The organism is Synechococcus sp. MIT S9507 (assembly GCF_047304715.1).
GTDB lineage: Bacteria > Cyanobacteriota > Cyanobacteriia > PCC-6307 > Cyanobiaceae > Synechococcus_C.
In genome coordinates this window covers 113,854-169,682 of sequence record NZ_CP138970.1, presented here as the reverse complement: position 1 = coordinate 169,682, position 55,829 = coordinate 113,854, and the positions used below count along the sequence as shown (strand labels likewise).

Sequence of the window (55,829 nt, the reverse complement as noted above, 5' to 3'; positions counted from 1 at the left end):
GCCGTGGATGCCGCTTTTGGAGCTTGCAATCGCTCTGTCGCCGATCACTGCACGGTTGGCGACACCCACCTGCCCAGCAAGAATCACACCATCGCCCAGCCGGGCTCCACCCGCTATGCCCACCTGAGAGGCCAGAGCACAGCCCCGTCCTGTCACCACGCCGTGTCCGATCTGGACGAGGTTGTCGACTTTGCTGCCGGCACCGAGGCGTGTTTCGCCGACGGAAGGACGGTCAATCGTGCTGCCGCAACCAATCTCGACACCGTCTTCGAGAATCACCAGGCCTGTTTGTGGCATCTTGCGCCAGCCCTTGGGCGTTGGCACAAACCCAAATCCTTCAGAACCCACAACCGCATTGGAGTGCACAACGCACCCATTGCCGATGCGGCAACCGGGATGAAGGACGGCATTGGCGTGCAATTCGCAGCCTTCCCCGATTTCCACGTCGCCGTAGATCACCACACCTGGGTGAATCACGGTTTGAGCTCCGATCCTCGAGTCATCCCCGATCGTCACGTTGGCTGCCACACTGACCCCCACACCAAGCTGAACCCGATCGGAGATCACAGCGCTTGGATGAATGCCCGCATGCAGGACGCGACGCGGATGTAGTTGTTCCAGCGTTTCAGCGAAAGCAAGTCTTGGATCGCGGCAAACCGCCCATGCCAGTTGTCTCTGTTCCGCAAGCGACTTCAGCTCTTCCTGATCGGGAAGCAGCACCGCACCCACCGCGCTTGTCTCAAGGCTTGCCACCAGAGCATTGCCTTGTTCAAGGAAGCTGATCTGATCGATTTGTGCGCATTCAAGTGATGCGGCTCCACGCAGTTCCGGATCTTGCGCTGTGGAAACCTTGAGAACGCCAGACTCGCCCTGCTCAAGGATCGCGATCAACTCGCTGAAGCGCATGGGAACCTACCAATTGACTGAACATCCTTTTCACAGCTGAAGCTCTAGCGCTTGCATGCAACGCACCCGTTGCTGGCAGGGTTTGAGAAACCAGTGAAAAGTCTCTGCAAAGTTAGCCGGCAAAGACGTCAATGATGCGGATGAAACTGTCTCGAAATCACGACTCATCAGGCTTTTGTGCTGTTCGAGCCAGTTGGCGATCTTGAAAAAAAATATTTCGTGTATGTTTTGATGAGCGACTGATCTATTTGTTCTGCTGGTATGTTGATTTTCTGGGCACGTTTTCGTGCTCCAGTTATTGAATTTAGATTTCTTGAAACACTGCGTTGGAGTCTTTCCTGTTTTCAAGGTAATGGTTATTGCGGGAGGAGCTTATCTCTCAGGGTTTCAGATAGTTCTATTTGTCTCTGGTCTTTCACTTTGCCGGTGAGGTTCTGCTGCTCAAGAGGCTCAGCGGCCTGTTGGCTATGCTGGAGCAACCAAATCATTGATTATGTCGAAGTGGATTCTGATTCTCGGGGGTTTGTATTCGGGTCTGCTTCTCTATATCTATGTTGTTTTGCCAGCTCTTAAATAGATTCAATTTTCAGGCTCGATCTGGCTGCATTCATCACTGGCGGGGTCTTTGCACTGTCTTTTGAGAATTTGATTATTTCATTTTGGAATCAGTGTGTGGAACCGTCGTTCCGGTTTTGTGCCAACAGTGTCGTCAAGGTGGCATTTCAGTTCTGATGTTGATTCATGTTGTAGATACTGATACATCCATGCATCAATTCAGCCATTAAATTTGAAATTGGTTTGATTCGTGTTATGTCGTCTAATCAGGACCCGATAATCAGTCTGTTCGCTGCTGCCTCCGTGGGTGCTTTTCTGCTCACGTCCTGGCTGGCCTATGATTATGCCAACATCATTATTCCATTTCTGTTTCTGAGTATGATCTGCGCCAACGGATTTGGGTATTATCTCGGTTTGTCTTCGAATAAATAATCTTTAATTCAACCGTTTAAGCGTATAGAAAATTTTGATTAAATGTTCTTTGATGAAATAATGCATGATCAATTGTTTGTTTCAAATTAGACTCATTCCTGGCGAGAGAAGGATTTCGTCAGAACCATTGCATCGCGGTGCACCACAACAGGTGAACCACCGGTTTTGTTCAGATTGCAAGCTGTCTCCGTGAGCATGCTGCGCAATCTTTCGCTGCTCATTGTCGCCAGGCCTCGAGCCACTTCCTGACCGTTCTCATCGAGCAGCAGCACGGCCTGGTTGGCCTCGAACTCTCCATCCAGATCGGTGACTCCAACAAGCAGTAGCGAAGCGCCTTTGTTGAGCAGCGCTCTGCAGGCTCCTTGGTCAAGGTTCAATGTGCCTGTTGGTTTAAGTGCGTGAGCCAGCCAGCTCTTGCGGTTGCCGAGCGGTTCTGGATGGGGATGGAAAACAGTGCCGCCTCGCCCCCCTCGCAGAATGTTCTGCAACGCCAGGGAGTCCCGGCCATCGCCAAGGTGCACCGTGACTCCGCTTGCGGTGGCGATGCGAGCCGCGGCAAGTTTGGTGGCCATGCCTCCGGTGCCCCAGCGGCCCCCGCTGCCTGCGCCTTCCTCGAGCTCGTCGATCTGTTCTGGGTCGTGCACCTCCTTGATGGGTTTGGCGGAAAGATCACTGCGGGGATCCGCTGAATAGAGACTGTCAACATCAGTGAGCAGAATCAGTTCATCCGCTTTGACGGCAGCGGCAACAAGTGCTGAGAGCGTGTCGTTATCGCCGAATTTCAACTCCTCGGCGGAGACCGTGTCGTTGCCATTCACCACAGGAAGCACTCCCCACTCCAGTAGCTGGTTGAGGGTGGCGGACGCATTGTGATAACTCAGGCGGTCTGCCAGATCTGCGCGAGTGAGAAGCACCTGCGCGACTGGAATGCAATGGCGTGAGAACTCTTTCTCATAAAGGCTCATCAGATAGCCCTGGCCAACGGATGCCGCAGCCTGAAGTCCTGAAAGGCTGAGGGGACGGAGACTCATCCCTAATCGTTGACAGCCGAGACCAACGGCTCCGGATGACACCAGCACGGTTCGATCTCCGCGGCCCATGCTGTCCGCCAGGCTGCTGGATAACCCTGCAATCGCCTCCGCCGTGGATGTCTCAGGGCGTTGTCGCAGCAGGCTGGTCCCCACTTTCACAACCCTGAGTGTCATTGACCCACAGCTCCAATGAATCGGGCCAGGCGTCGCTCCAGCCTCTGAACACGATCGTGACTGCAGGGTGTGCCGTCGGAGTTGGGGGGTTTCACCAGAACGGTGTAAAGCCCAAGCCTGTTGCCGGCAAGAACATCAGTGAACAGACGATCACCCACCATCGCGATCTCTGCCGGTCTGTGAGGCAAGTTGCCGATCACTCGACGAATCGCGCCACTGCGAGGCTTTGATGCCGAGCAGGTGTAAGTGACATTCAGCTGGTTCGCCACAGCCTGGATCCGCTGGCGCGAGGGGTTATTGCTGATCAGATGGATGTGCAGCAGACGCGAAGCATCCTCTGTCCATCGACGCATTGGGAGGGGCAGTTCCACATCCCGCCCGGGCAGAAGAGTCCTGTCCACATCGAGCAAGAGAACCCTGATGCCTCTCCCCAGCAGTGGTTCTAGCGGCAAATGGGCCAGAGTCAGGCCCGGATCCCAATCCGGTGTGAGCCAGTGACGCTGCATCACTCAGGCAGTCCCTGTTCTTCCAGCTCGGCTTCGATACGTGGTTGAACACGGTCGAACTCCTCACCTTCGACAAGAAGTGCTGCACCGTCTTCCATCCGCGCCACCACGAAGAATGGATCCAGAGGGATGTAAAGGCCATACTCCTGTTCATCCACCAGAAAACTCACCAACAGCTCATAGGTTTCAGACTCATCGTCAACATCCTCTTCCTCGAGATCCTCAGGATCAGGTTCATCAAGCTCACCGTTGACGGTCAGCGTCACCGCTGAGCGGACAAGCGTGAGATCGTGTTCCTGGAGCACGACGTCAGCAACAGAAAGGATTGGTTCGCTGCTGGTGATGCTGTCGATCAGTTCAGGATCATCCCCGTCACGCAGTCGGAACAGACACACAGGCGTGTCCACTGGAGTGAGCAGTGCGTAATCCTTGTCATCAAGTGGGATCAGCTGCTCAAGAAAGCAGAGCAGGTCTTGTCCGTCACGGTCCTTGACGAGAACGGTGGGCACCTCACCGCTGGTTGCAGGTCCGCTTGAACTCATGGCGCTGGTGAGATTGAAGTCCACGATCTTGCATCAGCATCCGTTTCGCCATCACTTTCAGGCGCCATCTGGACTGGTTGCGCCTCAGGCCCATCAGCTAACCACTGTTCCAGCAGCAGTGCCGCCGCGGCGCTGTCCAGTCGTCCACTTCGATCCCCATGCAATTGATGGCGTTCAGCGGCAGCCCAGCTGCTGCTGTGTTCGTTCACAAGGGCCATCGGAAGTGAGAGGGCACGAGCCAGCCGAGCTCCATAGCGCTGACAGTGTCTGGCCTGCAAGGTGGGATTGCCACCTTCATCAAGGGGCAAGCCCACCACCAGGGCCTCGACCCTGCGTTCCGCACAGAGTTGCTTCAGATAGCTGAGATCATTGTCAAAGTCGCCTCGTTTCAAGGCGATGAGTGGTGTGACGGTCAAACCAAGCCCATCACAGCCAGCCAGGCCGATTCTGCGACGACCCACATCAAGACTCAGGGCTGATCGCGCTAGGGGCTGTGAGCTCATTCATCGCCTCGGGGCAAGGCTCGGATTAGGCAGGGGAGGTTGTTGTGGCTGCAGGCGGCCGAGCATTGATTCAAGTGGCCGGAGACCACCCAGGTTGCGTTGGTGCACACGCCTCCAGATGCTGCGTCCCAACATCATTTCCAGGTTTGCTTCCTGCCATCCATGATTAGCAAGCACGGCTCTCAGCTGATCATCCTCCTCCGGGACAAGAAGAGACGGGGAACACTGCTGGTTCAGCAGCTGCGACAACGCCGCGGGCAGACCAGAGCCAATGCGTTCATCCCATGCCGGTCCACGCAACACTTCCAGGCGGGGTGAATCCATCCCCCAGGGGCGCCTGATCAGACCTGCAATCACCGCATTGGTTCCGTCTCTGTCAACGGTCAGAACCATTGATCCGCTGCCGCTCAGGTCAAGCAGGTCGCACCACTGTCGATCAAGAATCTGCCTGTGCTGAGGGCTGATGCTGGCCTGTTCAAGGGCCAGCAGTTGTCGTGCATTGTCTCGGTTGAGCGAGTTCCAGCAGAGACCATCGGGAGGCAGCTCACTGCTCTTCGATTCAGGGGATGATGACGCGGCTGCATTGGGTGGATTCCAGACGCGCACCTGTCGCAGCGGCTGAAATCCAAACTCCCTCAACACATCCAGCTGTGGCTGATCCAAGGGATCGCAACGAACGAGCCAGCTGCGACAGCGAGCGATGTCATCACTCAGTGCCTGCTGCACCAGCAGACGCAGGCCTTGCTGGCGACTGAAGTGACGTGGTGATGCAAGGGAGAGAAGGTCGAGATTCCAGCAGCTGCTGCGGCGGTTGCCGGAGCGCATCAGCAGCAGAGTCTCAACCTGGTCTGTTGATTCACAGGAAGACTCAATCAGGGCGAGAACCCTGGTGAGTCGCGCATTGAGGGGGTCGGGAAGAAACTGCTCGAGACGGCTGAACCAGGACTGAACCAGCAAGCTCTGCAGAGCGCTGTTCTGAATGGAGGAGCAGACATCGGGAACCGATGCGATCTGGCCCAGATGACTGACTTTCAATGGCTCAACCCGGAGCCGGAATCCCGCTGTCGTTGCCACGGCAGGCCTCCACCACTTTATAAATCTATCGCCGCTTTACACAAAAGGAGGTCAGGCGGGTCGGACCAGCACCAGCGGTGTGCGCTCGTTGGCATTGCCTGCCGGGTTCGGTCGCAGCGCGCGATGCAGCAATGCTTCATCACAACCGCTGCTGGAGGCCAGCACCTTCACCCGTCCGAGATCGTTCACATCAACGATTGCCACGGAGACTCCGAGAGCTTCTGCGGCGTCCTGGCACAGCTGGACAGGGTCTGCAGGCCCCAGCACGATTGTCTGATCGTATGGAGGTGTTGTTCCGGTGATGTCATCAATCAGGCGCGCCTGCTCGCCGGCAAGGCGATAGAACCAGCCCTTCAGGCCAACAACTTTCAGTGCCAAGCCGATCGACCAGGCGAGAATGACCCTTGTTGGTCCGACCTGATCAATCAGGGTTTGCAATCCGCAGGCGGTGGCGAGGCTGCTGGTCGGGTGGAACACGCGGCAGAGCAATCGAGCGATCCAGGTCGGTTTGACCATGGAGGGGTGGGTGTATCTCCCCTGAATCACTGCGACGGGGGTCTCACCGATTGTGAGAATGTCGCCAGGCCGCACCAGTTCGCCCGCATAGTCACGCAGCACTTCAAGCGTGTTGTCGAGCGGGCCGAGCAGGTGTGTTTTCAGCGGAAGCACCCTGCAGCTCTCGCCTGAGCGGAATTCAACCTCTGCTGGTTGCACCACGGCAGGTCTGCGCAGTGGAACGACCACGCCCTGGCGACGAGCAAGCCGTCCAAAAGGTCCGTAGTTCACCCAGTTGACGTCCATCCAGAGCGTATCGACCCGATCCGCAACCGCAGCACCTGTCTGATCGCTGAGGATGACACTGACCTGGATACGGGTGCTTTTGCGCCCTTTCACGATGTAGGCGGGCCAATAGCCGTCAGCCCGGGTGTCCTCGTCGGGGTGGTGGGGAGTGATCCGTGTTCTGACAGTCACATCACTGAGGTCCGAGCTGCCGATCAGAACAGGATTGACCTGGATCTCAGGCACCATCACTTCCATGCGCGGGTGAGGGTTACTGATTTCGATCCACCCCTCCAGCTCGAGATCCTTTCCCTGTACCTGAACGTTCCAGTCCAGTTGACGCAGCTGAAGCGGTGATGTGGGTCTCAGCCGATGGCGCGCCTCGATCCAGAAAACTCCCAGTCCGAGCAGGAGCAGGATCACGAGCAGAACACACATGTCAACGTCGGCAGTCGGCCGGTCTCAATGGCGCGAAGCGTAAGGCGTCCTCGTGATCCTTCAAGAGCGGATCACCGGGAGATCACTTCCGTGTTGAGTTCGTTGAAACTGAAGCTCTTGCTTTCTCCCTGCGGTGCAGGAAGTCCGGTCGCCTCACTGATGGCTGCGTTGATCTGCTCCAGAGGGACCTGACCCTCCTCATCAAGCAGCAGCCGGCCATCTCCGGAGATCACCACCACCTGCGGAACGATGCCGTGCCAGTAGTGCGCAGGGTCTGTCCGGTCACTGGTCTCTTTGCCCTGCAGCGCATCGGTTGTCAAAGGCAGCAGGTCCACGCTGTTCCCCCAGAGCCTTTGAAGTTCCGATACGGCCGGTGAGAAGGCTTTGCTCGTTCGGCTGTCATCCAGGTAGTAGACGATCACGCTCGTGCGTCCCGCCAGCTGTGAATCGGCCAGGCTGACTGCAGGAGGCACCAGTGATCCGTTGCCTGCGTAGAGCGCGAAGATGTTGCCGTCGTAACTGTCGGTTTCCCTGATGGCCATAGCCGGCATCGCCAACAGCATCAGCGACAGCACCGCGACGATGGAACGGAGCAGGAACGCGGTCATGGCAGCGGAACAGTTTTCGTATTCTGAGCCCTGGTGAAGGCTGGCTGCTGGAAATCAGCTGCGCCCAAGACTGCGACCCATACCTTGTGCGATGCCACGCCCAATCAGACCGATCGCCCTGCCCACCACTTTGGTGAGGACCACCACCATCAGGTCTCCAAGACGTTTGACCAGAGCCTGAACCTGTGGAGCTATTGCATCGCGAGCCTCGACAATCAGAGCCACCTGTTGTTGCCACCAGCGTAGGCGCCTGAGCTCCTCGTCTCTCGGCTCGGTCAGCAGTAGGGGTTCGATGCGCCCGGTTTTGAGGCTGAACAGCAAGCGCCGGCTCTCGTACAAGCGGATTGGTCGTTCGATCCAGTCCTGCCAACGCGACTGACTGTTGAGTTGGTTGCGCAGCCGCTCAAGCTCACGCGTGGAGATCAGGTTCTCCTGAAGAAGATATCGGCGCAGTTCGGGCCATTCGCCGCAGATTCCGAGCAGTTCGGAACCGATCAGTTCAGCGGTTCGCACAAGCCAGTTGCTGATCAGGGTTTCCAGCTGCAGCAAAGCTCTTGGGTCGTCTGAGGGGAGAAGCTGACCATCGACAAGCACCGGTTGATCCAGCACCAGTGAAGCCAGCATCGACTGCGGGTCTGGCAGCTCATCATCGTCTTGTCGGAGATCGGTCCGATCCACCAGTTGATCTGCCACCGCGACAAGACCGTCTCCCTGAGGCAGTCGCACGTAATTGCCAGCGACGCTGCGCAAGGCCTGTTGTTTCACTTCCGTCTGCAGGGACTGCCAGCGAGCGCTCAGTGCCTCCTGGTCGCGAGTGCGGATGAGCTCATCGCCCCGAAGACGCAGAAGAACCTGGTGCAGTTGCTGAAGAAGAGCCAGCAACAGGTCACGGCGTCGCTCCGGGTGAAGTCCCTCAATGGCGAGCAGGCGGCCTGTGTCGTTTCCCAGTCCGCTGGTCACGGCACCTTCGAGTCGTTGCTGAATCGCATGCCAGACGGCCGTTGGTTCTCGGTCATTCAGGGTCAGTTCAAGGGTCTTGCTGTGATCACGCAAGGGCATTGCTTCAGCAAGACCGGTGTGAAGAGGTCCCCAGAGCCACAGAAGCAGGTTTCTGGCACTGCGCAGTTCACGGCAACGACCCTCCAGCATCAGGCGCAGCACCAGGTGCTCTGGTGGGGGGTCGAGCAGCGCTTCGATGACCTGAAGATCCCTGCCGATCTGTTGCAGACCGCTGACCAGAAGCCCCTGCGCCATGCCCAGGCTCTGATCAGCGCTTTTGGAGTGTGTCGACTGTGGCTTGATTTTCAGCACCCTGCCTCCATTGAGGAGGATCTCGACGGCTTCCCTGAGAGCTTCCAGGTTCGGGTCCTGGAGGATGCCGTCACAGTTCAGCGCCAGCAGGGCCTGAGGATCACGACCGTAGTCAGCGGGTAAAAGCAGAAGAGTGGGTGCAGGAGTCCAGCGCTGTTGCAGCTGAAGAATTTCCCGCTCAAGACTCTGAGCCTGCAAGTCTGCTGGCAGCGACCAGATCACCAGTGATGGATGTCTCTGAAGCTGATCGGCCGAGCGCCTTACTAGGAAGGAGAGCTGTTCAGTGGGCAGTTCCGCGGCAAGGCTTTCACCGAGAAGATCGGGAGCGAAAAGCAGAATCTCCCGGTCCTGGTCGATCACGATGCCCTGAAACTGTGCTGATGAGCGTCAAGGTAACGGCACTGGCGAGGATGCTCCAGTGGCAATTCTGCGCCGACCGTTCAACTGCAGGGTGTACGACTCGATGGTGAAACCGGTCCGGCGCTCGATTTCCCTGAGCAGATCATCGGGAAGCGTGACATCCAGGTCCTCAATGGCACCTGTCTCCAGGCAGGTGATGTGGCTGTGCGGATCGTTCCGATATCCATAAAGCCTCCCGCTGGCTCGATCGAGACACTCGATCAGGCCAGCGCTCTGAAGCGCTTCAAGGTTCTGATACACGGAGGTGTGGCCGATTTTCCGGCCTTGCTGATTGAGCTTTTCAAAAATGTCTCTTGCGCTCAGATGACTGGCTTCACTCCACAGCAGGTCGAGCACCATTCGCCGTTGTCTGCTCAGTCGCATGCCCAGGTGTCGGCAACGATCGAGTGCGTCCTGAAGGGTGCGCTGCTCACTGGCTCCCTCTGGCAGAAATGACTCGACCAGCGACTCCACGGCAGTCGTCGTAACGATTTCAGGTTAGACCCGTGATACGAAACCGTCCTCCGGATGCCCTCAGGCCAGGTCTTGCCAAAGTCCTGTCGGCGGGTCCTGTAGCCGTCCCTCGCCGAGCGCCTTGAGAGCCTCCCGCAGATCAACACGTCCGTCATAGAGAGCTCGGCCGACGATGACGCCTTCAACGCCGAGAGGTTCCAGGGCCAGCAGAGCCAGCAGGTCAGCCATGCAACCAACCCCACCGGAGGCGATCACGGGAACTGAGCTGGCAGCTGCCATCTCTCTCAAGGCACTCAGATTCGGGCCCGCCAGGGTTCCATCGGTACTGATGTCGGTGCTGATGATTGCGGCGATCGCTGATTCACTGAAGCGCGCCGCCAGTGCCGTGGCCTCCGTGTCGCTGTTCTCAACCCACCCCCTTGTGGCGACCTTGCCTTGTCGGGCATCAATGCCCACGATGATCCGTCCGGGATATCGATTCGCCAGTTCCACCACAAGATCAGGCTGCTCAAGGGCGACCGTTCCCAGGATGACCCGCTCGAGGCCGCACTCCAGCAGCTCCCCTGCCCGCTCCGCCGAACGCACTCCTCCGCCGAGCTGCACAGGGATCGACAGTGATGCCGTGATCGCGCGAACCGCTGTGTCATTGACCGGTTCGCCGCTGCGTGCTCCGTCGAGGTCCACGAGATGCAGACGGCTGGCACCCTGGTCCTGCCAGCTTCTGGCCTGAGACACAGGATCATCGTTGAAGCGGGTGACCTGGTCGTAGTCCCCCTGGTGCAAACGGACGCAGGCCCCACCCAGCAGGTCGATGGCTGGAATGATCTGCATGGTCGTTGCGATGGAGTGACTCCCATCCTGCATGGATGGGTTGAGCACGCTTCAATACCCCTTGGTCTGCCTGGGTGGTTGTGCAAATCCTGTTGATGGGGGGAACCCGCTTCGTTGGCAAGCCCCTGGTAAGCCGTCTGCTTCAGCAGGGTCACAGCCTCACGCTGTTCACCCGCGGTCGTCAGCCCGTTCCAGAAGGTGTTGAGGCCGTGAACGGGGATCGTGGTGATGACGAGGCGCTTGATCAGCTCAAGGGCCGCGGCTTTGATGTGATCGTCGACAGTTCCGGTCGCACCCTTATCGACAGTCAGAGGGTTGTGGAGCGCACCGGTGCACCCACCCATCGTTTTCTCTATGTGAGTTCAGCGGGTGTCTACGCGGGCAGCCCCTCATGGCCCCTCGATGAGGAGAGCGCGCTTGATCCCGCCAGTCGCCATGCGGGCAAGGCGGAAACCGAGCAATGGCTGATGCGCGAGGGTATTGCCTTCACCAGTTTCAGGCCCACCTACATCGTCGGCCCTGGTAACTACAACCCAGTGGAGCGCTGGTTCTTCGATCGAATCGTCAATGACCGACCCGTCCCACTGCCTGGAGACGGCTCAACCATCACCCAGATCGGTCATGTTGAGGATCTTGCTGAAGCCATGGCGCGCAGCCTTGAGGTGGATGCGTCCTGCAATCGCATCTACAACTGTTCCGCCAAGAAAGGAATCACCTTCCGAGGCCTGATCGAGGCGGCCGCTCTGGCCTGCGGTCGGGAGCCTGGCAGTCTCGACCTGCGCAGCTTCGATCCCAGTGGTCTCGACCCGAAGGCCCGCAAGGGCTTCCCGTTGAGACTCAGCCACTTTCTCACCGATATCAGTCGGGTTGAACGTGAGCTGGCCTGGACCCCGAGGTTTGATGCGCGTGCCTGCATGGAAGACAGCTACAAGCGCGACTACGCCCTGGCACCCACAGCCTCACCAGACTTCAGTGCCGATCAGGTGCTGATCGGGGTCTGAGGTAGGCAACGGCTGACCAGAGGGCCAGGACCAGACCTGGCCAGAACAGCCACCAGCCCAGTGCGTGCATGACCTGGGTGATCCGAACTGATGTCCAGCCTGCGGGCCACAGCATCAGAAACAGACTCAGGAACTGAAATGTGGTTTTCCACTTGCCCAGCCAGGAGGCCGGGGCGCCTCCCTGGCTGCCTGACCTCCACCCGGAGATCAGCAGCTCCCTGGCCAGCAGCAGCCAGACGGCCCAAAGCGGCAGTCTCTGATCGACCGCCAGCCAGATCAACGGAGCGCTGACCAATAGTTTGTCGGCCAATGGATCAAGCCTCGCGCCCCAGCTGCTGCCTCCACCCGCCTTGCGGGCCATCCATCCATCCGCCAAGTCGCTCAGGGCTCCGATCAGCAGCAGCATCCATGCCCAGGCAGGCTGTCCTGAAGCCAGAAGCAGCAGCAACGGTGCGCCGAGCAGGGCTCGCAGGAGTGTGAGTCGATCGGCCCACAATCGCCAGGGAGAGATCAAGGCTCAGAATGCGTGCAGTTGATCAGGTCCCATGGTGCTCCAGCAGACGGTCGGGGAGGTGATGTCCGCTCCGGTGCTGACGGTGACGGCGGAGACCCTGCTTCAGGATGCAGTCAGCCTGCTCAACGACCACCACGTGAGTGGATTACCAGTGACTGACAGCCAGGGTGTCCTGATCGGCGAACTGACTGAACAGGATCTGATGGTTCGTGAGAGCGGTGTGGATGTCGGTCCCTACGTGATGCTTCTCGACAGCGTCATCTACCTGCGCAATCCCTTGAACTGGGATCGTCAGGTGCATCAGGTGCTGGGTAACAGTGTTGGTGACCTGATGCGCCGCGACAGCCACAGCTGCGACATCAGTCTTCCGCTACCCAAGGCTGCTTCGATGCTGCATGAGAAGGGAACACAACGCCTGATTGTTGTTGATGCCGAGCGTCGTCCTGTCGGGGTTCTCACCCGCGGTGATGTCGTCAGGGCACTGGCATCAGCTCAGGGCTAACGACTGGCGACCGGCTTGATTCGGATGGCGATGGGTTTGATCAGACGGAAGTCGACCATGTCTCCGACGCTCAAGCCGGCAAACACTTCATCCTCGAGCTCAGGGCGGATGTCGAGCTTGTGAATTTTGCCTAGGGGGCCTCTCAGCGTGACTTTGTGATCGGTGCGCGAGAGGCGCACAACCTCGGCTGTTCCACTGGCCATGGCCACGCGAGCACCAGCAGGCACCGGTCCGAAATCCCGGCCCAACCTGCGGTCTTCACGCTGCAGATTGAGTCGCTTCTGCTGGGAGCTGCGCAGATCCACCACCAGACCCTGCAGCATTTCAATATTCACCTGATCTCCCACCTTGAGCCCCGCTTCGGCAGGGTCGATCGCTGAGGTGATGAGCATGCTGTGGCCTCGAGCGCCCTTAACCCGCAGCAGTTTCTGGCCAGGGACCAGCCGTTCGATGGTGGCTGTGAGCTGCGCGAGCTCGAAGGCCTCAAGCAGCTCGCTTTTCAGGTTGACCTCCTGAGCTGCGAGCGGGCTGACCAGCAGTGGTTCCCCCTTGCTCCGGTAGCCCTTGAGCGCTTCACCTGTTGTGGAGCGCGCCAACTTGCGCACATTCACTGCCAGTGGCTGGATCAGTCGGAAATCGACGGTGTCTCCGACCTTGATGCGATCAAAGGGGTTTGCCTCATCTGTGATCACCACATCCAGGTTATTGATGCCACCGAGGGGCCCGAGAAGATCGATGCTGTTGTCCTGTCTATCGATGCTGACCACCCGGGCTGTTCCGGAGGCCAGGGCCACACGCATCCCCTCTTTCAACTTGCCCATGTCTTCGGGAAGAATGATGTCTTCGCGGTTGAAACTGAGGTCTTTGTTGGTGCTGGCTTCCAGCTCGACGACCAGGCCATCGAGAATGGACAGGGACACCTCGTCGCCTTTCTCCAGTGCAAGGGGCTCAAGATCGATCCCCACAGTGAGGATTTCCTTATGACCATGGGGATCGATCACCTCGATCACTTTCTCCGCAGGAAGTGCGGTGGTCACGGTGGCTCTCATCTCCGTGACCTCAAAAGCCTCCAGTTGTTCCGGTGAGAATCCGGCTTCAGCTCTCTGCACAATCCCGCAGGAAACACCGAGAACGGCAGCTGCCATCCACCTTGCGGAACGCTTTCTGAGTGCGGAATGGAACGCCTGGAAGTGAGTCACAGGTCTGAGCAGGAATGGTGAGACGGTAGCCGGACCCGATCTTGGGTCACAATGTCGCGGAATGTTGAGTCCCGAGGCATGGTTTTTCGATTCAGGCGGATGGCCCTATCTGCGGGGTTGGCTGCGCTGACTCTCGGTCTGATCCAGATGCCTGCACGGGCTGAGAAATCGATAGAAATCAGCCTCAAGGAGCGTTATCTCACCTTGTTCGACAACGGTAAGGTGCTCGAGCGTTTCCCCGTTGCGATCGGCGCTCCTGAATCCCCGACTCCAGCGGGCAGCTATGCCATCACCCGGATGGAAGATGCGCCGGTGTATCACAAGGGGGGGAAGGTGATTGCGCCAGGCCCCAAGAATCCGGTGGGCGTTCGTTACATGGCTTATTTCCAGGTCGGCTCAGGTGAATACGCAATTCACGGAACCGCCTGGCCAAACTGGGTGAAACTGCGTTCCGCAGTAAGCCTTGGATGTATTCGCATGCTCAACAAGGATGTGGTCAAGTTGTTTCAGCAGGTGGATGTAGGGACTCCTGTGGTTGTGACCAACAACTGATTCCATTGCTTTGTTCTTTGATTTTTCGCCGCTGAATGATGTCTGTTCGCAACGCCTGTTCCCTGTTCTGTTCTGCGCTGGCACTGCTCGCCAGTCCTGTATTGTCCTCTCCACAGAAGGAGATGCCTGAACAGACATTCCTCGATCAGGTTGAAGCCCCAGGCCACGTACTGGTGACGGCACGAGGCGTTGAAGCCGTCAATGCTGAGGCGCGTCGCCAGGGCCTTCGCTTCCCAGCAGTCGGCTACTGGTCTCCGGAAAACATCTGTTTCAAGACACCCGCAACGGGAGATTGCAACGGCCTCTTCAAGCGTTAGTCGTTACCGGCAGCCCTGAGAATTCAAGCGAATTCAAGCGAAATACCTCAGCACTGCATCTGGAGCTATTCGAGGCAGACTTAAAGTTCAGATTGACTGCGAAAACGAGAAATTGATCAGATTCTAACGACGTCCTGACTGCAAAATGCGTCGACGTTGGATTGTCAGTCAGGCATCACAGCTGCTCATTGTCAGAGAGTGATTGGCCAAAGCTGGTGATGTTTTGATCCTGCATTTGTTCCTTGAGATCTGCGGAATTTGATCGTGCTTGTGAACGATTCAGTGATGGGAATCGCCTTATGTTGTTATGTCAGCAAAAGTCAACTTCTCCTCTTTATTCAGGACCCCATCAATTCAGTCTGGCTTCAAGTGAATTGTTGGTTTTGATCAAAACAGCTGATTGTTATCCGATCTGAAGCGAAGCTGACCTCAGGAGGCCGGTGGTGGAAGCTCGGGTGGTGGTGGTGCCCCTACAAGGGGATCTGGCTGGTCAGTGCCTGAGTTCTGATCCTCAAAAGGTGGTGACTCCTCACCGGGTTCATTGATTGCCTGTGGTTGATCGGAGTCCTGGGAAGGGCGGGCGGACTCGTCGCTGGGAACCTCTTCCGGTGACAGAACAACAGGTGGTGGCAGATCGGGGGGAAGATCGCGTTCATAGGGAGGAAGCCCCATCTCAGGGCCATCAGCATCAGCATTTCCTTCTGGCCGCGGCTGTTCAAGCAACACGAGGGGATCAGCGGTGATCGGCGGTTCAGGCAATGGCGAACGATCAGGACTGCCCCTCTGTTCGTCCTGAGACGAGCCAGGCTTCAGGGGCTGGCGTTTCGGTTTCCAGATCAGTCGGGCAACGGGCTCCACCCCTTGCTCCATGACGCGGTTCAGTCCTGCAAGGGCTCTGTCAATCAGACGGTGACCGGCGGCTTCAGCACAGTCCAGTGGGCTCTGACATTCCACCTTTGATCGCAGAGTTTCCGTGAAGTTCCCAACCAAACCGCCTTGCAGGTGGAAGCGGCGTTCACTCAGCCGCAGCAGGTACGGCACGTGCACAAAACTGGTCGCGCCACCGCTGATCCAGTTGGCGTCCTCCTCTGTGAATCCTTTCACTCCCGGGATGATCAGGCGACTCTTGGAGGCATGATCTGGCATGTAAGCGGCCACGAAACCTCGGCGACGGGCAAGCTCCCTTGTCTGCTCCAGTGTGAGGCCGTCTCTGCTCATCAGCATCTCCATCCGGCCATCGCTGCGCAGTCCATAGACCATGCGGATCCTGGGCAGGTAGTAGCGGATGCGCTGGCCCATGCTGATGCTGTAGGCCCCTTTGTAGCTGTCAGGCGGTTCGGTCAGATCGTTGTAGACACTGTGCAAACCACCCACGAACATGTCGTAGATCTCAGCTCGTTCTGGAGTGAGTTCTCCGTAGCCGAAATCCACAGTTCCATCACGCTTGATGCCGACAAACGCACGTTGCCGTGATGCTGTTCGATTCCTGCCCTGCCAGACTTTCTGACCGAATTTCAGATCACCAAGTGGAACGGTGATTTCCTGGCCGCCGTCGTCGATGTGACGCTCGTACATCGGACCTGAGACATAAGCTAGAGCCGCTGAATCCTCAAAAGCGTCCTGTTCGCGGTCCCAGCCCTCGAGCAGTCCCAAACGCACTTTTCTTGGATCGAAATCGAGGGCGTATACCTCGTCATCGGATTGATAGCGGAAGGCACCAAGTGAATCGCCACTGGCTTGCTCCTTCAGTGTTGAGAGGGCATCAGGTTGAGGAGTTGCCGGTGCCAGTGCGACAAGGGCCGCAAAGATTCCAAAGGGCGCACTGAGAATCAGCCAGCGTTTTTGCAGACGTTTCTGACGGGGACGACGGCGCCGTACGCGCTTCTTGCGTGGTGGCGCAGCAGTTCTGGTACGGGTCCGCGTCACCATTTCAGACTTGACCCTCTGAATGCCTGTGCGTTGTCGAGCCAAGGAACAATGGTGCCCTCAGCTACCAACCATTTAGGGCCACGAATACGGCAGTCATGCCCTCCCGTCAACTCTCCGAATGCAGGAATCAACATTCGCTGTTCGACAGTGTCGTAGGCGAAGCAGGGAAGCCTCAGTCGGTCCGAGCCCTGGCGCAGGGTGGTTGTGGGGTGAATATGTCCGCAGAGATTCAGTCCTGCAAGCCCGTCGCAGGGTCGTTCCGGTTCGTGGCTGAGCCAAAGGTCTCCAAGCCTGAAGGAAGGATGCTGGGGAAAAGCAGCTGCATGCAGGTGGCGGTCATGGTTGCCACCGATCAAAAGCACTTCGGCATCCAATCGCTCGTGCAGATTTCTCAGATCAGCCCGCAGGCGCTCGGTGACACCGAGTGGGCCATGGATTAGATCCCCAAGAATGATGACGCGTTGAGGACGCCACTGCTTACAGAGATTCTCCAGTCGCAGCAATGTTCCCCGGTCGTTATCACTTGGGAGCGGGATGCCGCAGGCCTGGAAAACCTCGGCCTTGCCTAGATGAAGATCCGCAACAAACAGTTCCTCACCGGCCGGTCTCCAGATGGCTTTCTGTGCCAGCAGCACCAGCTCTTCGTCCTGCCACTGCCAGCGACATTGCGTTGGATCCGTCTCAGCATGGTCTGTTGATTCGCCATCAGCCTGAGTGCAGCTGTTTTTGACGTTGATGACAGTCAACGGTGGTTTGACCAGCTGAGGTATGCACCATCTTGCTTCGAAATCGCGGAAATGTTTCAAAAGGATGTTCCCCTTCATTGGGCTCCGGTATTGGCCGCTCAGTGTTTGGGATGGCAACCTCAGAATGCTTGAGTCGATTGACTTCTGATGACACTTGCTTTGTTGCTTGCCCTTCTGGGATCACTGATCGCCATGGGCGTGATCGTCAAGCGTCTTGAAAACAACGGGTGAAAGGCGTGATCAGAGTTCCAAGGGTTGGTCTGTTGCTCGCCGGTTTGATCAGCGTTGCTGTCCCAGGGGCTGCGATGGCCGAGGTTCTACGGGTTGGTGTCAGTGGCGCACCACCTTTCGTCTTGTCGAAGGGTGATCCGGCTCAGGGAATCAGCATCCAGATCTGGGAAGAAGTGGCAAGCCGTCTCAACAAGACCTATGAATTCATCCACCAGCCCAACACGGAAGCCAACATTGCAGCCGTGAAAAAAGGTGATCTGGATCTCGCCATCGGTCCGATCAGCATCACCCCCGATCGACTGGCTAATCCCGAAATTGATTTCACCCAGCCCTACTTCTACGGCCGTGAAGGATTGATGATACCGGTGAAGGCTCCGGGGCTCTGGGTCAGGTTTCAACCCTTCTTCGGCTGGGCGGCATTGTCATCACTGGGTGGCTTGATGATTCTGCTGTTCTTGGTCGGCAATCTCATCTGGTTGGCTGAGCGCCGTCGCAACACCGAGCACTTTCCTCGCCAGTACCTGCATGGAGTCGGTAACGGGATGTGGTTTGCCCTGGTGACGTTGACAACGGTCGGCTACGGAGATCGATCTCCCGTCACCAGAACCGGTCGCACCATCACAGGAGTCTGGATGCTGATGTCGCTGCTGGCGCTGTCATCGATCACGGCAGGTCTGGCTTCAGCTTTCACCGTGTCGTTGTCGAATCTTCAGCCCACAGCAATCAAGGATCGTTCCGATCTGCGCGGTAAGGCTGTCTCAGTGGTGGCCGGGACCATCAGTGAAAAATGGGCAAGGATGTATGGCGCAAGTGCCATTGAATCTGCAGACCTTGATGCTGCCATTGATCTTTTGGCCAAGGGAAAGGTTGCGGCGGTGCTGTTCGATGAGGCTCCGCTTCGTTACTACCTGCAGCAGAACCCCGAAGCACCTTTCAAGATGGCGCCTTTCGCACTGGCGAATCAGACCTACGGATTTGTGATTCCGGTCAGCAGTGATTTGCGCACACCGATTGATGTGGTGCTTTTGCAAATGCAGCGAAGCGGAGAGGTCAAGTCGATCACTGATCGTCTGTTGCAGTGATGGCCAGCTTTCGCGCATCAGGAGATTCATCTGAGAGTTCCATGCCGGCGTAAACCGTCTTCAATCAGAAAGTTGGCAAGGCTGCTGCAGCTGCGTCCCTCTGCAAGTGCATGTTGCTTGAGGCGGCCCATGACACCAACGGCCAGCGTGACATTGAGCCGCTCTGAGTCCGCGGCTTCGGCGACCTGGCCCACTGTGAGGGAGGTTGTTTCGCTCTGGAGCTGCTCCTGCAGTTCTTCCAGCAGGCCCTTGAGAAATGACACGATTGCGTGTTGCTGACGTAACAAAAACGTACCGCCGGGCAGCTCTGTGGCGTGGCGTAATCTGGCCCGGTTTCTAGATCTGACTGGATGGAGACCCTGCCCCTTGAGTTGAAACCCGGTCAGGACCTCCATCTCTCTCTGTCTGAGCTGGCTGTGAATCAACAGCTCAGTGGATTTGTGCTCGGAGTGGTCGGCAATCTTTCTCAGGCCACTTTCCGTTGTCCGGGTCAGAGTCAGCCCACCCAGATGAGTGGTGAACTTGAGGTCATCACGCTGAACGGAACCTTCTCACCCTCCGGCGTTCATCTTCACCTCAGCCTTTCAGACGGTGCCTGTCAGGTCTGGGGAGGGCATCTTGAACCGGGAACGGTAGTGCTCAAGGGAGCACAGCTGCTTCTCGGTCTGAGCGGTCTGCCTCCTGCTCAAGACAGCCAGAACCCTGTTCATGATCCCAGTCAGTCCAGTGCGCGAGTGGAGCTGGCAGTGCTCCCCGGTTGTCCATGGAGTCTCAGGGCCAGGCAGCTGCTGGAGAGGCTGGCGATTCCTCATCGCCTGGAGACCATCGAAAGCGACGATCGTTTCGAGGCTTTCCGGCAACGCAGCGGTATGAACACATTTCCCCAGATTTTCATTGATGGAGAAGTTCTGGGGGGATATGACGAACTCGCTGAGATCTCCCTGCAACCATCGTTCAGGGCGTTGGCTCAACAGCTGTAAAGCGATATTTCCCAACCCTCCTGATCGAAACAGGCCAGTTTCCTCAGGTGTCATCGCGGTCCACCTTCAGTGGGAACCGGGCAATTCCGGGAGTTCAATGCACAACTGTTCCACTTCATGCCGCAGCCCATTGATGTGGTCCAAGGGGGCCAGTTCGCGGCGGCCAGGAGGCCAGAGTTGATCGCTGTCGAGGTCGCAAGCCAGGGCCTCTTCCTCAAGGGCCTCGATCAGTTCAGCGAGCTGAGCTCGCGCTTCCAGCCATTTTGTGATGCTCAAGGTGTGAAGGTGGGGTGGGGCATTCAGGTGAGGTGAAAACTAGCCAGCTTCACGGCGCTGAACAGGCTTGCAACAAAGTGTTGAACCAGTTCAGTTTCGATTTCCCTGTGATCCAGCTTTGAGCCGATAGTTCTTGCAGGATTGAAACGAATGAAACTCGCTGCAGAAAACAATTCAGAGGAATTTCGCTATCGATCTCCTGGCTTTTATGTTGCTTCAGCAGCGGTTATGTCTACATAACGGATGAATCATCTTCTCTCCACAGTTCCATAACTGTTCATTTTGTGGATGATTGATTGAAAACTGTTCTGCATCAGTTGCGCGTTGATCCTCTGCTGTCTCTGCGACTTCGACCGCTTGGCTTGAGGATCCGGATTTTGATGGAGATCCGCGGATCAGCAGTGAAGTCACTGCTATGAACCATTGGTGTACGACTCCTTGACCGAGGAGCGCTTGGGAACCCGCGGTGTCTGAGACGATTCAACCCGATCTCTGGGCTGAAAAACCCTGGTGGTGTCAGCCCTGGACAATCATTCTCACCGGAGTTCTCGCCATCTCAGGCAGTTGGCTGGTGCTGCATCGCTTCTGGGTCACCATCCCAGTAACTCTGCTCGTTCTGGCCTGGTGGATCTTGTTCCTTGTGATCGCGCCTGCCGCCTACAGAAATCAGCCGCGTTGAGCAGTTCTGAACCGCTGTTTCTCCTCAACCAATTCAGTTTCCAGCTGCTCAATCAGCTTGGTGACAAGAGCCTGAAACTCCGGCTGGCAGCCACGGAAGGCCGCCTTGTGCCGAATCGGTTCGTTGCGCATGCGCAGATCGGTCAGCATCAACTGAAGGGCGTCGATTCTGGCGTTGCTGTTCAAGGCTTCAGCCTGCGGGCGTGGCGAGGTTATGACACCGCCTCCCCGATCAACTAGAAGCGCAAAGTGGTTTTTACAAGAGCTCCGAACTGGCTCAGCCGCTGGTCTTCCGGGGTGTCAGCTCCAAGTGGTCTGCTCAGAAAGAACACTGCAGGTGTGACAGTGATTGCGTCCGTCACCGGCAGCATTGTCCACCACTCCATCACGTAGCCAGCATCATCGGGGCTTGTTCCGCCAACCAGAGCTGTTGCGAAGATCGGCTGACCGACGGCTGCTCCCATGGCTGTTCCCGTGTTGAACAGGTCACACCACTGAATTGCCATAGTCCATGACTGGGAAATGGCGACGAGTCCCTGGCGATCGACTTCTTTGCGGTAGCGCGTGCTGTTCCATCCCCAGCCAAGGCTCACCGAGGGAAGCCAGCCCGCTTCAGAGGGTTGCCAGTAACCGCTGAGCGCGGTGCTTGTGGTGATCCCAGGTTGCTCGAAGCTGCGCAGGGTGAAGGGACTGGCGTAATCAATGATCCCGAAACCATTCTCGATGGCCACCACTGCCGCCACCACTCCCCAGTTCTGCCTGGCATAGCCGAGCTGCAAAGTGCTGCTGCTGCCGGACTCCTCACCAATCAGCCCGGAACCACCTGAGCCTTCATTGCCTCTGCCGGCGATGTAATTCGCACTCGCACTGAAGGACCCTTGTTCCCAGATCACGCCGCCACCAGCTCCAAGATTGCTGCTGTAAGCACCTGAAGCACCGGCCTGAGTGAACAGATCCAGAACGGTGTCCTCTGGATAAAGGCTTGGTCGCATCCCGAGCATCACGGTCTGGTTCACGCGGCTGCCCAGCGTGATGGTCCAGTTCTTGCCGAGAGGAAACTGGTACCAGGCCCGGTTCACGCCGATAAGGTCAGGAGAGCGGCTTTGCTGGAAGGCCACTTCAAGCTCGGAGAGTTTGCTTGGTCCGCCCCCTCCGAAGCTGTCTGCGCTTGTGTCGAGATTGCCTCCCCGCAACCTGATGTTGAGCAGGTCTTTGCCGGTGAAGCTTGTACGCAGAGTCAATTTCTGGTCATACCCGGATTGCAGCGCTCCGTAGCTGCTGCGGATAGAGCTCAGGAGATCCGCATCGCTTCCGGAAAAGAGGTTGCCGCCGAGAATGAACTAGCTGACTCCCCGCAGCTTCGTGGTCGGCGAAAAACCGAGGTTCTCCAGCTCAGTGGTGCGTTGCTCGACGCGCTCGATCTGGAGGTTGAGCGCGCTCAGTTCAGATTGAATCTCGCTCAGCAGTCGCCAGAGCGGATCGGTCATCGTGACCGTGTTCTCCAGGCATTGGTGGAGAACATCTGCGGCCTGATAGCGATCCTGCAGAGGTTGTGTTGATGCGCAATCCGCTTTTCGAAACAGTTCTCGCAACCTGGGGGAAACTGTTGTCGACGCCGGCTCGAGATGTTGCGTTTGGGGGGAAACCGAGAAGGTCTGAGTCGAACACAGCACTGCAGCCATTGCCGTGCCTATCAGGCGCTGTGAATGGAGGCGGTTCACAATTCAGGCGGTGACGCTGTCGAGAAGCCAGATGCAGAGAAGACCGATGAAAAAGGCCACATTGACAACTCCTGAATCGTCTTCCCCTCTTGCATGAGCTTCCTTCATCACCTCCTCCACAACCAGGTAGATCAGAGCTGCAGTGCCGAAGGCGAGTGTGCCGGTCAGTGCAGGTCCCTGCAACCCGTTGGTGATCACAAGACTGACGCTCAGACCGATCACATAGGTGACGGCCATCAGTGCACCTGACACCCTGCTTCGCCAGCGACCCGCTCCACGTCCAAGCAACGTTCCGAGTCCGAGGGTTGCCAATCCCATCTCAAGGGCAACGGCCACAGGAATCACCCACTGCTGTTCTGCGGCTTTGCTGCTGATGCCCACCACAAGCCCGTCGATCAGGCTGTCAATGAGAAAGGGCAACATCAGCAGCAGCATCGGACGAGGCCGGCTCTGTTCAGAGTTGTCGTCGGGATCTTCCAGAACCGCATTGATCACCAGCAGCAGGGAGAAGCCGAGACAGAAACCAATGGCGAGAGCCAATGGGTGGCCGCTGTCGCTGGCAGCCGGCATCAGGTCGGCTGCTGCAATGCCAAGAACCAGACCACCCACGAGATGGGCAACAACTGCTCGAAAGCGTTTGCCAGGTCTGAACCGGCTGCCCAGCAGACCGCCCAACACCATGCTGATGGCCGGGAGGATCAGAAGCACTTCACGCCCGGGTGTACAACATCCATCCGCTTCATCCTGGCAAGACCTGCCTGAAGCCACCAGACTGCACCACGGTCAGCGGTGTGTCGAACAGTTCTGAAAGCTTTGGCCCTGTCAGTGTTGATTCAGCTGAGCCATCCAGGCTGATCAGGCAGTTCTGCAGTCCGACGACTCTCTTGATCTCCGGGATGATGACATCAACCTGGTGTGTCACCAGCACAAGGGTTGTGCCTTGCTGGCACAGATTTCGCAGGGTTCTCAGCAACGTGTGCCTTGCGCGCAGGTCCAACGCATTGGTGGGTTCATCAAGCACAAGCACCTCCGGTGCATGCACCAGAGCTCTGGCAATCAGCAGACGTCGGCGCTGGCCCTCGGACAGCTGGCCGTATTTCTCGTCAGCCAGACCATCAAGATCCATGGAACGGAGAACGTCTTCTGAGCGTGATCGCTGTTGCTCCGAAGGCGTTCGGTCCCTGCCAAGCCTGATGGCGCCGAAGAACGCTGCCAGCAACAGCTCCCGCCCTGTGAGCGAAGCCGGGATGCGTTGTTCCAGCTCGGTGCTCACGACCCCGAGACGTTGGCGAAGTGCCCAGAGGTTCACTGTCTCCGATCCAAACAGGCGCCAGTACGACCCCGGCTTCACCACTGGGTAAAGAGTGCGGCTGATCAACTTCACGAGTGTGGTCTTGCCTGCACCGTTAGGACCGAGGACGGCAGTCGACTCACCTTTGAGAAGACGTAGTGAAAGATCCTTCACGACGCGATGACCATCGATCCAGGCTTCGATGGCCTGACAATCCAGCCAGGCTGAACCGGAGTTTCTGTTCTGATCTAGACCCATCGCTTGATTGCGTGTCGATGACCAAAGCAAGACCTAGACGGCCACTGAGCTTCAGCGCACATTGAGTTGATCAACAGCAATGGCTTTCCGACTGTATTGACCAATGGGTCGATCATTCGTTGTTTGAGCCGCTTCGTTCAGTGATTCGCAATTTGCTGAGTACCCTTGTTGATCTACTTTTTATCAGTAAATAAAATAGCTCAATGCCTTCTTGATCACTTGTTATTCGGTTTGCGGATTCAGCTTTTTATATGCTCTATATGTTTCTACTGTTAATTTGAGTATTGATCAGCAAACTGTTTCCAGGACAAGCACACAATGCATTTGCTGCTGGTATTTTATAGAAGCAAGGATTGTGCCAGCAGCAAATCCAGATGTGTTCGCCGTTTTAGGGAGAAGCCCCAATGGTCTTCATTGAGTCAGCTGCTAGCAGCCAGAATCATCTCAGCGGATGAGGTAAGACCTGTTTGAAAGCCTTTGGAACTTTCGACTAAAGGCAAGAGGCCCGAATCCAAATTCAATGAACCCATGCCAATGCTCTGGGATCCGTCTTTATCTTCTATTCCAATTGACGAAAGCTCAAAATTGTTGAATTCGTCAACTGATCTGTCACCATCTTTTTCTTCAGACTCGGCAATTAATGATACTAAATAAGTTTCAGCAAGATTTGAATCGCCTGGCTCTAACTCACTGTAAAGACGAGCGATGAGCTGACCAGACCCCTTGTTGTCAAATTCAAATCGTAGTTGATCAAGGCCAACTCTATTAAGATCGAAACTAATTAATGCGTCAGGAAGAACGTCAAACTTTTCCACATAGGGCATCAAGGCATCTGCACTGAGGTTTTCCAAGGATGTTTCCGGCTCGTCTGGTAACTCCGCATCTTGGAAAATTTTGGAAAACTGCTGGAAAGACCAGGTTGAATCAGCCAGATAATTTGCAGCTTCTTCAAGTGCCAATCCCAGAATCTGAGCCTGCTCCTCGTCCTGTTCCCCCGCACCTGAGGTCAAGATCATGTTCTTTGTAGCGCTGACACCTGATGCCAATGATTTGCTGTTTTCAACCAAAGAAATAATTTCAGAATCTAAATTAAATGATCCAATGGCTCGAGAGATTGATCCATCTTGATCATCAAGTCCGATGAAAGCGAGTTAAAAGTTGTCTATATTTTGAAAGTCAAAATCATCGCTCTCTCCGGAACTTTTCTCTCCTGGTTCTGCAACTAATGACACCAAAAAGGTTTCCGATAGAGTTGTCTCACCTGGCCGGCTGAATGTGTTGTAGAGACGTGCAATCAGTTGGCCAGATCCCAGGTCTTCAAATTCAAATCGAAACTGATCTTGACCCAGATCATTTGATTCATGCCCTGTCAATCCTTCGCCAAAGGGTGTGAACTGCTCGACATAGGGCATCAGAGAGTCCAGGACTTGGCTGTCCAATGACACCGACGGCTCACCAAGTACGACGGGAGCATGGAACGCATTCGCAAATTTCCTCACAGACCAGCTTTTAGAGGCAAGTACAGATGCGGCACGCTGCAAAGCCAGGATTAGTGCCTCAGTATTGCTCGCCTGTGCTTGTAGAGGGAGAGACACGCAAGACATCGATTAAAATCCTGTTTTTATTTGCTTAATCACACATATTTCCTAGTTCAACGGAACGCCTGATAAATTTCATATTCCATTGGCTTGTGAACTGTGAGATAGGGTATTTGATTGTCTTGTCACTCAACGACTCGCTGAGTCAAGCGCTATTTAAGTTGATAGAGCTTTCGCTTTTTTTATACTATCTAACAGTGTTGATCTTGTTTATTCGAGCGTATCTGGCTGAAAGATTATAATGGTCAGAGAAATTTTTTTAGTTGGTCATCCAAGGAAAATATCAGCACAGGCTTGTTGCAGTTGCGATTTGTCTAAATGGTCAGATCGTTGACATGTGCCATCGATCTTTTTGCGGCCACGTCAAGGGCATAATTTTTTTAAAGTTAGAATAATCTTGATCGGAAGACTGTGTAATAAGTGTGTCTGTTAAAGCGATGGAAAGCATTAGTGATGGCCGAAGAGTTTCTTGGCTTGTTTGTCGTGACTGGATTCCAAGCGTATATTGAAATGTTTGAGTGGCTGTTGGCGTTAAGGTTGATCTTGCTGGATCCATGAGTACTTCAATTCGCTGATATGGCTTTTAAGGTAAGGAGTGACTCGTTGATTTTAAGCGAGGTTTTTTGAGTTTCATTCAGATTGGAGCCTCAAAATATGTGGTATCACCTCACTAATTCACGAGGAAGATCAATTATGTTTGCTCGATAATCTTTTGCGTTCTGAGCGCAGCGCACCTTGCTTTGTTTGTTCAGCCGGTGCCTGATGCTTCAGCTTTGTTTCATTGAACCGACCCTTCTGGATCTGCGGGGTGGGTTTGAACTGTTTTTCCTCTGACGTCTAGTCCAGTGTCTCCTGTTCATGAGTTGTCTTATGACCCCGAGCTCCGGCCCGGGCATGCTTAGGGAATAATGGGTAACTACAGATCATGGAGGCTGTCGCCTCGTCGAGGGACATCCGTAACCTGCAGTCTGTCGAAATGAACTATATTTTCGATCCCTGAGGACACACAATGATTCCGGAACCACATGAGCTCTTCGACATTGACAGGGGATCAGACAAGCTTTTTATGATCGGTACTGCGTGGATTGTGCTGTTTCTGTTTCTGTTATAAGTGCAAAACTGATTGTTTGATTTTAGAGATGCTGTCGGTTCTGGAGTGAAAGTTTTCAATGCCAGCAATTAACTGACAGCTTTAGAGAAAAGATCAGCTGCAATTTTTTAGACATTCATAATATTCTTGCTCCTTTCTGGGTGTCTATCGTTGTTATCTGCTCAACTGATTTGTGTTTGGGTTAGGGAGCTGCAACGTTCAGTGTCTTGTGGTCATTCTTGGGTGTTTCAATTTCTATGTAGCAACACTCATTGCTAGGCAAGGCTAATGAGTTATTTGTGATTCACTGAAATTTGAGTCCTAGTTTCTTCATAACAGCATTTAAGTTTTGGTGCGAAGTGACCTGTTTTCATCGCGAAGTTTGGAAATCTCCCCCTCTTGAGACGAAGTCTGCTCTTCAAGATGTTTGATTTGCTTACGCAGCAGAGCTACCAATTCTGCGGTTGCCTCAGCTCCCGGTGCTGATTCAGCATTGTTTTGATTTGGCTGCTGTTTCAGCAGTGCTTCAAGTTTGGCTTTGAGCTCCTCGATCTGCTGGTCACGACTGTTGAGGTCACTCCTTAAAGCAGCCATGTCGGTGTTGACCTGGCTGCGGTATTCAAAGATTTCATCGCTGCTCGCATTCATTGTGTTGTTCTTGTCTGCTGTTGTGTTTCTCTTGCCAAGGGGGAAGGAGAAACCCAACCGGCCGGCGATGGAGGCGGTGGAGCCATATTCGTAATCCACCGATGGGGTGTACGACAGTGCACCGTTGAGGTGCAAACGATCGCCCACTCTCACGGCACAACCTGCGGAGATGGCGTACTGAGAGCCATAAGCACCCGTGCCCACTCCGCAGCGAGCCGGTTCATCTTCCTGAAGGGTCACTTCCGGAATCGCCGACATCGCGGAGGCGATGGCACCACTGGCCTGCACGGCCTGACCAAGACCTCTGGCAGCAGACTCCAGCTTGGGAAGCTTCTTGCGCACAGCTTTGTCGAGCTGCTTAAAGGACATTGAAGTGCGCTGAAGGGTTCCATCTTCATTGGCAGCGATGATTTCGGTGCCATCACCAGCCAGATTCGGTGCGGTCACTTCTGTTTTGAACGTTCCCAGAACAATCTGGTCTTTACGGGTGGTAGCTGCTCCAGCTCCAACGGCAGAGGAACGGTCATAGGTGGCCGTGGCTTGAGCACCGATTGCCACAACCTCGGTTCCAATGGCACGAGAGGTACCAATCGCAACCGCATTAGTCCCATCGGCATAGGCATACGCACCCTGAGCCGTGCTGTTAGTCCCCAGTGCTGTTGCTTTGGTGCCGACAGCGACAAGATCGGTGTTAAAGCCTTAAGCACTAAGTAATTTTTTTATTTTGATCAGCGTCCTAGAGATTGCAGAAAGCTTTATAGACTCAGTGGACACTTTTCGAGATTTAGATTGGCGCGCATTGTGTTGTTGATACTCAGTAGAAAAATCAATAGCATCATTCACAATAAGACTCTCCATCAATAGATGCCAACAAATGCTGGTTAGGCATAAAAAAAGACCTGAGCGAAAGCGAACAGGTCTTAGTAGTTATTGCGGATGAGAGCTATGGCAGATTAGTTTATCAGCCAAAAATGCCAAAAACTTGGTCGATAATTCCTCTTCCGGTCAGGGCTTCAGTTGCCAAGCCAATGGCAAGTCCGAGCATTGCTGCACGTCCATTTAGCTTTTCGCTGAAGACTTTGGTTGAGTCAGGGGTGAACTTGTCGGTTGCTTCAGGCATGAGAAAGGATGCGATTATTCAATATTAACGAATGTAAAGGCTTCGTGGAGGCTTTTCGAGATGCCACTCAGTCACTCGTTTTATCGGCAGGCAAGCTGCATTGTTGAGTGTTAATACTTATGGAAAAATAGAACTAATCTCCCGAGTTGGCCGGGGCAAAAGTTATGGATCCAGCAGGTGCTTCGGACTTTGGCTTGGCAGAGCTGCGTTGCTGGCGCTTTGGCTTGCGTGGAATCTCTTGGATGAGTTCGTCAAGCTTGGTTGCTTCATCAGGCAACGACCTTCCTGTTTGTCCTTAACAAAGGTTTTTGACAAAGGCTCACAGACAGCGACAACCTCAACAAGTTGTGCTGTCTGGTTGGTCTTGGTGATGGCATCAAGTGCCGATTCATGGTCAAGTTTGTGCAGATCTTTTCGGCGAATTTTCACACGCTGCCAACCACCAGAACTGTCAGGGATATGCACGTTCAAGAAACATGCAAGGCCTTTGTTAGTGGCAGCAATTGACAGTGGTTCAACCAGCTGCTCGGACGTGAGCTGAAGCATGCCCAGTAGTACTAATCAAGAAGCCCAGGACGTCAGTCCGTTTCTGATCTTCCAGTGCTCGCCTGATTTGGTGACGAACTGCAAGGTCAGTTTGTTTTGTACTCCAAGCATCGAGTCGTTGCATGTAATGGTTTGATGGAGTGGTCGGTGATCCAGACGTTGACGATGTTGTTGGGTCAAGAGCCTTCCCTCCCCCTGAGGTGATGAGGCACATCCAACGTCCATCGCTCTCCGCAGTAGGAGAAGTCACGAACAGGGTTGTCATGTCCTGAGCACGTAAGGCGCTGATGCTGTCTTCGAATCCATCCAGTCCAGAGACAAGGTTGTTCATAGGAATGAGAGCACGCAAGAAAAAAGCCGCTGTTAAGCGGCGTGGGTATTGGATTTACTGAGCGTTGATGGCGTGCCAGGATCAAGCCTCGACATAGGCTTGCACCTCATAAAGATGCTTGGGAATTTGCATTCTCTGGTCACGTGCTCCCTCATACACAGCAACAGACAGCATCTGGAAGTCACGACTATGACGGGAGGCAGCAACGAGTAGTCGTTCATCACTGCGCATTGCTTGAGTGCTTCGTGGTACTCGTTCTTTACTGATCGAGGTGAGGCGCCGTTGATGTTGAAGGCAGGTAGTGAGTAAGCCGTGTCTTGTTTGGTGGATGTCGCCATGTGAGCTACGAATGACGACTAAAAGAAACAGCTTCTGTTAAGCGGCAATATCTCGCTTGCAACACCCCATTGGAGGCATAGGCATCAGAGGAGGACGATTATCCGTCAGGTTTTAAAGAGTTGACGATCTCAATCTAGTAAGTGATTAATAGTGAAGTCATCCGTGTAGAAACATGCTTACTGGAACCGAATTACTGGCCAAGGTCAAAGACCTCGGTGATGTTTCCAAGACCGATCTTGCGACAGCCTGCGTTTACGTCTCTAAGAAAAAGGACGGCAGTGATCGGGTCAACTTCACCGCGTTTTACGAAGCCTTACTGAATGCAAAAGGCATTGAACTTGGTGGTGGGCCCGCTGGTATGGGCAAAGGCGGACGTAAGCTCAGCTACACAGCCAAGGTCCAGGGCAACGGTAATCTGCTGGTGGGCAAGGCCTACACAGCAATGCTTAACTTGCAACCTGGGGACGAATTCGAGATCAAGCTGGGTAAAAAAGCCGTCCGCCTGATCCCTGTTGGTGGTGAAGAGGAGGAGTGAGTCTCTTCTCTAATCAGTAAGTCCATAGCAGGCAGAGCTGACCAGCGGCTCTGCCTCTTTTCTTGGACATCAATCCCATGACTTCTCAGAAACCTCTAAGAGATGCCAGTGACTTTCATATGTATAAAATGAGAGTCGCAATGGCCAATGGAACTCAAGGAATTCATCAACGGCGCTGAGCCTCAGTGGAAGTGGAGCACCTACACCAATGAAGAGGTAGGGATTCGCGACTTTATTAGCTGCGACTTAGAGACCCCTAATGGAAACACCATCATCATCACGCAGGGGGAAGACAGCAAAGGAAGGTTCAAATATTTTCTTCCCCAGTTCAGTAAGCGCTATGCGTCTGTACAGGCGTGCCGCAAGTATCTGAAGAAGAATAGAAATGAACCACTGCATCCTTCTGAAAGCCGTCCGCCTGATTCCTGTTGGTGGAGAGAAGGAGGAGTGCGTTAGCTTTGTTCTCGCTAAATCTTCGCTTTGCCTCTATCGGGGGTAGGGCTTTTGACTGATATGTCCGATCGGTAAGTCCAGAAGACAAATTCCAGAGTCCTCGCTAACAATAAGTGACAGCTATTGGTTGTATTCAATAATATGGTCCGTTATAGTCACGAATTTATCAGGCGATTGCGCTTGCGCCATCGTGGGTACATCGCACTTCTGATTGCGCAAGTTATCTTTCTGATACTGCTACCTGTAGCCGAACGTTTCCCAAGTTTTCAATCTTTTCTGAACATAGCTCTGGCCGGGGTGTTGCTTGGCCTCGTTAGTCGATATACACAAATTAAAAGATTGAATTCATTCTTTTTCGGTCTTGGGATTTTAGCTATCAGCCTTGAAGTGATTTGGCGTTTAAGTTTGGAAGTTCTACCAACTCTTGGCCATTGGCTGACGCTTTCACACGTATTCGTTTGGATCCTGTTTTATTTGTTGAGTATTTTGAGACTTATAAAATCACTTATACGCGAGCCATTCGTAACCGTTGCAGTCGTAATGGCAGCTGTGGAGGGTTATCTATTGATTGGCGTGGCTGGTGGTGTATTAATGACGGCAACAATGGAGATGCACCCTGCAGCTTTTGATTTCAGTGTTTTAACTAACGCTCATGCACATAATGGACTGGAAAACATTTCGAACAGTGTCAGTCTGTTTTCACCTGTACTAATGGCAGCAGCTTTCAATATTTTGACAACAGTTGGATCAGGTGTTGTCAATTCAGGTGATACGACATCACAGGTAATCGTCACGATCATCACAGTAAGTGGTCAGCTGTACATAGCAATCTTGATCGCTTTGATTCTAGGTCGATCCCATTCTCGATAAAAACTGAAATACAATTCAGCTCTACATGCTTTTTATATGCTCAAGACTTCGAGTCATTGAGGTCAGCTACAGCCTTGTATGAAACTCGAGTAGCTACCTGTGGGTCACCGTTGTGATCGGTCTTTGGCTTGCCGTCATCATCGAGGACGTCTAGCTACAGGCTGGTGCTTACACAGCAGCTGAATTGACTACCACCGTTAAATGCATGTGGATGTCCAGTCATTTATACAAGGCTTGGTAAAGTAAGAGAAAATTCAAATGCAATGAGATATCTCATTTCCTATAGGGATGGTGGTATTGACTATGACTACGAGTCGTACGACGAATTAGAGGACGCAAGGCAAGCTTATGAGAGAGCAATAGAAGATCTGCAGGATGCGGAGTCTGTGAAGTTGGCAGACACAACTGGCGACACGATTGATTGCCACTTCTTTTGAGCTGGTGAAGCAGGTGCAATTGAGACTATTGCTTTGCCAGGCCGTCTTTTTCGAGTCGAGAGCGTTTAAGTTATATTTGAAATGTATAATTCCATACAGCAATTGTACTCCATCGCCCAATCTAATAATTGCTGTTCGTTAATGATTGACTTGTCAGTTTAGTTTTTGCTGGCTAGTCATGATAATCAGGCTCTTAGAAATGCCAAGAATTTTTTCAGCACTTTTAGTCATGAAAGGGGTTCGGCATGAATCCCAAATTGCTTAGCTGGTAAACATGCAAGCTTTTAATTGTCAAGAATTAGCAGATAGCAATTTTGTTCTTTTACGCTACTGATATGGTTTTGTTTTTTATTATTTCCTAGATAAGCATATGTAGACTATCCACGCGTCTATGGGAAGACCGCAGAGAAGTTTTGGTGAGACTGTGGTGAATGGCTTAGAACTGGCTGCCTGGCATTAGCTCGCCCGGAAGCTATTGACGCCAAGGCTCTATGGCAGCAAAAACCCCGCATTGGGCGGGGCTGTTGAGGTCGATTGGGAGGTGGGACTTGCGCTGATTGCTCAGCCTTCAAGCTTGGCGGGCTCGGCCTCGCCTTCTCTCAGTTCAGCGTCGATGATCATCACCGCAGCAGGGTTGCCTGCAGCGAACTTGACGCGACCCAGCAGGTAAGCGGCCTCGTGCTCAGAGAGACGCTGGCCGTCAACGATGGGATCAAGGAAGACGGTTGTGCGGCGATCAATGTCCTTTTCCGCAGTGTTGTAGAGCTGCAGCACGGAGGCGGTGACATCAGCTTCCATGCGGAAGACGTTGGCAATCACCTGCTCCACGCCAGTCCACTGCTGACGGGGTGGCTCGATGGTGTCGAGCACAGGCCGCTGACCTCTGCTGATCAGATAGTCAGCAAACTTGGCAGCATGCTGCTCCTCTTGCTTGGCCTCATCACGCAGGTGTTCGGCAAAGCCGGTCAGCTCACGCTCAGCAAACCAGACGGCAGCAGCGAAGTAATCAGCAGCTGACTGACGCTCAAGGTTGAGATGGGCTTCCATCAGGTCGAGCATTTCGGCCGACATGGGCTCGGCCATGGCACGGCCTGCGGGACCGGTGGGGACTTCGATGGGGGCTTGGATTTGTGAAGCTGTCATGTCTCTTCCTCTGGGAGGGATGAACCAGTTCTACATCACAAAACAGCAAAAGATATGCGTAAAAACCGAACATTAGCGGATCAAAATATGCTTTTGAGAATCACATTCAGCAGCATGAATCTGCTGCTGAGAATCAGTTTCGATAAGTCAACGCTAAGTGTTCGGTAAGCCGCCAAAGAAGCGATGCCCTGATTGCAATAGACCTGACGAGTTGTTACCGAGAGTTGTGTGATGACTGCAGTTTTACTTTTGTGCGACTGCTCGCTTTGTAAGCGCAGCGTTGAAGAATCGAGGTCAATTAGGATTGGTGGGCAGCATTTCTGCTCTGAGTCCTGTGCCAAGGGGCATCCCAACATGGAGCCATGTGATGGCGAGCGAGATGGCTGCAACTGCGGAATTGGAGAGTTGGAGCTGCTTCTAGCGGCTGCCGACTAGTTCAGCCTGCTGTGGCTTGGCCGGATCCATCAATAAAAAACCCTCCGGGTGGCGGGTGATGATTAGCCGAGAAGCCTCGCTGTTATTCACGCCCCCTGACGGATTCGAACCATCAACTGACTGCATAGAAGGTAAAAAATCTCCAGTGGTGCCAAAGTATTTCGCGGCCGTGTCAGGGTTTTAGGGAGCAGAGGTCGACCTGGGATGTTCTCAAAATGGACAAAATTGGAGACATTTTGGGCCGTATCTCCAGTTCGTTTTCAGCATTAACCGGCTGCCTCGTGAGCAGTAGGTCTTTGATCTGGGGGCCAGCCTTCAGGCGGATGCTTGGGATGTCTATCTCAGGCTCAATCAGCTGGCCATGCTTTCTTCAAGCTCGACGTACTCCTCATCACTGAGACCAGGGGTGATCGTCGCGGTGACGCCGAGTTCCTTTGTCCAGGGGTAGGTGCGCTTCTGCACCGCTGCCAGGTTGTCGGCTTCCACCAGCAGTACGCCTCCACCGAGGTGATGGTGGATCTGACGTGCCAGCACCTTGAAACCTGTGTATTCATCTATGGGCTTTCCGCCCTTGATGTAATCCACGATGGCCTGTGTGTATTTCTCGTTGGTGGGATCGGGTGCATACCAGTGGATCATGAAACGTGCCCTTTCAACTCCTGAAAACAAAGGGATCTTCGCCTGAAATGCCCCACTTTGATGAGTGTGGTGGCCAGACTTCACCGATGTCGAAAATTGTTCGCCCATTTGTCGATCGGTACGCGCCGAAAGGGGTGAGTTGGCTTATGTTCGACGAAGAAAGGAGTCTCAGCCAGCTTTTTATTCGATAATTCCTCTGTTAGGACCACCAGCACTTCTTTCTCCCCTTCACTGACGTCGTTAGGGAGAACCAAGGCAAAGGGGTTATCGCCTGCATAACCCGTCTTTTTCGCCATTTTCTCTGGGTAGTAGACGCCCAGTTTGGCAATGGCTCTCAGTGCCTTGATGAAGTCTCCATCTCCATCAGAGACATTGGAGCCGAAACAGATTCTCTCTGTCCCAGCTTCCAGGCACTCCTCAACTACAGCAGCACTTTCCTTGTTTAGAACGAGCAGGGTATTGGTTTTGGCAGAAGTGGTCTTCAGCTCCTTGAGGAGTGATGGTCCATAATCCCTGCTCCAACATATTCGTAAGGATCACAAGGTCAGGAGCCTGCATCGAGTCCTCTTGTAGTGCTTCCTTTTCAATGGCCACCGTACAGAGCAATTCCCTTCTCAAGCACTCCAGAAGGTTCATGGAGGCCAGAAGCATTGGGTTGTCAGCTTCCAGACTAATGTTCTGTTCATTCAGGAGGGTGCGAGCCTCGTCCTCATCAATGGCTCTCTTAAGGGAGACATGATTGAGCTCCATGGTTTCATCATCAATGCATTGCCCCCTAATATCAGAGATATGAACGAGATAATCGAAGATTCTCTGAATATTCAGCCTTCATGGCTTGTCGGGATATTGCGCGTGTCTGGTTTTCTAGATCATGAGGTAATTTTTGACCTTGAAATCCAGCCAATTGACGATGCCATTGGATTTCTTTCCAGAATTGTTCGAATTTTGCCTAGATGTTCTGAAAATAATCAAAGCCTTCCCCTTCCCAAGCTTCTGATGATGTCCGGCTGGCATCGCTTGCATGTCTTTCTGTCCCCATCAAAGCGTTTGATGAGCATTGTGGGCCAAACTTCAAGAATGCGAGAGAAGCCCAATTGGCAGAATGCTACATCTTTCGACACATAGAGGCATCAGTTGAACTAAATCTTTCTGAGCTCTTATAATTTGTTTGTTGATCAACATTTTTCATTGCAATGAACTGCTGAGATGTTGTAGAAATCTATAGAGACTCAGTAGATCTATTTCCATTTGTGTTTTCCATCAGGCGTGTTCACTTTGTGATTCCAGCGTTTGTGGTCTGCTGCATCCCTGTTGCTAGATGTAGAACTCTTGGACGTTGAATGCCAGAAAACAGGCTTTCAGTTAGTTACTATTGAATGTGAAAGATTTCAGCGAGGTATGCACAATTCTGATGTACAAGGTGGTTGTATGATGATGCCCTTCGATCGCATTTAGTTAACATTTAATGTTTTAAGTTATTTCGCCCAGATAGTATTTAAGTTGTAAAGCGTTATGGGATTGAAGATTACCTTGTCAGCTTTAGGCTGCAAGATCTGTTGATTTGAGGATTAGTTGATTGACTGCTGATTTCGTGAGGCAGGAACCATTCAGTCGTGAGTCAGCAAATTTGTATATGCATCAAACCGGCACCATGCATGCCGAACATTGTGTCACTCTAAAAATCAGAGCATGAAGCAGGTCTTTGAGTTTTAGTTCAAGATTAATCCTCGCTGTTTGGCCAGCAATGCAAAGTCACTCTGCTATGCCTATGAAAAGCGCTAGCTTAATCATCAGCTCTCTCTTCGAGGACTTACTGAATCAGGCTGTCAAACAATTGGTCCATATGTTTCTTGTAAACCCTTTATCTCTGGTATTGCGGATAGGTCATCATTACAATTAGGCATCGATTGATTAATACAGATTCTCTTCTTGGTGAGATGAGATTAAGCAATCAGATGTTGGGTAGGCAACGCACATGAGGACAAAACCAGCCCCCAGTTGGTCATCATCAAGGAAGCTTTGATCTGATTGGTCCACTGTTCCTGATTCGACCCTGGCGGCACAGGTGCTGCATGCTCCTGCTCTACAGGAGAAAGGTACATCGATGCCAGCTTGCTCTGCTGCGTCGAGAATGTATTCATCATCAGGACACTCGATTGTATGAGTTCCGTCCGGAGTCTCAAGAGTAACTGTGTAATTCATATTGGTTTATCCTCAAAGACCTAATGATTGTCAGTGTTCTTCTGAAAAAATCTTCTGTATCTTAACAGCTTTTCGCTTGAACCAGTGATTACACCCTATGCCTGCCAGCATCGGCCTTTAGGGGAAATGCATTTTCATTGACGAAGCTAGATCAGTGCGGCTTAATCTTCATGGTTAAAAATATTGTTGTCCCTGAATTACTAGGCTTGCCATTGCATCAAAAATCGTTGAACTTCATTAGGATAATTGGCGATACCTCGTCAAATACAAGTCAGAAGTTCCTTGTAGGAGTAAAAGGATGAGGTGTTACTGCATTGCTGTTCTGCAGATGAAATGCTTTAACTTGTAGACGTGCTTTAGGTCATGTCAATGCCACTGACAGATCAGCATTGTATTGCTTAGGGGTGATGAGGACATTGCTGACTCTTTAAAAGGATTTTGGTATTTTTCTGACGTGCAATTAAGCATCTGAGACTTTGCGATGCGCTTATGGTGTCGTTGTTCAGCTACTCGCTGTCATGTGTATCAGGTTCTTCAAAATAAATCCGAAGTAGCGTTGTGGTGAGAAGCCCCACAGTGGCGAGTGTAAGAAGCATGATCTGTCATTGATGTATTGCTGTTTTAGTGGGGTACTGCTTCTCTCACATCCCCCAAAGGGGTGACGTTGGATCACACAAGAGCGGAGGAAGGATCGACTGTGTGCAGAACACTGATTCTGGTGTTTTGCCGAGGTCGCTTCAGCAGTTCCTTATCAATATTGAGGGCGATATGAGATCAGAGCAGGGATATTGTTTCCAGTCGCGTTAATGATGGGTTCCGCCTGATGTCTGGACGTTGACCAAAGCGCTTTTTCCATGACTGTGTCAGCTGCGATTTCAGTCAGAAAACCCTGTACCGAAGTGCATTTCTAAGGTCCAGATTTCCAGGGCCTTCGCCCTGGTATTCCACGGTTAAGTCCTCGATCATTTCGTCTGGTGGAGTGTCGTCTCTGAATTTCCGGGTGATTCTGTCATCGTCTCTTTCAGAGCAATACATTTCGTATTCCCGCTTCTCCTTTCCGTCCCACCACGTCAGCAGGTATGAATGAACCGTATCCATAATCAGTTGGTTTTAAGGAAGAGGATCAGGATTTCGGCCTGATGTTCAGTAGTTGTGGAGTGTCGAGCGTCTCAGCCATGATAGCCGACCTGTCCATGTCTAGCTGTTCTCTGATTCTGTGCACTGCTCGTCGCTGTATTGTCTGAACTAACAACAGCCTTGATTGATACCAGTCAGCGCTTCACAGTTAATCTGTCAACCTGTATCAGCTGTACGTTGAGCAAGTTGGACGTTGCTGTCAGCTACACCACTGACAGGGGTTCCCGCACAGCTACGTATTTTGGGCCGATGGGTTTGTCACTTATTGCACTGCCCACGAGCTGAGTTCCTGAGTCCTCGTACCAGCCAAAGCAGAATGCAACGCCGGAAGCAATGGTGCATGGTTCAGCATTGAGTTCTGGCCGTTTGGTGAGTTCCTGTTGGAGCCAGGTCTTCAAGACCTGAAGAAACAATCTGCCGCTGCTTGGATTGGTTCATAAATGCGCTAGGCGAACGAACCCGCTGGATCATTATTTGCTTTGCACAGAACTGTGACTGGATGTTTCGTAACCGATCAAATCAACTGCCTTTAGCCACTTATTGTGGCTGTAATTCAGGAATTAATCTCCATTCCTTCTGAAGCGATTCAAGTGGTTGATCTGCAATGCTGAAGTAGTCAATGGCTAGTAAATCCTGTTTGCATTGTCTGCCGCGATTCATTGCGTGAACGACGCGTTCAGGATTTCCAGCCATTGAAATCTGATGGGGATTGGCGCCTGTAACGACACTGTCAAAAAGTCCCCCTTCATACATGGCCATGACACCAAGAAACCAGAGTGTGGAACCTGGCATGCTGCTACTGGCAGCTCCAAAGGCAGCATTCTCCACTTCTCCGATCAGGTCAACCTCGTATCCACCAATCACATGCAGCCAGTCATGATGCGCGAGTGCAGCATTTGCACCACCGATCTCTCCTGGTGTGGTGAATCCATGGCTTTGATAGTGTTTCCAGACAGCCGCACCAAGGGTCCCCTCTGGAAGACTTGCCAGACCTCGCCACTGCATGGCAAGTTCTGGGTCCTCTTCCACAGTGAAGGTCCAGGCGTCTGGGCCGTGTTTGCTGAGCAGATCCTCAAAATTTTCCTGTTGGCGGTCTTTTTCACCCATCCAGAACAGGCGATAAAAGTCGCTCTGGGCCTGTGCCCGAGCAGTGTTGTCAACGTCCCTGGCTAAGATCAGCGATCGATCCTCTATTTGAAGTTTTTCAGCCCAGTTCTCCAAAGAGCGTTCCAGTTGGGGAGGGATAGGGTTCACCATCACCTCAGTCAGAACCAGCAGTTCGATTAATTCTTTTCGCTGCAAGTGATCAGGGAAGATCACAGCGGCTTCATCCATACGAATAGAACGAATTGTTTTGAAATCAATTTCAACTCCCAGCAGCTCCCGGAAGATGAGGCCAAGAAAGTAAGGTTGAAAATCTGTACACCAGCCATCAGCCATGCGAGCAGCCCCAGCCACAGCGGCAGCAAGTTGTTCCGCCTGCTCGATTGAATTATGAGCCAGAAACACGAAGCCGTTTAAATTGAATTAGATTTCAAATATAAAAGATCAGAGAAAATTTTATAATTTAGAGACATAAATATACGTCTTAAGTGTAGAAACCCCAATCTGTTGATTTGGCAACATTCATATTGCCTCTCAAAGCCCCCTGTTTTGTTCTTTAAGGATTTCGTATTGATTTCAGTTATTTCACAACCTCTGCAGGTTTCCAGACAACAATGAACTTCAGAGTCTGATCTGGATTCCGAATCCAGGCTGAAGCTGAGGGTAATAGTCGTATCCATAAGGTGCGATCACATGTGGGTAGCCATACAAGGCGCGGTTATGAATCCTGCGTGCATGTCGCCAATCACGGTTGTAAGACCTTCGGTAATGGTTAAAGTCACGAACATCGCGCCGATACTCGCGCTTTAGCCGTCTTCTCGCACGATGTCTGTGGTGATAATGATTTGCTTCAGCGGCTGGAATAAGGACTAATGAAGATGCGCTGACCGCTCCAGTACAAACAATTGCAGTGGCAATGAAACTTTTCCATCCTTTGGTGAAGCTGAGTGGTTGATCGACCATGGCTCTTTTGTAATGTCTTGATCTTCACCTTTGGAACTGTTTCAACAGCTGAGCTGATGGTGAGAATCAGCTGTGATTCATAAGAGCATTTGTTGGTTTGCATATTATCTGCAGTGTTCAACCGACCACGCATCAGCTGAAAATTTGAATCGGAATTACATAATGTTTTCTATATGGGGATAATCTTTAAATTGGTTGATGTCATGATTTGAATTTTTCTATTAGTTAGGAGTATCACATTGTGCCTTTTAGGGACTAATGATTGATGACTACCAAATCGTTGTAGAGAAGAACGCCTGATTAAAGTCATGCTGAGACAATCACTTCTCTAGTCCTTTAAATGAATTTGGTCATTAGACTGTCACATAGTGCTGGTTCGTTCAGCTTGAAGATGTAAGAATCTTGCGCTGCATTGATTCAAGATGATGGAAACCACAGTCTGGACTTTTAATCTGAGTGTTCCGTTTTCGGAGTGGGTCCAAATTTATGACAGCGATGATGTTACCAAGATGCACGCATCAGTCGGCATCAAATCTTTGTTTCGAGGGGTTTGTAAAGACGATTCAACCAGGGTCTGTGCTGTTCAGCAAGCTCCTGTCGGCGTTGCTCAAAAGATTTTCGAAGACAACAAGGAAATGATCCGCGGAGCAGGCCATAGCATCGAAAGCACTGTCATTACTGCCTATACAGAGCAATAATCTGACCTGTCTCTTATGTCTCGATATCAGAAAGCATCTATGCCTATACAAGGTTGCTTTCTATCTTGGAGTTTTGAAATCTTTGATTGATCTAAATTCCTACTTTCAGCGAATGACTGACCCGTGATCAATGAAGTTTGTTTGGCATCTCAACATTGGAATTGCTTGAGGTTACAATGATTAGTCTTGACCATTGCAAATTAGGGGAGAGCTATGGAATTTGACATCGTGGTTCTGAATCAGTTTCTCTCCAATTACCCTGACATTCCTTGGGCCAATTGGAAAGATTTCGTACGTGAACAGATGATCAGCCAGGGTGATCACTGGTCAACTGCCATATTGTCTGGCAACGACATCTGGGATTGCTTGGACAAGCATCAAATTAATCCACTCCATCTTGTTCAGTGGAAGCCAGTCGAAGACACACTCTATAAAGTCAGCCTTCCTGATCATCCCCATCCGTTTGATCATCCGCTGTAAGTGTCTTTGTCGTGGTTCATTTGAAATATAGAGTTCACTCTAATTAACTTTGTCATATTTTATTGTCAAAGTAAAAATTGCGTTGATGCTGGGTAGTGCTTTACGTTTTTACTTCGGTTGAATTTTTTCACTAAAGCAGCCAACGGCGTCATTGAGCCTGTATCAAATGGGCCTTAGTCTAAAATGAGTTGCATGTTTATGACAGTTTAGACCAATTCTGATCGACAGTTTAAGACGATTGTCTTTAACTTATTGTTTGTTTCATGAATTTAGTGAGCAAACGTAACGCGCCCTACTTTCCTCTAAGTAATCAATATTTTTATCTTGTTTTTTCTGTTGTTTTGTCATTCTTGTTTGGCTGGTCGCTGGAAGTTTATTTGCTGACCCGCTCAGGTTTTATCAATTGATTCTGTTGTTATCCAGGCTATAATGCGTTGATTGAGGTTGCTGAGTCGTGCTTGACTCTATTATTTCAAGGTCTGCGGTTAGTTTCTATTTTTTATAACACCTTCGTGTAATCCTCTCATGCTTTTCTAGTTTTGCCTTTCGAAAAAGCTACGTTAATATCCTTGTGTTTAGTTGTGGTTGAAGTTAGCAGGCAGAACTGCGCTGCAGGCATCAATAATCCAGCTTTCTCAATGGTTCATTGCAAAAACTTTCGTATTGAAGAATTAAACCCTTTTTTAGAATGGCATTTGCATAGATCAACGGATGATATTAACGAGGCAATGATTTGGGCCCAGTCACTCAGTGATCAAATCAACCGATCTGTCCGTGTGATTGATTTTTCTGGGAATCTGATCATCCAGTTTGAAGTTTAGTTCGCCTCCATAGTATTAAAATTTATACATTTTTGATATGGTTTTCAGGTAAAAGTTATAGAAAGATATCCACTTGCTTGGTATTGATTCATTGCTGCACAGCGGAATTTCTTTTTGTGTTTGAATTTGGTTCAGTTGTATCTCTGGGAATATTTTTGGTATGCAAAATCAAGATTTTTGATAGTCATAATCTTAAAGAAACCGTATTTCTGCCTAAGCTAAAGATGAACGGTTTTTGATTAATGATCTAATTCATGTTGATCGTTTCAGGTTGACTGCAGGGTTTCCAGTGGTTATTGACTTTGGTGATTTTATCGCAGCCCATCCGTTTTGCTGCTAGTCCTGCCAGGTTTTCATTGGTATACATCAATTCTGCTTCGAGCTTTGAATGCTTTTTCGAGGTTTGAGAGTGTAAATGATGAATGTGAGGAATTTGTTGCTTTGATCCGCTCAAATTGACAAATCCCATGCTCAATGGGCCTGCAGTCCCAACTGCCATTGTATTTAACCCCACTGAAAGTAGACCCATTCCCACCACTGAAGCGGTGACTGCGCCCATCGACACAAGTCCGATGCCGATCACACCCATCGGCGCCACGCCGATGCAAACCACGCCCATGGGGACGATTCCGATTGCTACAACACCTAGTGGAGCGATCCCAAAGGCTATTTTTTTTGGTTTTGAGCCACAATGATTCTTTGAATCAATATCCGATGCTGAATTTTCGGAAGTCATGGATTAACAAATATCACTCATTTAGCTTAGTCATAAGGCAAATGTCTGAAAACTCTATCGTTTTATCTTCTCGATCAAGACCAAGCTGGATCATTTGTTTCGCGTAAAGTAATCATAAATCATTGGCTATCTGGTGTTTGTTGTGTAGCCACAATATGGATTTCCTCTGCCAACTTCTTGATTGCAATTAGTGTTTCACGGTCAGTCTGGGCTTGTTCTTCAGCAATCTCGCTTTGAATATTTTGACCAACAATGATGATTGACAGCAGAACTAATTGCAGAAATGTTTCAGCCACCCACGACACTATTTCCAATGGATCTTCAGAAGATAGTGCCTCAGGTAGCGATACCAGCGCTATCGCTGCGAATAAATAAGCGCACGACATTGTGCCTACCCGTTCTGTTACAAACAGTGCAACTTTCTTGTTGAATTCCCGAATCTGCATCGCTGGCAACGATTTGATCTGTTTATTTTAGCTTTAAACATTGAACTTGACATTTATATAATGTGCTCATTGTTGCCGAATGCAAGCCTTTGATTTAATGTTCAACGAACTGATTTGCCTATGGAATATTGAATCTGGTCTCGCTTTTATTGCCCTGCGTTTTTTATTCAATCTTGATTGCTTTCATCGAGTTTGACGCTTGAAGGTGTAGCAACCTCCGTGGTAGCCGGTGAAGGGCTGTGCATAGGTCACCAGTTCCCATCCCTGAGCACCAAGCTCATTCATCAGCTCCACCAGGCTTACCTTCTGAGGATGGTTCCTGGAGATCAATGGCTGGTCATCCAGCCAGAGCTCTTCAATCTCTCCAGTCCAGCTCTTGCCTCGGGGAACAAAGCGAAGTTGTGTGTATTCCCAGGCCATCAATGCTCAATGATTCGGGTGACTCTAAGGCCGTGAGCGCAATTTTCGACCGGGATTCAGCCAGTCAGCCACTGCAGTGAAGCCGACATTGCCAGACCGACGTACGTCCCCAGCAGATACCCCACCAACCCAACAGCCACGGATGGCAGGACAAGGCTGGGTCGGTTGAGGCTCCCTGCCAGCGCCAGAGCCGTGCTTGGTCCGCCTACAGCAGCTTGAGAAGCAACCAGGCATTCAGCCAAAGGCCAGCGCGACCAGCGTTGTGCTTGAAGGACAACAACGGCCTGAACGAGAACCACTAGGCAGGCGTACAGCAGCACCGGCAGCCCCTCCCCGAACAGACCAGCAAGTTTTGAGCTGAGCCCGATGACCGCGAAAAATGGCTGAATCAAGACCACACCGATTCCATAACAGGGGCGACGCGACTGCGCCTGGGGTAACTGGGCGGCAATCAAAGCCACTGTTGTCAGCACAAGAATCGATGGTGGATTGATGCCGAACAGTCCCGTTAACCTCACCAGCTGGTCTGAAATCAACAGCACGGCACCGCCCCAGAGCAGCCCGACCATCACCAACCGAGAGGAAGGCCATGGCGACGATTCAACCGTTGACGCTGATGGATCATTCAGGTCTGAACGCTTTGCCTGCAAAGACTGTGTTCGCTCACGTCCAATCAGCAAGCTGACAACAAACCAAGCTGTGAAGGCGATGTGATCTGCAGCTGTTGCAGTCAACAGAAGTGTGGGTGGCAACTCAAGACTTCTGGCAACAGAGACAAAGTTCAGACTTCCACCGGTGAATGTCGCACTGAACAGCCCTGCCAGTGGAATCCACGCTTCACCCAGCCATGGTGATAGCAAACCACCCACCAACAAAACAGCCACCAGAGTTCCTGCAACAGCGGTGAAGAAGGGGAACAGCAAACGGCGTGCATCAGGCAGCACGCTGCGTAGTTCAACAGCCAACAGCAGTTCCGCTATCGCCAGAGAGGTCAATGGACCGTTCACCCACGACACAGTCGATGGTTCAGGTGTCCAGGTGGTCATGTTGGCCACCAACAGTCCAAGCACCAGAATCACCATGGTGGATCCAAGCTTCCTGGCCAGGCTGTTCACCTCAGCCAGCCACCATCCGAGTCCTGTCAACCCCAGAATCAGTACGACTGACAGCAGCTGTGAGAGCGATGTCATGACTGCCAGCCGGTTGGTTGTAGTGAAAGCATGCCCGAGAGCAGCAGTTCCTGGTCAGACTTGAACGGTGCGCGCGGCGACGGACAGATCGCGTTTTTCCAACGATTCAGCGTTGAGCGATGACCATCACTCCTAGTCTGTTTCTGGTTGTGCTGGGTGGACGCACTGCCAGCAGCCATATCGAGCTCCATGATGTGCGCTGGGTGGTGGGACCAAGCATCGAATCCACCATTCCGACTCTGAGGCAACAATGGTTCGGGCTATTGAGTGGCCTCCATATCGACAGCTACAAAGCCATTCGACATGTGGATGGCTACGCCATTGATCTGATCAGGGGACATACCCGGTCGCCGGCTACACAGCAATCGTTGTCAACTTCGAAAAGCGACCGGCTCTGGTTCATCAACCTCGGGGGGTACGACCGCGACTCTCTGCAGGAATTACACCAGTTCGGTCTAGTGGTTGCAGGCAGTCAACAGGCTGCGAAGGCAAGGGCCCGAAGGCGTTGGTTGGATGGTGCGTTACAGGTTCACAAGGATGATCTGCATGGCATTGACAACCTGGACACGGTTGACGATTGCCTGCCCATCTTCAATGTCGAGGGGTGGCAGGTTCATCTGAGACCAGACCCTGGTGTCTCTGAAGTTGATCTGACACCCGACTGGTTTGGTTACTGGAGAATTGATGGGAAAGTCCCAAAGCCTCGCCCTGACTGACTGAAGTCTTGTTAAGCGAGGCTTTCATACCAGGTTGGTCAAGCAGATGGTCAACTGGTTTCGATACAAAGCAAACAGCTACAGCTACAACCAAAGTCCAGCAAGGTTGTTTTCGTTACTGCTCACCGAGAAAATGTGGATTCCCATTGCACTCGCTGACTGCCACAGCATGTGATTGAGCTTCAGCCATTCCTTTGGCCCTGAGTGCCTTTTTGCTGATGGCCACACAGCGGTTCTGATCCCGGGACTGTTGAGCCACGTCATTAAAGAGAAGTAGGAAGGCAGCCCCGCCGATCACCATCAACAGGTTCAAAACATTCAGCTCAGACACTCTTCTGATTACGATCGTAATCTCCTGATGCACTCAAGCCTTCACAGTCTTTCACCAGACATGCACGGCGACATCACTGTCAACATCTTTCAGGTCTCAAGCAGAGCCAATTGGTCATCACACATTGGTCGCAGGAAACATAAGATAAACCTCTGGTTCTGAACCGTAATTTGGATGAATGTTTGTGTGGACTCAGTAATGCTTACCCCCTCTGAACCACTTCAGTCATTGGATGATTCATTTCAAGCGCTTATGACAAGTTCTCGAAATGGGCCAAAGTTGTTTGATTGTGGTTTTAAATAGAGACTAATTGCAAATAAGTCTGCAACCAAAAGTATAGAAGCTTTTAAGAGTTGAATGTTTTAGTTGTCATGATCAATGCTTGGGAGAATTATTTATTGAAATAGTATTGATCGGATGACGACTCAGGAGAGTGTCTTAAACTAAAACCAATAGTGATCACGCAGCCCAGGTTTTTCATCGATATGAAACTCCTTGTATAAGGCCCGTGCAGCCTCTTTATTTCTGGTATCAATCAATAAAATTAAACGGTTCGTCCACCATTCCTTGATTGGCCCTGCATCTTTTTTGATAAATGAATGTGGTGGAATACGCATGAATGTACCTTCAAAGAGACAGATTGATAATGGATAGAATTTGGAATGTAAAACTATCGCTGAAATGTGTAAGTAGCAGTGGTTACAAATTAACGAATGTGCCCGTTACCCCTTATTTTTTACTCATCGTGTTAAGGCTTTGGCGTCTAATTTGTATCAGCTGAGTTGTGTGCCGAATCATTCCTTTTGAATGGATTTATGTCTAATACTTGAACAGGTTCAAGCCTGTGGCAAGAGGTTAGTGGTTAGAGGGATTTGCTTGCATGGCAGGAATCACATCAAACCTGCCATCGTCGTTGCATAAAAAGCAGGTTTTTGCTGGTAATTTCGCTATTGCAATAGCACTCGGACTGTCACGCTTTGATTTCGGCATCGTTGCCAGGTTAATGCAGCATGATGGTTAGATTCAATCACAGGAATCGGTGAACTTGCGGGATTTAATGTTGATGGATATGTGATTGGTTGCATTCATCACTCCAGAGAGAGAAGTCATAAGAACCTCTGCAAGCTTTTATTTTTGGCATTATTATTATTGATTTTTCCGCTTTGGCTTGAATCGGTTGATTGGCCCTTTCCTGTGCGCTTATTGATCAGATTCATCAATGGCTGGTCAGCAGCTCATTTGGTTTGTGGAATTCCAGCCCTTGCTTTAAAAGGGATCTCCAAACATCAAGCCAGGAGATATACAGCGTTTTTAGTGAGTGGTGCAGGTATCGGATCGTTGATTGGAGCCATCACGATTGGTTGGATCGCAGCCAATTCTCCTACCTTCGCCTGGATTGTAATCTCAGCTTGTGCAACCCTGTTGGCCATATCTGTCGCATGGTTGTTGGTGGAATCTTCGAGGGTCAGAGGTGAGCGAAAGTCAACCGCTTTGCAGCCTGGTGCTGCAGAGCAGAGGGTCCGTGTGAAATATCAAAACTTTAAAATTGCAGGCCTCGCTTTGGGATATTCATTGATCGGTGCTGGAATGGTACCGGTCATTTTGTATGGACCTTTGATTGCGACTCAGCGTTTAGACGCAAGTCCGATATGAGCAGCGACTCTTTTCCACTCTTCGGAATTGGTTCAGTTGTTGGATGTTTTGTTGCCAGTGCATTCCCAAGTCAATGGTCTAACAGAACGATGTTGCCATTAGTTTCTCTTTTTGGATTATTGGGTAGTGTGATGTTTCTGATTGCAAGCGATCTTTATATTGAAATGACTGCAATTTTTTTAATTGGTGCTTGGGCTTACATGACCGTTGCTTTGACTTATGATCGTCTTGGTGAATTACTGAATGACTCCCAGAAAAAGCGTTGGTGGTCTCTTATATCATCTTTTTTAGGTGGAAGCTACTCCGCTTTTGCGTTGATTTTTTCGCGTTTGGCGAGCATCTCAATGAAGGAAGTGCTTAGTGCAGGCGTGGTGTTAATGGGATGTCAATTGATGATGGAGTTGATTCAGAGGTCTGGCGTAAATGTACGTAGCCAGGATTAATAAGCAAAAATTATTTGTTTTGCTACTTGCTGTTTAGTTGATGTTTTGACCGCCTGCTTAATATTTAATAATTTCAAAATAATATCTTGGCGACTCACTGGGGAGGTAGTTTGTCTTGGCTTGGGTGCTTTCTCGCATACCGGGCAATTCTGTAGATTGGATATGCGATCACTGCAAATGCCAAGGGGATAAAAAATAATCCCGTAACCATTGCAAGCAAGCCGCTTAACAAGAAGAAGATTGCAAATGCAAATTCAAGTCTGTGACCACTGCTCGTCATTTGCTCTGTCAGGATATTCTTGTAAAAGAATTCTAATAGATAATTGATTATTTGCTTTACTCCCGTTCCTTGCCAGTTGAGTCTCATGGTCTGTATATCTCTGTTTTATTCAATTTTCAAATTCATTTTAATTCCCGCGGCTTTGCATCATTTCAAACTGTCTAGATTTCATTGTCGGCATTTCACGATGTAGTCATCTGTTGTTTTTTAGGTTGGCGCCATTCCAGCCTGCTCCAAACGCAAAGATGATTGCAAAATATGCATTTGGAATGATGACACCCTCTTTTATCATGTCGACAAATGCAACGATTAAAAAGAATAGGCAAGAGTAAAACGACCAGTCTTTTTTCTTCGCGGACACAATAGTGAGTGTGAAATAAATTGTTGCGCCCAGTGTTGCACACTTTTGGTCGTTTAGCTATTGCCAATCTTCATCCTTCTTTTTCTCAGTTATTAGGGAATGAACGAATGTATCAGAGTCTCCTTAATTCCACCGTTTTTAATATTGGATTCTGAGTGAATGAATTGCTATTTTTAGCTGAATAGAATTGATTTGACGCAAAAGCAATGACAAATGAAATGCTGTTTCAAGTCAATGCCTGTTGTGCTTTTAAGAGAATCCATCTTATTGATAACTGCTCGACATGAGTGATGAAAAGGATTTGCATCCAGCGCTTGCAATTTGCTGATCAATAAATTCAGGCCGGCATGATCTTGTTATGATTTGGTTGTTATTGTCTTTGTATGGATTGATCAATGACGGATTCGTTTGTAATAATCTTTGAGCTAAATTCCGCCATTAGCAAATTCCCACCATTGCTCCAACCGTTCTTCCGTGAAATAGGTGGTGGAACCAAACAGGCCTCCATGTGCGGTGTCCTGCAGGGTGAGTTGGCGAGCATTGCGAAGCAATGCCGACTCCACTGGTACAAGACCATCACCTCTGACATCAACGGCTCCTGCAATCGCGCGATAACTGCTTTTGGCACTCCGTCTTGAGAATGCAGAGGCATTGGTGCTCTCCAGTGGCAGGTCAGCCGCAATGGCCACGTAATCGACCCCTGGCTCGTGGCATCCGGGGAAGCATCGGTCAACCATGGCTCTGAGAGGGGTTGCGCGGACAGCCTGATGAGGACTGCCAAGGCTGATTAAACGATTGACTCTCGAAGCTCCTCCATAACGACGACCTTCAAAAGCTTGATCGCTCAGATAGAGCCGCAACATGACTCCTCCAGAGCTGTGGCCGATCAGGGTGATCTGGTTCGAGGGTGACTTTGGCTGTAGTTGCTTGACAAGTTCATCCACCCGATCCAAGACGCGCCGCCAGCCGAAGCTCCAACTTGTAAGCAGCCAGTCAAAACGGGATACGTTGACTACCTGAACGTCGACAACACCCCGCTCAGTCAGCCACTTGGCCATCGGTTGATAGGCCTCTTCAGTGATCAGGAAACCACCGAGAATCACCACAGGCTGGTTTGGATCGACTGCTGTGATTTCACCAATCATGCCGAAACACCGTCATCATTCCTGCAGAGAAGGAGCATTTCATGAGTACAGAGAGAGTTGCTGATTATCCCAGGCCTCCACGGCTCGAGCCCAGTGCTGATCATGTGTTTGTGAAGTTTGGTGGTGAAATCCTTTTTGATGGAGAAGGCTGTATGCGTGTACTGGAAACCTTTCACCCTCCCACCTATTACCTCTCTCCAGACAAGATAAACCGGAAGCTGTTGATTCCATCAGCCGGTCGCAGCTTCTGCGAGTGGAAGGGTGTTGCTGACTATTTTGATGTTGTTGTGCGTGAGAATCGAGTGCATCGGGCTGTTTGGTGTTACTCGTCTCCAACAGAATCCTTTAAAGAAATTTCAGGCTGGTTTGCTCTTTATCCTGGATTAATGGATGGTTGTTGGCTTAACGGGGAAAAGGTCACCGCTCAACCGGGTGGATTTTATGGTGGATGGATCAGTTCAGCAGTTGAAGGCCCATTCAAAGGTGATCCCAATCATCCAGAACTGATCTGATTGCACAGGACTGTGTATCGATGGGTGATTAATGATTAATGATTAATGATTAAGTATCTCCCTGGCGTGGTTTTCAGTTGTTGCATGTCCAATCTTTTTTTAATTCATCATAAAGAAGTCGTTGTCTTGAAGTTGTTACTAAGGAATCCAGGCACAGTTTGTAGCCTGAAAGCGGATCGCAAAAGATTTTCTGTGATGTTTCAGCGATCCATTCTATGAATCTGGATGATCCAGTTTCCGGTAATTTGATTGCTTCGATATAATTCTGATTCTCTTTGTTTTCACCTTGTGGTATGAGTTCCCGGTAGTCTGAGAGTTGGTAGAGCAGAAACTGTTCGCCAAGCCAGCAATCTTTAAGCGACAGGTTTGAACGTTTTTCACAGATTTCTGGATCTGCGCTGGTTACATATCTAAGTCGGCCTAGCTTTACATCTGTTTCCAGTTGATCAACAGCTTCGATGCTGCAATGTCCAATTGCAATCAAGCCAGGATATTGGTTTAATTCGGTGACATATAAAGCAGATGCAATATTGCCATTGTCAATGTCATCATTCAGCCAGTTGACGATGGATGGAATTGCCAAGTTGATAAAATCATAAAAACCTATTTTAGCCAATCATATAATGCCAAGTTGGAACAATTGAGCAGTGATGGTGTGTCTTATCGTCATCAGTGTCTCAGGATTCTTCAGCCGTGTCTTTGCTGCCCGAAGCTTAGGAAAATAGCTTTTCTTTTTCATAGTTTACGATTGAAGCAATGCGCGAATACTTGTCGAGTTTTTGAAGCGATATTGACAACGGCCTAAGACAGCTGTCGGTGAAAACTACCAATGACAACTAACTGAAGCATGGCTAGCTTTCCGGAGAGATGAGTTCATCGATGAAAATTTCATTAATCTTTCTTGTCAGTTTGGTTCTTGTCACTTTGAACACAGCCGTCAATGCCGGCTCGTTGACGCAAACAGGTTTTGATCAAGCATCCACAGTTGAAGACCTTAAATCAAGGGTGCCAGAGGGTGCAAACATCACCGGTACGAATTGCGAGAAAATCGGTATGCCTTCCGGAGGAGCCAATAAATACCGCTGTACTGTGAACTGGAACTAATTTTGAGATTAGTTTGTCTGCGTTCTTTTAATTATGGCATCAATTGTCAATCCACTGGTGTAATAAATTTTTAAGCCGTTATTTTTAGAGTTGTCTACTCATTGGCTCTTGTTGTTTTGTGATTTAATCGAGGGATGGCCGCTTGATAAAAATTATTGCCTGCTGATTGCTGCAAATAGATTTAAAGTAACCCTATTTACTGGATTGAATTCACGATGCAGGATCTGATCCGTTTGTTAAGAGAACAGCCACGAAACAGCGAAATTCCTGAGCTTGTCGCAGCTTCTGAATCGCAATCGACGATTGAACTTGATGGTAACCTCGATTTGTTGACCGGCGTCTGGGAACTTCGTTGGAGCAGCGCCAAGCAACCCTGGTTGAAGCAGGCTGACTGGTTAGAAAATCTCCAGGTTCTTGACCCTGAAAATGCAAGGGGTATGAATCTTCTGCAGCTTGCTGGCCCGCTTGGATCAGTTGCAGCAATTGCGGTTGAGGCCGAACTCAGTGTTGATGGACGTAACAGAGTCGGTGTGCGTTTTAAGAAGGGGGGGTGGAGAGGACCAACCATACCTGGTGGTAATCGACTTCAACTCTTTAAAGCTGTAAATCAGTCATTTCCAGCTTGGCTTGATATCACAACACTCACGAAGGATCTGCGTATCTGTAGAGGCAACGCAGGCACAACTTTCGCTTTACTCAAACGTCATGACAAGTCTGTTTCGGATTTTTTCACTGAAATATGATTATGGATTAAATGATAATTGTTTTATTTTAATGTGAATTAAATTTAATTCTAATAGCGTTTTAATTTTTTCTGGCTGTTCAAGAGATGATTAGTTTACTGTAGTAACTCGTTGCTCTGGTTTTTCTACCCGTAAATAGTAGTACTTGCAGGAAAATATGATTCTTTTGTTTCTGATGCTGCAGATTATCGAGGCCAGTTCTGTTTGTTTTTGATTTCAATTTTGTCAAGTCTTATGACATTATGGGCTGCGACAATCAAGCCTATAGGCTTGAGCTAGCCAGTGCTCTACAGCCAGCGACCATTGTGTTTTAAGGCACTTGTTTCTCGATATCAGTCATCTGTCGTGCCTGAACATGATGGAGGCTAGTAAAGATTGCAAGCAGTCCAACACTGGTAAAAGAATGATTGACGGACCAAGGATCTGCTGAGTGGGTGGCCAGGGGGGCCCAACGGACTACCCGTATTTGGAGATGCCGTCTATTGGTGTCTTGCTGGGGCAACAGGTTCAGGCTGGTTCAAGGGTGGTGTCTGAGCTCATGTTGATGCCTATGAACCGTGGGGTAACCGAAGTTTCAGCAGTAAGCAAAGCATTTTTCACACTGGTATGAACTGTGCCTTGATGCAATAAGCGATTTCACTGATGCCAGTGTCTCTCTTGTTGATGGATACTGAATGTACGAACGGCATTCGGAGGCGTTCAATGAGCAACGATGGTCCAACTGAGCATGCTTTAGAAGCTGCCTGACTGGCCCGACAAGCCACACAGCCAGACGCTTCGACCCTCCCTACTCGGCCTTCCGAGTAATGGGTTCAAGCAACATTCAGATAAGCCGTCTACCTCTCACGGTGGGCGGCTTTTCTTGTTTAATTGCCCTGGCAGAGGGGCTGGCAAGCCACACGGCGGAGTGCAAATCACTGCTGCTGGTCGAAGCAGTCCACTGCAGAATGATCAAGACCCAAAACAATGGGTCTGACAGCAGCTGACTTCATCGCTTGTCCGGCTTGTCACAGAACAGGTCGACTAACCCCTGATCGCCAATACCGAACCTTATTGCTGAAAGGATCGTGTTTCAGTACAAGCTTCCTAGGCAGCGAGCATCGCCAGCTTCTATTCCGTTCAGCTACCACCTGGATTGTTTATTCTTATGAATTGTGTTCAGTAAAGGGTATAAAATTACAAGCACAATCCTCAAACTCAAAATCATTTGTTTCCAATGATCCTTTATGCTTCGTCCTCGTTTTCGTAATCACTGAATGAGATCAGGTAGTGGTTGTCGCTTTGATTCTTTTCAATGACCCATCCGAAAACCCATCCATTTCCCTCTCCCGTATACACAGTTCCTGACCAGGAATCATCCTCGTCTTCAACTTCGAGAATGTCGTCTTCGCTCACGCGCGCAGCATTGGGAAACAACTTCATGAACACCATTCCGGCCAACATTGAGGCCTGTTCATTACTCATATAGTCGAGCTCGTCCTGAGTGAACTGCTTGCCATCGCTGGCAAAGTCAGACTCCAGAAGCTTCCCTTTGAGTGGGATATTCTTTGCTTTACCCAAGCCGACCTGAACACGCGCTTCATGATCTGGACATCTTTTGGCGAGTGCGATGCGCTCTTTGCAACCAATGTCGAGATTTTTGATTTTGGCTGTGAACTGTTCGAATTCCATATCCTTAATATTGGCTGAAGCGCGTTCGCCTGTCAGTGGATTTCTATAATGACTTTCTATCTTGCTCTGCTTCAACAGCTCTGTCATGCGGCATGAGAACAGGGCAAGTCATTCAAATGGAACGCAGTAAATTTTCAAGTGTCGAAATGTCGATCAAAATCCGGTCAATTCCAGTTGTGCTCTATCAATTCACGGAATGCTCCAGGGCTAGAAGACACTTGACACCCATTGAACAAGGCCATGACTGTTGAAGTTGCATTGGCAATGCTGCACCAGGAAGATCGGTGGCTTCTTCAACTGCGTGATGAAAACCCCGAAATCGTTGCGCCAGGCTGCTGGGGTCTGTTCGGCGGACATCTGGAGCATGGTGAGACCGCTTTGGTGGCTTTACGTCGCGAACTCAACGAAGAAATCGGTTGGTGCCCGAATCAACTCAACTCCTGGTTCCAGCATCAGGATGAGAAGCGCATTGTTCATGTCTTCACTGGCAAGCTCAGTGTCCCTCTTCAAGATCTGCGGCTGCTTGAAGGTCAGGACATGACCCTCGCTAGTACAGAACAGATCCGCTCCGGAAGGCTTTGGAGCCAAAAACTTAATCAGGACCGTCCATTAGCTAGCGCTCTCTGCATAGTGGTCGACAAACTGGATGAAATCATTCAGGTGGACTGAAGCAGCAAGATCACAACAAAGGCGATCATTGCCAGCAGAATCCAGAACCACCAACCTTTCGAAATTTGTTGTTGAGTCCTCACCGAGCGTGGTCTGCCGCTCGATCCACGGGCCTTTTGGTCAGCAGGAACGCCGCAGTGTGAACACACGAGGCGACCACCAAGCGAGCGGTCAGCACGAAAGCTGATAGATCCGCAACGGGCACAGCGACGATCAAACATCAACACACATTACCGGTTAAGTCAGAGTCATCCGAAGGATCGATCGGGCCTCTGGTGTTGGTTCATCCATTATTGGCTTGTTTTTCATCAGTATGACCATTTTTTGATGATACTCGTGGTTGCATTGATTTTCATCGGCAATGACAACTGAACTACGTTGTGCAGCCGAATTTTGATAGTTCTGATGGTCATCTTGCTTGCGTCATTGTAAAGCGAATAGCGCATACTGCAAAAGTTCGTATCCACTAGCAGTCTGATGATGCATTGCTGGTGTTTCGTATGTAGACTGAAGTGATTTAACGTTCGGTAGAGTGTGATCGGCTGTTGTTGAAGAGATTGAAGTAGCTTGCACAACCTTGGATGATAAGACAAAACTGTATTTGATCAGCACTACTTCATTGTTCTGATCGCTCGGATGACTAAAATGCACTTTTGTTGGATTTAAGAATTACAATCAATGCTTTCGTCCTTGTTGCCAAAAACTATAAATTGTAATTTAAAGCGAATATCTTTAGTTTTTATTAATAGTTTAAGTGTCGAAAGCTTTATTTTAGACTGATTATGGCAAAAACAAGCAAGATCAGATGCCTGCATGGCTGAATTTCAAAGAATTGAGTGTCCCTCCCGATATCCGATAATTGTTATCAAAGCAATAATCGAGATCAGTGCACATACACCAGCCCAATCGATGCCAATCATTTGCCTACCTCCAGAACGCTACCCTTTCATTAAAGGGCGGCTGTGACACTGGCACAAGGCGTGAGAACCGAATGAAATATCCTGGATGAATGGATTACCTAATGTTTTCACCAACTTGGTTGCTGGTTCGTCTTCAGTATAAGTTATCGGCAGTTGTCAACTGAGGCTGTAAGCTTTGCTTTTTTATTGAGGATTTCTGAGTTGTCTCATTTGTAGGCTTTGGGGCTGCACTTGATCAAGCATTAATGGAATAGTGCGCCTCAGGTCTTCTTAATTCTCAAGTCTCCTGTAAGTTTTGGCTGACTATAAAAGCAACGATTTTTCTTAGTGCTTAATAGAAAACACTTCAATATTTATCACCTGGGTGATTAGTATGGAATGTCCAACAAATGTACGAGATTGATGGTATGATTTTCTTTTTGAAGGGTTGTTTAAACGAATAGTTCCTTAGGAGCTCATAACATCTTGCAGCGACTCGCTTGAGGCCAGTCAGCTATGAAGTAAAAACTGTACTAATTTTGCACTCAACCTCGACCCCGTAATCTGACTGTATTGAAGCTTTTAAGCACTATTTTGAAGTTGACTAACTATGTTGTAGCCTTTTTTGGCAAGGAGAATCGATTAGCGTTGTGACGCGTATTTGTGTTGGTTTGCGTTGAGGATCGATTTGTTCATTTATTGACGCATCATTGCAAGTAAGCTTGAATTGTGTTCTTTTATTCAAAAATGCCATTTATGCATAAGACGACTTAATCACGGCTTTCATGAATTGTTAATTCAATAATATGATCTGACCCGCAGTCTATCAATTTAAATAGCATTGTTAGGAGTTGATCCAGTCTTAATGTTTTTACAAATACGATCATTTGCAATCATTACCAGTGCTGTATTTTTGAACCCATTGGTCATTGCAATAAGCCCTTTGTCTTCGTCTGCGGAAACTTTTCAAGTTTATAAAGACGACAAGCTTACTGGAGGACGTGCAATCATTGGAACTGGTCAAAACCTTCCTGCTCTTTCTTCATCCGGAGTCTGAGCAATTGGTAATTTTCCAAAAGA

At 50.8% G+C, this 55,829-nt stretch carries 62 protein-coding genes (1 of these 62 running past the window's edge); 22 read left to right on the top strand and 40 right to left on the bottom strand.

What is annotated here, in order from left to right; translation table 11 throughout:
* The 11 genes from lpxD to hisA form a co-directional block, all read right to left on the bottom strand.
* A protein-coding gene (lpxD, locus tag SIB83_RS00890) for a UDP-3-O-(3-hydroxymyristoyl)glucosamine N-acyltransferase (protein ID WP_413746493.1) crosses the window boundary here: on the bottom strand, positions 1-906 show its 5' portion. The gene continues 174 nt to the left of window position 1, outside the view; 906 of the gene's 1,080 nt are visible here — the first part of the coding sequence; the start codon lies at positions 904-906; the stop codon falls past the left edge of the window.
* A 1,079-nt stretch (positions 907-1,985) separates the two neighbouring features.
* Positions 1,986-3,098 carry a glutamate 5-kinase gene (gene proB, locus SIB83_RS00885; protein WP_413402951.1) on the bottom strand — a complete coding sequence of 371 codons (1,113 nt, stop codon included), beginning with the start codon at positions 3,096-3,098 and terminating at the stop codon, positions 1,986-1,988.
* On the bottom strand, positions 3,095-3,604 hold the full coding sequence (locus SIB83_RS00880) for a YqeG family HAD IIIA-type phosphatase (protein WP_413402949.1): 510 nt from the start codon (positions 3,602-3,604) through the stop codon (positions 3,095-3,097). Before SIB83_RS00880 ends, proB begins: the two co-directional genes overlap by 4 nt.
* Complete coding sequence (locus SIB83_RS00875; RefSeq protein ID WP_413746492.1) at positions 3,604-4,146, bottom strand: DUF3727 domain-containing protein; 543 nt, start codon at positions 4,144-4,146, stop codon at positions 3,604-3,606. The genes SIB83_RS00880 and SIB83_RS00875 overlap by 1 nt, the downstream gene beginning before the upstream one ends.
* Complete coding sequence (gene ruvX / locus SIB83_RS00870) at positions 4,143-4,649, bottom strand: Holliday junction resolvase RuvX (protein ID WP_413746491.1); 507 nt, start codon at positions 4,647-4,649, stop codon at positions 4,143-4,145. The genes SIB83_RS00875 and ruvX overlap by 4 nt, the downstream gene beginning before the upstream one ends.
* Positions 4,650-5,723 (bottom strand): hypothetical protein, encoded by a 1,074-nt coding sequence (locus tag SIB83_RS00865; RefSeq protein WP_413746490.1) that lies wholly within the window; start codon positions 5,721-5,723, stop codon positions 4,650-4,652.
* A gap of 51 nt (positions 5,724-5,774) precedes the next feature.
* On the bottom strand, positions 5,775-6,941 hold the full coding sequence (locus SIB83_RS00860; protein WP_413746489.1) for a F420-0:Gamma-glutamyl ligase: 1,167 nt from the start codon (positions 6,939-6,941) through the stop codon (positions 5,775-5,777).
* 71 nt (positions 6,942-7,012) lie between these two features.
* Complete coding sequence (locus SIB83_RS00855) at positions 7,013-7,549, bottom strand: thylakoid membrane photosystem I accumulation factor (RefSeq protein ID WP_413746488.1); 537 nt, start codon at positions 7,547-7,549, stop codon at positions 7,013-7,015.
* Positions 7,550-7,603: 54 nt separating this feature from the next.
* Complete coding sequence (locus tag SIB83_RS00850; protein ID WP_413746487.1) at positions 7,604-9,220, bottom strand: DUF3685 domain-containing protein; 1,617 nt, start codon at positions 9,218-9,220, stop codon at positions 7,604-7,606.
* Positions 9,221-9,247: 27 nt separating this feature from the next.
* A complete protein-coding gene (locus SIB83_RS00845) occupies positions 9,248-9,643 on the bottom strand; it encodes a Fur family transcriptional regulator (RefSeq protein WP_413406455.1) in 396 nt (131 codons plus the stop codon).
* Positions 9,644-9,793: 150 nt separating this feature from the next.
* Complete coding sequence (gene hisA, locus SIB83_RS00840) at positions 9,794-10,564, bottom strand: 1-(5-phosphoribosyl)-5-[(5-phosphoribosylamino)methylideneamino]imidazole-4-carboxamide isomerase (RefSeq protein WP_413406453.1); 771 nt, start codon at positions 10,562-10,564, stop codon at positions 9,794-9,796.
* A gap of 80 nt (positions 10,565-10,644) precedes the next feature.
* On the opposite strand from hisA, the gene SIB83_RS00835 reads away from it, so the two are divergent.
* Positions 10,645-11,565 carry an NAD-dependent epimerase/dehydratase family protein gene (locus SIB83_RS00835; protein WP_413406451.1) on the top strand — a complete coding sequence of 307 codons (921 nt, stop codon included), beginning with the start codon at positions 10,645-10,647 and terminating at the stop codon, positions 11,563-11,565.
* Here the strand turns inward: SIB83_RS00835 and pgsA are convergent.
* Positions 11,534-12,079: a CDP-diacylglycerol--glycerol-3-phosphate 3-phosphatidyltransferase gene (pgsA, locus tag SIB83_RS00830; protein ID WP_413746486.1), complete on the bottom strand. Its 546-nt coding sequence runs from the start codon at positions 12,077-12,079 to the stop codon at positions 11,534-11,536. The genes SIB83_RS00835 and pgsA overlap by 32 nt on opposite strands.
* Positions 12,080-12,110: 31 nt before the next feature.
* Between pgsA and SIB83_RS00825 the strand changes: the two genes are divergently transcribed.
* Complete coding sequence (locus SIB83_RS00825) at positions 12,111-12,581, top strand: CBS domain-containing protein (RefSeq protein ID WP_413402940.1); 471 nt, start codon at positions 12,111-12,113, stop codon at positions 12,579-12,581.
* On the opposite strand, the gene SIB83_RS00820 is transcribed toward SIB83_RS00825, so the two are convergent.
* On the bottom strand, positions 12,578-13,726 hold the full coding sequence (locus SIB83_RS00820; RefSeq protein ID WP_413402939.1) for a hypothetical protein: 1,149 nt from the start codon (positions 13,724-13,726) through the stop codon (positions 12,578-12,580). The two genes, SIB83_RS00825 and SIB83_RS00820, sit on opposite strands and share 4 nt — an antisense overlap.
* Positions 13,727-13,858: 132 nt before the next feature.
* Here SIB83_RS00820 and SIB83_RS00815 point away from each other — a divergent pair, with 132 nt between their 5' ends.
* Both SIB83_RS00815 and SIB83_RS00810 read left to right on the top strand, forming a co-directional pair.
* A complete protein-coding gene (locus SIB83_RS00815) occupies positions 13,859-14,332 on the top strand; it encodes a L,D-transpeptidase (protein WP_413402938.1) in 474 nt (157 codons plus the stop codon).
* 35 nt (positions 14,333-14,367) lie between these two features.
* Positions 14,368-14,649, top strand: a complete 282-nt coding sequence (locus tag SIB83_RS00810; protein WP_413746485.1) for a hypothetical protein — start codon at positions 14,368-14,370, stop codon at positions 14,647-14,649.
* Between the two features lie 429 nt (positions 14,650-15,078).
* Here the strand turns inward: SIB83_RS00810 and SIB83_RS00805 are convergent, their stop codons facing one another.
* Positions 15,079-16,578, bottom strand: a complete 1,500-nt coding sequence (locus SIB83_RS00805; RefSeq protein WP_413747247.1) for a hypothetical protein — start codon at positions 16,576-16,578, stop codon at positions 15,079-15,081.
* Entirely contained in the window at positions 16,572-17,216 is a 645-nt protein-coding gene (gene pdeM / locus SIB83_RS00800) for a ligase-associated DNA damage response endonuclease PdeM (RefSeq protein WP_413745417.1), read from the bottom strand. The genes SIB83_RS00805 and pdeM overlap by 7 nt, the downstream gene beginning before the upstream one ends.
* A 344-nt stretch (positions 17,217-17,560) precedes the next feature.
* Between pdeM and SIB83_RS00795 the strand changes: the two genes are divergently transcribed.
* A complete protein-coding gene (locus SIB83_RS00795) occupies positions 17,561-18,637 on the top strand; it encodes a transporter substrate-binding domain-containing protein (RefSeq protein ID WP_413402935.1) in 1,077 nt (358 codons plus the stop codon).
* 26 nt (positions 18,638-18,663) lie between these two features.
* Here SIB83_RS00795 and SIB83_RS00790 read toward each other — a convergent pair whose 3' ends face one another.
* Positions 18,664-18,900: a ribbon-helix-helix domain-containing protein gene (locus SIB83_RS00790; RefSeq protein ID WP_413746484.1), complete on the bottom strand. Its 237-nt coding sequence runs from the start codon at positions 18,898-18,900 to the stop codon at positions 18,664-18,666.
* Positions 18,901-18,987: 87 nt separating this feature from the next.
* Here SIB83_RS00790 and SIB83_RS00785 point away from each other — a divergent pair, with 87 nt between their 5' ends.
* Entirely contained in the window at positions 18,988-19,617 is a 630-nt protein-coding gene (locus tag SIB83_RS00785) for a PCC domain-containing protein (protein ID WP_413402933.1), read from the top strand.
* A 66-nt stretch (positions 19,618-19,683) separates the two neighbouring features.
* Here SIB83_RS00785 and SIB83_RS00780 read toward each other — a convergent pair whose 3' ends face one another.
* Positions 19,684-19,893, bottom strand: coding sequence for a hypothetical protein (locus tag SIB83_RS00780; RefSeq protein ID WP_413402932.1), 210 nt, complete (start codon positions 19,891-19,893; stop codon positions 19,684-19,686).
* A gap of 466 nt (positions 19,894-20,359) precedes the next feature.
* On the opposite strand from SIB83_RS00780, the gene SIB83_RS00775 reads away from it, so the two are divergent.
* Complete coding sequence (locus SIB83_RS00775) at positions 20,360-20,572, top strand: DUF6737 family protein (RefSeq protein WP_413746483.1); 213 nt, start codon at positions 20,360-20,362, stop codon at positions 20,570-20,572.
* Here the strand turns inward: SIB83_RS00775 and SIB83_RS00770 are convergent.
* Entirely contained in the window at positions 20,560-20,757 is a 198-nt protein-coding gene (locus tag SIB83_RS00770) for a hypothetical protein (RefSeq protein WP_413746482.1), read from the bottom strand. The genes SIB83_RS00775 and SIB83_RS00770 overlap by 13 nt on opposite strands.
* 50 nt (positions 20,758-20,807) lie before the next feature.
* Positions 20,808-21,812 carry a porin gene (locus tag SIB83_RS00765; RefSeq protein WP_413746481.1) on the bottom strand — a complete coding sequence of 335 codons (1,005 nt, stop codon included), beginning with the start codon at positions 21,810-21,812 and terminating at the stop codon, positions 20,808-20,810.
* Between the two features lie 18 nt (positions 21,813-21,830).
* Between SIB83_RS00765 and SIB83_RS00760 the strand changes: the two genes are divergently transcribed.
* Entirely contained in the window at positions 21,831-22,130 is a 300-nt protein-coding gene (locus SIB83_RS00760; RefSeq protein WP_413746480.1) for a hypothetical protein, read from the top strand.
* A 165-nt stretch (positions 22,131-22,295) separates the two neighbouring features.
* On the opposite strand, the gene SIB83_RS00755 is transcribed toward SIB83_RS00760, so the two are convergent.
* The 6 genes from SIB83_RS00755 to SIB83_RS00730 all read right to left on the bottom strand — a co-directional run bounded on the left by SIB83_RS00755 (position 22,296) and on the right by SIB83_RS00730 (position 28,297).
* Positions 22,296-23,060, bottom strand: a complete 765-nt coding sequence (locus SIB83_RS00755) for a ZIP family metal transporter (protein ID WP_413746479.1) — start codon at positions 23,058-23,060, stop codon at positions 22,296-22,298.
* Positions 23,032-23,841, bottom strand: a complete 810-nt coding sequence (locus SIB83_RS00750) for an ABC transporter ATP-binding protein (protein WP_413746478.1) — start codon at positions 23,839-23,841, stop codon at positions 23,032-23,034. Before SIB83_RS00750 ends, SIB83_RS00755 begins: the two co-directional genes overlap by 29 nt.
* Before the next feature lie 419 nt (positions 23,842-24,260).
* Positions 24,261-24,857: a hypothetical protein gene (locus tag SIB83_RS00745; protein ID WP_413746477.1), complete on the bottom strand. Its 597-nt coding sequence runs from the start codon at positions 24,855-24,857 to the stop codon at positions 24,261-24,263.
* Positions 24,858-24,992: 135 nt separating this feature from the next.
* Positions 24,993-25,436, bottom strand: a complete 444-nt coding sequence (locus SIB83_RS00740) for a hypothetical protein (RefSeq protein WP_413746476.1) — start codon at positions 25,434-25,436, stop codon at positions 24,993-24,995.
* Positions 25,437-26,871: 1,435 nt separating this feature from the next.
* Entirely contained in the window at positions 26,872-27,735 is an 864-nt protein-coding gene (locus SIB83_RS00735; protein ID WP_413746475.1) for a YadA-like family protein, read from the bottom strand.
* 403 nt (positions 27,736-28,138) lie between these two features.
* Positions 28,139-28,297 carry a hypothetical protein gene (locus SIB83_RS00730; RefSeq protein WP_413746474.1) on the bottom strand — a complete coding sequence of 53 codons (159 nt, stop codon included), beginning with the start codon at positions 28,295-28,297 and terminating at the stop codon, positions 28,139-28,141.
* A gap of 1,388 nt (positions 28,298-29,685) precedes the next feature.
* On the opposite strand from SIB83_RS00730, the gene SIB83_RS00725 reads away from it, so the two are divergent.
* The 3 genes from SIB83_RS00725 (at position 29,686) to SIB83_RS00715 (ending at position 31,371) form a co-directional block, all read left to right on the top strand.
* Positions 29,686-30,048 carry an AbrB family transcriptional regulator gene (locus tag SIB83_RS00725; protein ID WP_413746473.1) on the top strand — a complete coding sequence of 121 codons (363 nt, stop codon included), beginning with the start codon at positions 29,686-29,688 and terminating at the stop codon, positions 30,046-30,048.
* A gap of 147 nt (positions 30,049-30,195) precedes the next feature.
* The gene (locus SIB83_RS00720) at positions 30,196-30,504 is read left to right on the top strand and encodes a hypothetical protein (RefSeq protein WP_413402901.1); all 309 of its coding nucleotides are present in this window, start codon (positions 30,196-30,198) and stop codon (positions 30,502-30,504) included.
* Between the two features lie 171 nt (positions 30,505-30,675).
* Positions 30,676-31,371: a hypothetical protein gene (locus SIB83_RS00715; RefSeq protein ID WP_413402899.1), complete on the top strand. Its 696-nt coding sequence runs from the start codon at positions 30,676-30,678 to the stop codon at positions 31,369-31,371.
* Positions 31,372-32,369: 998 nt separating this feature from the next.
* Here SIB83_RS00715 and SIB83_RS00710 read toward each other — a convergent pair.
* Positions 32,370-32,951: a ferritin gene (locus tag SIB83_RS00710; protein WP_413746472.1), complete on the bottom strand. Its 582-nt coding sequence runs from the start codon at positions 32,949-32,951 to the stop codon at positions 32,370-32,372.
* 231 nt (positions 32,952-33,182) lie between these two features.
* On the opposite strand from SIB83_RS00710, the gene SIB83_RS00705 reads away from it, so the two are divergent.
* Positions 33,183-33,386, top strand: coding sequence for a conjugal transfer protein TrbI (locus SIB83_RS00705; RefSeq protein ID WP_413746471.1), 204 nt, complete (start codon positions 33,183-33,185; stop codon positions 33,384-33,386).
* Positions 33,387-33,737: 351 nt separating this feature from the next.
* On the opposite strand, the gene SIB83_RS00700 is transcribed toward SIB83_RS00705, so the two are convergent.
* The 3 genes from SIB83_RS00700 to SIB83_RS00690 form a co-directional block, all read right to left on the bottom strand.
* Positions 33,738-34,025, bottom strand: a complete 288-nt coding sequence (locus tag SIB83_RS00700) for a DUF3303 domain-containing protein (RefSeq protein ID WP_413746470.1) — start codon at positions 34,023-34,025, stop codon at positions 33,738-33,740.
* An 80-nt stretch (positions 34,026-34,105) separates the two neighbouring features.
* Entirely contained in the window at positions 34,106-34,321 is a 216-nt protein-coding gene (locus SIB83_RS00695) for a hypothetical protein (RefSeq protein WP_413746469.1), read from the bottom strand.
* Between the two features lie 121 nt (positions 34,322-34,442).
* Entirely contained in the window at positions 34,443-34,775 is a 333-nt protein-coding gene (locus SIB83_RS00690; protein ID WP_413746468.1) for a hypothetical protein, read from the bottom strand.
* Between SIB83_RS00690 and SIB83_RS00685 the strand changes: the two genes are divergently transcribed.
* A complete protein-coding gene (locus tag SIB83_RS00685; RefSeq protein ID WP_413746467.1) occupies positions 34,761-35,150 on the top strand; it encodes a hypothetical protein in 390 nt (129 codons plus the stop codon). The genes SIB83_RS00690 and SIB83_RS00685 overlap by 15 nt on opposite strands.
* 786 nt (positions 35,151-35,936) lie before the next feature.
* Here SIB83_RS00685 and SIB83_RS00680 read toward each other — a convergent pair.
* A complete protein-coding gene (locus SIB83_RS00680; RefSeq protein WP_413746466.1) occupies positions 35,937-36,227 on the bottom strand; it encodes a ferredoxin in 291 nt (96 codons plus the stop codon).
* A 1,674-nt stretch (positions 36,228-37,901) separates the two neighbouring features.
* Positions 37,902-38,873 carry a hypothetical protein gene (locus SIB83_RS00675; RefSeq protein WP_413746465.1) on the bottom strand — a complete coding sequence of 324 codons (972 nt, stop codon included), beginning with the start codon at positions 38,871-38,873 and terminating at the stop codon, positions 37,902-37,904.
* A 980-nt stretch (positions 38,874-39,853) separates the two neighbouring features.
* On the opposite strand from SIB83_RS00675, the gene SIB83_RS00670 reads away from it, so the two are divergent.
* Together SIB83_RS00670 and SIB83_RS00665 are read left to right on the top strand one after the other, a co-directional pair.
* Entirely contained in the window at positions 39,854-40,129 is a 276-nt protein-coding gene (locus SIB83_RS00670; protein WP_413746464.1) for a DUF3764 family protein, read from the top strand.
* A 213-nt stretch (positions 40,130-40,342) separates the two neighbouring features.
* The gene (locus SIB83_RS00665) at positions 40,343-40,609 is read left to right on the top strand and encodes a hypothetical protein (RefSeq protein WP_413746463.1); all 267 of its coding nucleotides are present in this window, start codon (positions 40,343-40,345) and stop codon (positions 40,607-40,609) included.
* A 1,068-nt stretch (positions 40,610-41,677) separates the two neighbouring features.
* Here the strand turns inward: SIB83_RS00665 and SIB83_RS00660 are convergent.
* The 4 genes from SIB83_RS00660 to SIB83_RS00645 all read right to left on the bottom strand — a co-directional run bounded on the left by SIB83_RS00660 (position 41,678) and on the right by SIB83_RS00645 (position 44,222).
* Positions 41,678-42,166, bottom strand: a complete 489-nt coding sequence (locus SIB83_RS00660; RefSeq protein WP_413746462.1) for a hypothetical protein — start codon at positions 42,164-42,166, stop codon at positions 41,678-41,680.
* A 119-nt stretch (positions 42,167-42,285) separates the two neighbouring features.
* The gene (locus SIB83_RS00655; RefSeq protein ID WP_413402886.1) at positions 42,286-42,612 is read right to left on the bottom strand and encodes a hypothetical protein; all 327 of its coding nucleotides are present in this window, start codon (positions 42,610-42,612) and stop codon (positions 42,286-42,288) included.
* Between the two features lie 183 nt (positions 42,613-42,795).
* Positions 42,796-43,032, bottom strand: coding sequence for a hypothetical protein (locus tag SIB83_RS00650; RefSeq protein ID WP_413746461.1), 237 nt, complete (start codon positions 43,030-43,032; stop codon positions 42,796-42,798).
* Between the two features lie 56 nt (positions 43,033-43,088).
* Positions 43,089-44,222 carry a DUF819 family protein gene (locus SIB83_RS00645; protein WP_413746460.1) on the bottom strand — a complete coding sequence of 378 codons (1,134 nt, stop codon included), beginning with the start codon at positions 44,220-44,222 and terminating at the stop codon, positions 43,089-43,091.
* 119 nt (positions 44,223-44,341) lie between these two features.
* Here SIB83_RS00645 and SIB83_RS00640 point away from each other — a divergent pair, with 119 nt between their 5' ends.
* Positions 44,342-44,938 (top strand): DUF1543 domain-containing protein, encoded by a 597-nt coding sequence (locus tag SIB83_RS00640; protein ID WP_413746459.1) that lies wholly within the window; start codon positions 44,342-44,344, stop codon positions 44,936-44,938.
* A gap of 774 nt (positions 44,939-45,712) precedes the next feature.
* Here the strand turns inward: SIB83_RS00640 and SIB83_RS00635 are convergent.
* The gene (locus tag SIB83_RS00635; RefSeq protein WP_413746458.1) at positions 45,713-45,886 is read right to left on the bottom strand and encodes a hypothetical protein; all 174 of its coding nucleotides are present in this window, start codon (positions 45,884-45,886) and stop codon (positions 45,713-45,715) included.
* Positions 45,887-46,340: 454 nt separating this feature from the next.
* On the opposite strand from SIB83_RS00635, the gene SIB83_RS00630 reads away from it, so the two are divergent.
* Together SIB83_RS00630 and SIB83_RS00625 are read left to right on the top strand one after the other, a co-directional pair.
* Entirely contained in the window at positions 46,341-46,922 is a 582-nt protein-coding gene (locus SIB83_RS00630) for a YbfB/YjiJ family MFS transporter (RefSeq protein WP_413746457.1), read from the top strand.
* Complete coding sequence (locus SIB83_RS00625) at positions 46,919-47,365, top strand: hypothetical protein (RefSeq protein WP_413746456.1); 447 nt, start codon at positions 46,919-46,921, stop codon at positions 47,363-47,365. Before SIB83_RS00630 ends, SIB83_RS00625 begins: the two co-directional genes overlap by 4 nt.
* A 94-nt stretch (positions 47,366-47,459) precedes the next feature.
* Here the strand turns inward: SIB83_RS00625 and SIB83_RS00620 are convergent, their stop codons facing one another.
* Together SIB83_RS00620 and SIB83_RS00615 are read right to left on the bottom strand one after the other, a co-directional pair.
* Positions 47,460-47,732 (bottom strand): hypothetical protein, encoded by a 273-nt coding sequence (locus SIB83_RS00620; protein WP_413746455.1) that lies wholly within the window; start codon positions 47,730-47,732, stop codon positions 47,460-47,462.
* A 699-nt stretch (positions 47,733-48,431) separates the two neighbouring features.
* Positions 48,432-49,151 carry an esterase/lipase family protein gene (locus SIB83_RS00615; RefSeq protein WP_413746454.1) on the bottom strand — a complete coding sequence of 240 codons (720 nt, stop codon included), beginning with the start codon at positions 49,149-49,151 and terminating at the stop codon, positions 48,432-48,434.
* A gap of 41 nt (positions 49,152-49,192) precedes the next feature.
* Here SIB83_RS00615 and SIB83_RS00610 point away from each other — a divergent pair, with 41 nt between their 5' ends.
* Complete coding sequence (locus SIB83_RS00610) at positions 49,193-49,663, top strand: DUF427 domain-containing protein (RefSeq protein ID WP_413746453.1); 471 nt, start codon at positions 49,193-49,195, stop codon at positions 49,661-49,663.
* Between the two features lie 73 nt (positions 49,664-49,736).
* Here the strand turns inward: SIB83_RS00610 and SIB83_RS00605 are convergent, their stop codons facing one another.
* A complete protein-coding gene (locus SIB83_RS00605; RefSeq protein ID WP_413746452.1) occupies positions 49,737-50,246 on the bottom strand; it encodes a hypothetical protein in 510 nt (169 codons plus the stop codon).
* A 284-nt stretch (positions 50,247-50,530) separates the two neighbouring features.
* Here SIB83_RS00605 and SIB83_RS00600 point away from each other — a divergent pair, with 284 nt between their 5' ends.
* Both SIB83_RS00600 and SIB83_RS00595 read left to right on the top strand, forming a co-directional pair.
* Complete coding sequence (locus SIB83_RS00600) at positions 50,531-50,767, top strand: hypothetical protein (protein ID WP_413402865.1); 237 nt, start codon at positions 50,531-50,533, stop codon at positions 50,765-50,767.
* A gap of 215 nt (positions 50,768-50,982) precedes the next feature.
* The gene (locus SIB83_RS00595) at positions 50,983-51,510 is read left to right on the top strand and encodes a PAP/fibrillin family protein (protein ID WP_413402863.1); all 528 of its coding nucleotides are present in this window, start codon (positions 50,983-50,985) and stop codon (positions 51,508-51,510) included.
* Between the two features lie 1,224 nt (positions 51,511-52,734).
* On the opposite strand, the gene SIB83_RS00590 is transcribed toward SIB83_RS00595, so the two are convergent.
* Positions 52,735-53,268, bottom strand: a complete 534-nt coding sequence (locus SIB83_RS00590; protein WP_413746451.1) for a hypothetical protein — start codon at positions 53,266-53,268, stop codon at positions 52,735-52,737.
* Between the two features lie 141 nt (positions 53,269-53,409).
* Between SIB83_RS00590 and SIB83_RS00585 the strand changes: the two genes are divergently transcribed.
* The gene (locus tag SIB83_RS00585; protein WP_413746450.1) at positions 53,410-53,850 is read left to right on the top strand and encodes an NUDIX hydrolase; all 441 of its coding nucleotides are present in this window, start codon (positions 53,410-53,412) and stop codon (positions 53,848-53,850) included.
* The last annotated feature ends 1,979 nt before the right edge of the window (positions 53,851-55,829 follow it).

Excerpts from the sequence above, each read along its gene's own strand:
- proB (WP_413402951.1), bottom strand. The coding sequence starts at position 3,098 with ATGACACTCAGGGTTGTGAAAGTGGGGACCAGCCTGCTGCGACAACGC.
- SIB83_RS00880 (WP_413402949.1), bottom strand. The coding sequence starts at position 3,604 with ATGCAGCGTCACTGGCTCACACCGGATTGGGATCCGGGCCTGACTCTG.
- SIB83_RS00875 (WP_413746492.1), bottom strand. The coding sequence starts at position 4,146 with ATGAGTTCAAGCGGACCTGCAACCAGCGGTGAGGTGCCCACCGTTCTC.
- ruvX (WP_413746491.1), bottom strand. The coding sequence starts at position 4,649 with ATGAGCTCACAGCCCCTAGCGCGATCAGCCCTGAGTCTTGATGTGGGT.
- SIB83_RS00860 (WP_413746489.1), bottom strand. The coding sequence starts at position 6,941 with ATGTGTGTTCTGCTCGTGATCCTGCTCCTGCTCGGACTGGGAGTTTTC.
- SIB83_RS00855 (WP_413746488.1), bottom strand. The coding sequence starts at position 7,549 with ATGACCGCGTTCCTGCTCCGTTCCATCGTCGCGGTGCTGTCGCTGATG.
- SIB83_RS00845 (WP_413406455.1), bottom strand. The coding sequence starts at position 9,643 with ATGCGACTGAGCAGACAACGGCGAATGGTGCTCGACCTGCTGTGGAGT.
- hisA (WP_413406453.1), bottom strand. The coding sequence starts at position 10,564 with ATGCAGATCATTCCAGCCATCGACCTGCTGGGTGGGGCCTGCGTCCGT.
- SIB83_RS00825 (WP_413402940.1), top strand. The coding sequence starts at position 12,111 with ATGGTGCTCCAGCAGACGGTCGGGGAGGTGATGTCCGCTCCGGTGCTG.
- SIB83_RS00820 (WP_413402939.1), bottom strand. The coding sequence starts at position 13,726 with ATGGCAGCTGCCGTTCTCGGTGTTTCCTGCGGGATTGTGCAGAGAGCT.
- SIB83_RS00815 (WP_413402938.1), top strand. The coding sequence starts at position 13,859 with ATGGTTTTTCGATTCAGGCGGATGGCCCTATCTGCGGGGTTGGCTGCG.
- SIB83_RS00810 (WP_413746485.1), top strand. The coding sequence starts at position 14,368 with ATGATGTCTGTTCGCAACGCCTGTTCCCTGTTCTGTTCTGCGCTGGCA.
- SIB83_RS00805 (WP_413747247.1), bottom strand. The coding sequence starts at position 16,578 with ATGGTGACGCGGACCCGTACCAGAACTGCTGCGCCACCACGCAAGAAG.
- SIB83_RS00785 (WP_413402933.1), top strand. The coding sequence starts at position 18,988 with ATGGAGACCCTGCCCCTTGAGTTGAAACCCGGTCAGGACCTCCATCTC.
- SIB83_RS00750 (WP_413746478.1), bottom strand. The coding sequence starts at position 23,841 with ATGGGTCTAGATCAGAACAGAAACTCCGGTTCAGCCTGGCTGGATTGT.
- SIB83_RS00745 (WP_413746477.1), bottom strand. The coding sequence starts at position 24,857 with ATGATCTTGACCTCAGGTGCGGGGGAACAGGACGAGGAGCAGGCTCAG.
- SIB83_RS00730 (WP_413746474.1), bottom strand. The coding sequence starts at position 28,297 with ATGCCTGAAGCAACCGACAAGTTCACCCCTGACTCAACCAAAGTCTTC.
- SIB83_RS00725 (WP_413746473.1), top strand. The coding sequence starts at position 29,686 with ATGCTTACTGGAACCGAATTACTGGCCAAGGTCAAAGACCTCGGTGAT.
- SIB83_RS00720 (WP_413402901.1), top strand. The coding sequence starts at position 30,196 with ATGGAACTCAAGGAATTCATCAACGGCGCTGAGCCTCAGTGGAAGTGG.
- SIB83_RS00710 (WP_413746472.1), bottom strand. The coding sequence starts at position 32,951 with ATGACAGCTTCACAAATCCAAGCCCCCATCGAAGTCCCCACCGGTCCC.
- SIB83_RS00705 (WP_413746471.1), top strand. The coding sequence starts at position 33,183 with ATGACTGCAGTTTTACTTTTGTGCGACTGCTCGCTTTGTAAGCGCAGC.
- SIB83_RS00700 (WP_413746470.1), bottom strand. The coding sequence starts at position 34,025 with ATGATCCACTGGTATGCACCCGATCCCACCAACGAGAAATACACACAG.
- SIB83_RS00695 (WP_413746469.1), bottom strand. The coding sequence starts at position 34,321 with ATGGCGAAAAAGACGGGTTATGCAGGCGATAACCCCTTTGCCTTGGTT.
- SIB83_RS00685 (WP_413746467.1), top strand. The coding sequence starts at position 34,761 with ATGATTGAGCTCCATGGTTTCATCATCAATGCATTGCCCCCTAATATC.
- SIB83_RS00690 (WP_413746468.1), bottom strand. The coding sequence starts at position 34,775 with ATGGAGCTCAATCATGTCTCCCTTAAGAGAGCCATTGATGAGGACGAG.
- SIB83_RS00680 (WP_413746466.1), bottom strand. The coding sequence starts at position 36,227 with ATGAATTACACAGTTACTCTTGAGACTCCGGACGGAACTCATACAATC.
- SIB83_RS00670 (WP_413746464.1), top strand. The coding sequence starts at position 39,854 with ATGATGGAAACCACAGTCTGGACTTTTAATCTGAGTGTTCCGTTTTCG.
- SIB83_RS00665 (WP_413746463.1), top strand. The coding sequence starts at position 40,343 with ATGGAATTTGACATCGTGGTTCTGAATCAGTTTCTCTCCAATTACCCT.
- SIB83_RS00660 (WP_413746462.1), bottom strand. The coding sequence starts at position 42,166 with ATGACTTCCGAAAATTCAGCATCGGATATTGATTCAAAGAATCATTGT.
- SIB83_RS00655 (WP_413402886.1), bottom strand. The coding sequence starts at position 42,612 with ATGCAGATTCGGGAATTCAACAAGAAAGTTGCACTGTTTGTAACAGAA.
- SIB83_RS00650 (WP_413746461.1), bottom strand. The coding sequence starts at position 43,032 with ATGGCCTGGGAATACACACAACTTCGCTTTGTTCCCCGAGGCAAGAGC.
- SIB83_RS00645 (WP_413746460.1), bottom strand. The coding sequence starts at position 44,222 with ATGACATCGCTCTCACAGCTGCTGTCAGTCGTACTGATTCTGGGGTTG.
- SIB83_RS00640 (WP_413746459.1), top strand. The coding sequence starts at position 44,342 with ATGACCATCACTCCTAGTCTGTTTCTGGTTGTGCTGGGTGGACGCACT.
- SIB83_RS00635 (WP_413746458.1), bottom strand. The coding sequence starts at position 45,886 with ATGCGTATTCCACCACATTCATTTATCAAAAAAGATGCAGGGCCAATC.
- SIB83_RS00625 (WP_413746456.1), top strand. The coding sequence starts at position 46,919 with ATGAGCAGCGACTCTTTTCCACTCTTCGGAATTGGTTCAGTTGTTGGA.
- SIB83_RS00620 (WP_413746455.1), bottom strand. The coding sequence starts at position 47,732 with ATGAGACTCAACTGGCAAGGAACGGGAGTAAAGCAAATAATCAATTAT.
- SIB83_RS00615 (WP_413746454.1), bottom strand. The coding sequence starts at position 49,151 with ATGATTGGTGAAATCACAGCAGTCGATCCAAACCAGCCTGTGGTGATT.
- SIB83_RS00610 (WP_413746453.1), top strand. The coding sequence starts at position 49,193 with ATGAGTACAGAGAGAGTTGCTGATTATCCCAGGCCTCCACGGCTCGAG.
- SIB83_RS00600 (WP_413402865.1), top strand. The coding sequence starts at position 50,531 with ATGAGTTCATCGATGAAAATTTCATTAATCTTTCTTGTCAGTTTGGTT.
- SIB83_RS00595 (WP_413402863.1), top strand. The coding sequence starts at position 50,983 with ATGCAGGATCTGATCCGTTTGTTAAGAGAACAGCCACGAAACAGCGAA.
- SIB83_RS00590 (WP_413746451.1), bottom strand. The coding sequence starts at position 53,268 with ATGACAGAGCTGTTGAAGCAGAGCAAGATAGAAAGTCATTATAGAAAT.